This window comes from Acidimicrobiales bacterium (genome assembly GCA_041394185.1).
Lineage (GTDB): Bacteria > Actinomycetota > Acidimicrobiia > Acidimicrobiales > Poriferisodalaceae > JAAETH01.
In genome coordinates this window covers 749731-806014 of sequence record JAWKIQ010000003.1, presented here as the reverse complement: position 1 = coordinate 806014, position 56284 = coordinate 749731, and the positions used below count along the sequence as shown (strand labels likewise).

Here is a 56284-nt window from a genome sequence, read left to right as displayed (position 1 = left end):
CGGCCACGACCTGTACGACCGCACCGTCGCCGGTGTGACCGGCACCCTCCACGACGGGCCGAACCAGCTCGACACCGTGCACGATATCGAGCCCTTCGAGTTCGTCGATCAGGCCCTGCAGGGTCATGGTCATCTCTGCCACCGGTGGGCCGCCCGTGCCACGCCCGATCTGGTCGGGCGTATAGGCCTCGAGCACCAGCGTGCCGCCAGGGCGCAAGGCATGGGTGACGCGCCTGTGTACGTCGCGTCGGATAGTTGGCGGGGTGTGGGCGAAGATCGACACGACGAGGTCCCAGCGGGCTTCACCGAGGTCGAAGGCCGCCAGATCGGCTACGTGGGTGCTCAAGGTGACGCCGCGTTGATCGGCCAGTGCTGTGGCCTTCGCCATCGCGACCGTGCTGAGGTCGACCGAGGTCACCGCGTGGCCCAGTTCGGCCAGATACACGCCATTGCGTCCCTCGCCGTCGGCCAGGCACAGCGCCGAGCCCGGCCTCAACGAATCCGCCTGCTGGCGCAGGAAGTCGTTGGGTGCGGTCCCGTAGACGTACTCGTCGACCGAATAGCGCTGGTCCCACATCGTCGTCAACCGCCGACCAGTTGTTGGCCCGCGCCGGCCCAGGAAACGATTCCGCCGTCGACATCGGCAACGTCTTCGAAGCCGAGTTCGGACATGATCGATCTGGTCTGGCCGCTGCGATTACCCGATCGGCAATAGATGAGGTACGGGGTGTCGCGATCGAGTTCGCCCAGCCGGTCGACGAAGTCAGAAGCGTAGAAGTCCAACTGGACAGCGCCCTCAACGTGGCCCTCGGCGAACTCCTCGGCCGTGCGGACGTCCAGAATCACCAGCCCTTCGGGTGGCGACGAGACGATGCCCGATGCTTCGTCCGGGCTCACGACACGTATCGAGGCCTGCGTCGTCGCCGAGCCGTCCTGGCCGATCTGGGCCGCTGTTGCGTCGCCGTCGCCCGCATCGGACGAACAGGCCGCGAGGATCAGCAAGGGCGCCACGGCGATGGCTGCGATTCGGCCTCGCCCAAGCGGTTGGCGGGTTCTTGTGGAGTTGTTGCGAGACGTCTTGCTCATGGTGGGGCAGTGTACAGCTATTGTCCTTCAGTACGAATGTACGTATATTTGCTCTTATGAATCGATTGAGCCGCATCGTTCCGGCCGCAGGATGGTTGTCCTCGTATCAGCGCGCCGACCTGCGTTCGGACCTGTCGGCGGGTGTGACCGTTGGTGCGATGCTGGTTCCCCAGGCCATGGCCTATGCGCTGTTGGCGGGCCTGCCGCCCGAGGTCGGGCTGTACGCGGCGACCATTCCGGTGATCGTCTATGCGCTGTTCGGCACCTCTCGGCAGCTTGCCGTGGGCCCCGTCGCAATCGTGTCGTTGTTGACCGCGTCGGCGTTGGCGCCCTTGGTCGAGGAGGGCACCTCGGGCTACGTGGCTGCGGCCTCGCTCCTGGCCCTGATGGTGGGGCTGATTCACATCGTGTTGGGTGTGGGGCGTCTGGGCTATGTGGTCAACTTCTTGTCGCACTCGGTCTTGGTCGGCTTCACTGCGGCGGCGGCCATCATCATCGGGTTCTCGCAGGCCAAACACATCCTTGGTATCTCGATCGACCGCACCGATCACTTCCACGAGACGGTTGGCGAGGTGGTGTCCAACGCTGGCAACACCAACAGCACCACGCTGGCCCTGGGCCTGGGTTCGATCCTGGTGTTGTGGGGAATCAAGCGTTACGCGAAGCGGATTCCGGGCGCCCTGGTGGTGGTCGTTGCATCGACTCTGGCGGTGCAAGTGTTCGACCTCCAGTCCAGAGGGGTGAAGGTCGTCGGCGACATTCCCGGCGGGCTTCCGGCCTTTGCGCTTCCCGAGTTCGAGGGATCGCTGATCGCCAACCTGTTTGTCACCGCGCTGGTCATAACCATGGTCGGGTTCATGGAGTCGATTGCCGTGGCGAAGGTCTACGCCAAGCGCAACCGCTATGAGGTCGAGCCCAACAGTGAACTGGTGGGGTTGGGTGCTGCGAACGTCGCGTCAGGGCTGTTCGGCGGCTACCCGGTCACCGGCGGCTTCTCGCGCACTGCTGTCAATGCCACAGCAGGAGCACGCACCCCGCTGGCGTCGCTGATCACTGCGGCGATTGTGCTGGCCACCATCGCCTTCTTCACGCCCCTTCTCGAATCTCTGCCGCAGGCCGCATTGGGTGCGATCATCGTGATGGCAGTGCTCGGCCTCATCGACGTCGGCGAGATGCGCCACATCGCGAAGGTGAAGCGCTCTGACCTCATCGGCCTGGGCGTGGCTTTTGTTGCCACGCTGGTGGTGGGCATCGAAATCGGAATCGGCGTGGCGGTGGTCGCCTCGATGCTCGTCGTATTCGCCCGCATGTCCATGCCTCACACCGCCGTGGTGGGGCATGTGGACGGCACCACCAGCTACCGGAACGTCGCCCGTTTTCCCGAGGCCAAGACCATCGACGGCATCGACATCGTGCGCGTCGACGCGGCGTTGTCGTTTGTGAACGCAACCCAGGTCAAGAAGCTTTTGTTGGGGCGTGCGGCTCAACTCGAGATCGCACCGCGGGCCTTGGTGCTGGATGCTTCGGGCGTCAACGACATCGACGCGACCGGTGTCGAGATGTTGTCCGAGGTGCTCCAAGAGGTCCAGGCGATGGGCGTCGACATGCACCTGACCGATGTCAAGGGCCCGGTGCGCGATGTTCTTCATCGGGCCGGCGTGTGGTCGCGGCTCGGGGATCGTGTTCATACGTCGACGCACGACGCTGTTGCCGCTATCACCGTCGGTTCGGCGATGGGTGCCGACCAGAGGGTGCGGGGCATCGATGAGAGGGCGGCCCCGTGTGCCAATGCCCCCGAGGGGTCCGGCGATGATCGAACGCCACACGAATTGCAGGTCTGACGATGTCACGGGTCGGTGCGTCTCGTCGGCGGCCATCTAGCATCGGCGCCATGGTCAAAGTCAACAGCGCTGACGGTGTCTCGATCTTCTACGAAGAGTTCGGCGGAGGTGAGGGCCCCGCAGCAGTGCTGGTCCACGGCATCACCGAGAGCTCGGCCACCTGGGGGCCGATCACAGGCCTTCTTGCAGAGTCGCGCCGGGTGGTCACCCTCGACCTCAGAGGACATGGACAATCGGGCATGGCAGACCGGTACGACCTCGAGGCCATGGCGGGCGATGTCGCCGCCGTGTGTGCAGACGCTGGGCTGGAGGCTCCCCACCTGGTCGGCCACTCGCTCGGCGGGGCGGTCGTCAGCGCGGTTGCCTCGGTGATGCCGGTCTCGTCGGTCGTGAACGTCGACCAGATGTTGAGCCTTGGATCGTTCAAAGACCAGCTGATGCCGGTCGAGCCCATGCTGCGCGACCCCGCAACCTTCCCGGCAGTCATCGAGGCCCTGTTCGCCCAGTTGGCCGGCGACGCCATCGACCCCGACGTGATGGCCGCAGTCAACTCAGCCCGGCGTCCGGTGCAAGAAGTGGTGCTGGGCGTCTGGGAGCTCATCTTCACCATGTCGGCCTCCGAGATCGACGCCGTCGTTGAGGGTGCTCTGGCCGGATTCGCCGGCCGCGATGTGCCCTACCTTTCCCTGTTCGGCGCAGACCCCGGCCCCGACTACGAGGGCTGGCTGAGGCGCTACATCGACGGTGCTGTCGTCGAGGTATGGCCCGACCTCGGCCACTACCCCCACCTCGTGTACCCCCACCGCTTTGTAGAACGCGTCGAGAGTTTCTGGTCCTGACAAGCGGCCTACCAAGTTCACATCCACCCGAATCACGAAGCAGGAGCAAAGGAAATGACCCAAACAACCGAGATCAACATCGGAATCGAGCAAGACGACCGGCTCGAAATCGTCGAGGGGCTGTCACGCCTGCTGGCCGACACCTACACGCTGTACCTGAAGACCCACAACTATCACTGGAACGTCGTGGGCCCCATGTTCAACACCCTGCACCTGATGTTCGAACAGCAGTACAACGAGCTGGCGCTGGCGGTCGATCTGATCGCCGAACGTATTCGTGCGCTGGGCGCCCCGGCTCCCGGAACCTACGCGCAGTACGCCCGACTGTCGTCGATAGCCGAAGACGATGGGGTGCCGGCGGCCACCGACATGATCGCCAATCTGGTAGCAGGCCAAGAGGCCGTGGTGCGCACCGCACGCTCGGTCTTCCCGGTTGTCGAATCGGCCGGCGACGAGGTGACCGCTGATCTGTTGACGCAACGTATGCAGATCCACGAGAAGACCGCCTGGATGTTGCGAAGCATGCTGGCGTGACCCTCGCCCTGGGCGTCGACGGCTTCGGGGCGAGATGGGTCGTCGCGGCCGTCGACGGTGACCAGCTGGCCGATGTCTGGGTCGTCGAGCGGCTCGACGAGCTTCCCACTGCACAGATAGTCGGGGTCGACATGTTCGTGGCCCTCGGCCGATCTGGTCCCCGCCAGGTCGACCGGTGGTGCCGGCGCGAGGTCGGCAAGCTGTCGTCGTCTGTGTTCAATGCGCCGCCCCGCCGGATCGTCACCGATAGCTCACTGCACACCTACGACGAGGTCCGCGGCACTCGACCCGTCATGGCCAGGTATCTCGCGCCAGACATGGGGACTCATTCCCAAGATTCGTGAGGTCAGGGCACTGGCCTTGGCGCGGCCTGGGCGTGTGTTCGAATGTCATCCCGAGGTCTGCTTCGCCCGTTTGTCGGGCAGCGCGCTGTCGCATCGCAAGCGCACTTGGGCAGGGCAGCGCCGCCGTTTCGAGATCCTTGACGCTGCCGGAATCGACTTGAGCGCGGCCGAGTTGCCCGAGGTCGCCGACTGCCCTGTCGATGACGTACTCGACGCAATCGTGGTGGCCCATGTCGCTGCCGGTTACTTGTCGGGCAGGTCGGCCCTCTTGCCACGAGGTGCAGGTGCTCGGGTGCTGGCGCCTGCCTAGGTGCCCGTGGCCGCCGGGGCGAACTCGGCGCGTATCTCCTCGGAGTGCTGTCCGACAGCGGGCACTTGGGGGGCCGAGCCGTGAGTCATGCCCACAAATCGCACGGGATGCGCGGGCAACGCGGCCGCGATTCCTGAGCTGCTGATTACTTCGCGTCTGCGCAGGGCTGCGTGCGACGAGAGGTCGTCGAGGTCGCTGACCGTGCCGAAGGCGATGGACGCAGACTGCAAGCGCCTCTGAAACTCGTCGCGTGACAGGGAAGAGATGATCTCGCCCAGACGAGATTCCAGCTCGGCCCGGTTCTGGACGCGAACCAGATTCGAGTCAAAGCGGGGGTCGACCGCCATGTCGGGCGCCTCCAAGACCTCGTTACAGAGCCGAACCCACTCGCGCTCGTTCTGGATGGAGATCAAGGTCAGCGTGCCCTCGCTCGTGGCGAATGCGCCGTAGGGCGCAATTGAGGGGTGCTTCAGGCCAACGCGCCGAGGTGGCGCGCCCGCTTCGTGCAATGCCAACGGCACGGTCATCCACTCGGCCATCACATCGAACAACGAGATTGCGATGCCGGTGCCGAGCCCGGTGATCGAGCGCGCCACCAGCGCCTCCAGAACGGCGGCGTGAGCGGTGACCCCGGTGCCGATGTCGCACAACGAGATACCGATCCTGCCCAGCTCGCCAGGTGGGCCCGATACCGAGATCACACCGCTCTCGGCCTGGACCAACAGGTCGTAGGCTCGCTTGGAGTCAAGGGGCGGTTCCTCGCCATAGCCGGAGATGTCGACCGTGATCAGCCGGGGATGTCGCTCGCGGAGCTGGGCCGACCCCAGTCCCCTTCGGGCCAGGGCTCCTGGGGCGAGGTTCTGCACGAACACATCGGCCGCTTCGAGCATCGACTCGACCACGGCCATGTCGTCGTCGCTGTCGAAGTCGAGCACCACCGACTCCTTGCCGTGGTTGGCCCACGCGAAGTACGTGCTGTCGCCCCCGACGGCCGCGTCGTAGCCGCGGGCGAAGTCACCGCCTGGGCGCTCGATCTTTATGACCCTGGCACCGGCATCTGCCAGTCGGGCCGTGCAAAGGGGTGCCGCTACGGCCTGTTCGACCGACACGACCAACAGGCCGCTCAGGGGATGGGTTTGCATCGCCTCGATGATATTGACAGCGCCGCGCTTGACCAGCCAGTACGAATGACCGTACATTTGCACAATCAGTTTGTCGCCCAGCCACAGACACGAGTGCTGGAGCGGCCCGAAACAGGGGTATGGGGGAATGACCAGCTCAACCAATCACAGGGTCGTCATCGTCGGCGGAGGTGCAGCCGGAATATCCGTGGCTGCGCGCCTGGCGCGAAAGACCGACGACATCGCCATCATCGATCCGGCCGACAAGCACTGGTATCAGGCCTATTTCACCCTTGTCGGCGGTGGGGCGGCGCCTCTCGAGAAGGCCGAACGCTCGCAGGCATCGGTCATGCCCAAGAAGGCGACATGGATCAAAGAAACCGTCGTTTCGTTCGATCCCGACAACAACCAGTTGACCACCGACCAGGGGCGCACGGTTGGTTATGAGGTTCTGGTCGTGTGCCCTGGTATTCAGCTCGACTGGGGCAAGATCCCCGGCGTCGAAGACACGTTGGGTTCCGATGGGGTCAGCTCGAACTATCTGCCCCACCTGGCACCCAAGACGTGGGAGTTCATCCAGAACACCAAGTCGGGAACCGCTGTGTTCACCATGCCGAGCGGGCCCATCAAGTGTGCGGGTGCTCCGCAGAAGATCGCCTACCTGGCAGCCGACCACTGGCGCAAGGAAGGTGTTCTCGACAACATCGATGTGCACCTGGTCCTGCCAACGCCGGGCATGTTCGGGGTGCCGGTGTTCTCCAAGGAGCTGGCCAAGGTTGCCGAGGGTTACGGCATCCAGGTTCACTTCGAGGCCGAACTGGCATCTGTGGACCCGTCCAGTCGCAAAGCCGAGTTCAAGTCGATGAAGGAGGGGGAGGCCGGCTTCTCGCTTCCGTACGACATGATGCACGTCGTGCCGCACCAGTCGGCTCCCGACTGGATCAAGGCCAGCCCGCTGTCGAACGACACACCCGCGGGCTATGTCGACATCGACCAGTACTCGATGCAGCACGTGAAGTACCCCAACGTCTTTGCCTTGGGCGATGCAGGCTCGTCGCCGAACTCCAAGACCGGAGCCGCGGCCCGAAAGCAGGCTCCGGTAGTGGCCAAGAACGTGCTGGCGAAACTCGACGGCAAGCAGCTCGACGCTCAGTACAAGGGTTATGCATCGTGCCCGCTGACCACCGCCTACGGCAAGATGCTGCTGGCCGAGTTCGACTACACCCTCGAGCACACGCCGTCGTTCCCGATCATCGACCTGACCAAGCCGCGCTCTGACATGTGGCTGCTGAAGAAGTACGGCCTGCCCTTCCTCTACTGGAACTTCATGATGAGGGGCATGCTGTAGGCGTCGGGGCAGCGCCTATTGGGCGGCGGGCTCGAGCACGCTGAAGATGCCACCGTGCGGGTCAGCCAGCACGGCGCAGGTGCCAACGCCAGGGATGGGGAACGGCGGCACGGCTGCGTGTCCGCCGAGTTCGCCGACCATGGCGGCCACGGCGGCGGCGTCTTGCACGGTGAAGTACACCGACCAGTTGTCGGGAACCTCGACCGGCATGTCTGGCATGCGCGACATGATGCCGCCCAGACCACCGTTGTCGCCCCCGGCGATCACGGTGTAGGTGCCTGCGTCGCCCATGTCCTGGTCTTCATAGGTCCAGCCGAACACGGCGCTGTAGAAGGCCTTGGCCGCTTCGACATCGCTGCTCATCAGCTCATTCCAGGACCAGGTGTTGGGGTCGTTGGCGACCTCGGAGCCGAAGTGATCGCCCGCTTGCCATACCGAGAAGGCGGCTCCGGTGGTGTCGGCGAAAACCGCCATGTGGCCGGCCTGCATGACCTGCATTGGCGCCATGAACACCGAACCGCCGGCTGCGGCGACCCGCTCGGCAGCCGCCGAACAGTCGTCGACCGCGATGTAGGTGTTCCAGATCGCTGGCACGCCCTCCATGCCCGGCGGTTGACCGCCCAAACCGGCGACGATCTTGCCGCCCAGCCGGAACTGGGCGTAGATCTTGTTGCCCTGGTCGTCGAACAATGCCTCGACGTCCCAGCCGAAGAGCTTGCTGTAGAACGCGCCAGATGCGTCGGTGTCTGGGCTCATGAGGTCGACCCAGCAGGGTGTGCCCGGTTGGTATGAGGTGAACTGTGGCATTGGATCCTCGCTTCTTGGCCTTTGTTGGCGTCCAGGCGAACGTTACTGGTGGGGTGGGACACCTGTCATTGGCACCACTTTGCCTGGGTTCATCAGGTCGTTGGGGTCGAGGGCCCGTTTGATGGCGCGCATCAGCTCCCATTCGATTTCGGGCTTCTGGGGGCCGATTCGGTCTATCAACTCGATGCCGATGCCGTGTTCGGCGCTGAGGCTGCCACGCAGTGACCATGTTGCTTCGTCTATTCGTCGTCGCAGTAGAGACCGGTTGGCGACGAAGTGGTCGACGGCGCTGTCGGCCACCGGCAGCACCCGCATGTGGATGTTGCCGTCGCCGACGTGGCCGAAGCCGTAGCAGACCGCACCTGGGGTCAGCTCGTCGGTGACCTCTTGAACCAGTTGGATGAACTCGCCGATCTTGTCCACCGGAACCACCGTGTCGAGCTTGATCGCGTGCTTCTGGTGGGCGTCGTAGCGCTCGGGCGGCAGTTCGTCGCGGATGAACCAGAGGGCGTCGTTGTGGGCGGCCGACTCGGCCACCACGGCGTCGAGGATCAGCCCCTGTGTAGCCGCCTGGTCCAACACGGTGAGGAGATCTTCTTGCACCGGCCTGGTGGAGGCCAGCTTCAGCAGCACGTAGTACTCGGCGCGGATGGCGATGGGTCTCGCGACCGAATAGTGCCTGCACACGAGTTCGACGCCGATGTCGGGAACCAGTTCGTATGCGGTCAGTTCGCTGCCGGTCAGGCGCCTGACCAGTTGGGTCAGGTCGCGCAAGCGGCCCAGCCCGTCGATTGCGGCGAAGGCCGATTGTGTGTGCGGGGTGGCGGGCACCAGGGACAGGACTGCTCGCGTGACCACGCCGAGAGTGCCCTCGGCTCCGATGAACAGCTGTTTGAGGTCGTACCCCGAGACGTCTTTGCGCAGCGATCTCAGGCCGTCCCAGACGGTTCCGTCGGCCAGCACCACTTCGAGTCCCAGGACGTGGCTGCGCATCGGGCCGTAGCGCAACACGTTGTTGCCGCCGGCGTTGGTCGAGATGCCGCCACCGATGGTGGCCGTGCCGCGCGCCCCCCAGTCGGGGGCGAACTGAAGGCCGTGCTCGGCCGCAGCAGTTTGGATCGCCTCGATAGTGACACCCGCCTGCACTGTCATGGTGGCTCCGTCGGGGTCGATCGATTCGATCCGATCGAGCCTGGCGGTCGAAAGCACGATCGACTCGTGATCTGGGCCCACCACCGTGCCGCCCGACAGGCCCGTATTGCCTCCCTGGGGCACCACCTTCACCCCATGTCGAGCACACGTGTCGACCACGGCTGCCACCTGGGCGACCGTGGTGGGTCGTACCACCGCAGCATCGGCCCACACGTAAGCGTGGCGAGGGTCTTCCAGGTACGACGCCGCGTCTTGGCCGTCGAGGTATCCGGCAGGATCGAGCAGTGACCGGAGCTCGGCGACGAAAGAACGATTCATCCGGCCGAGGCTAATGGCGGGGGGCTGTGGGGTCGCTCACCAGATCGACAAGCCCAAGGCCACAAAGACCAGTACGGCGCCGCTGGCGCGACCCATTCGAATGTGGGCCTGCGGCGACAGGCGTCGACCCAGGCGGCCGGCCAGCGCACCGAGCGAAGCGTGCCACGCCAGGCTCACCAACACGACGCCGCAGGCCAACGCGAGGCGGTCGGTCAGGGCCGAATCGGGTGACACCGGCGCGGCCACGATCAGGGCAATCCACGACACAAGGGTCGCGGGGTTGAACGAGGTGAGGGCGAACATCGCACGAGCTGGCCGCTTCAGCTCGCCGGCCAATCGGCCCAGCTCGGCGGGGCGCAACACCAGAGCCGCTCCCATACACGCCAGAACCGCCGCAGCCAATCGATCGAGTACCTCGAAGGTCGAGGCGCCGATCGCGGCTCCGGTTGTAACCAGCGCGATCGCGGCCAGGCCGGTCAATACGTCAGCGCCGACGACCCCCATTCCGGCCTTCACGCCGGCGGTGGGTCCGCCCTTGGTGCCGACTTGAACGATGGCGACCGATATCGGGCCTGGCGCGGCCACGGTCACCAGTCCCAGGAGCAGTCCGAGCGTCAACAAAGTCATGCGGAGATGATGAACGGTCCAACACCAAAGATGCGCTCGTGTCGGCGGCTCGAACGCTATGCACGCCGTATGATTTATGGCTATGGACGCTATAGACCGCAAGATCATCGGTGAGCTGATATCGGATGCAAGGATCTCCGTCACCGATCTGGCGGCACGCGTGCACCTGAGCGTCTCGGCTACCTCGGACAGATTGCGCCGCCTGACGGGCTCGGGGCTGGTGCGCAGGTTCACCATCGACATCGAGCCCTCTGCCGCCGGCCGGCCGATCGAAGCCGTCATCGACCTACGCCTGCCTCCGGATGTGGACCTAGCTCACCTGGAGGAGCGCTTGGCCGATCTCGAATCGATAGTCAACGCAGCCCACATGACCGGCTCGTTCGACATGCAGCTGAGGGTGGCGACGGCCGACATCGCCGAACTAGACGAACTCTTGACGACGCTGAAGGACGAACTGGGGGCCGTCGAAACGAACACCAGGCTGGTGTTGCGCACGGTCAACGGCTTTCCCAGGCCGGCTGCACTCAGGTGACCACCGACCGCTCTTCGGGATACTGCTGCCACACCCCGGACTCGACGATGCGCCTGATCCTGGCCACGGCCTCGTAGACGTCGACGTGGCCGATATAGAGCGGTGCGAGCCCCAGCCTCAGGTTGTCGGGGGCTCTGAAGTCGAGCAGTACCTTGCCCCGGTCTATGAGTGCCTGGCTCAGCTGCCACGCATTTGGGTGGGCGAGCGCAACGTGTGATCCCCTGACCGCTGGGTCCCGTGGCGTTTTCCACTGGAAACCCAGTGGGGCCAGGTCGCGGTCGTAGAGCCGCTCGGCCAGCGCCATCAACGAGACCGACACCTGCCTGATGCTGGCCATGCCAACTTCGGCGACCATCTCGATTCCTGGCTCGGCCGCTGCCAGCGACAGGATCGGCATGGTGCCCGCGTGGAAGCTTCGGATGCTTTCGGTCGGTCGGTAGGCCGTCTCGAAGTCGAAGGGTGCTGCGTGGCCCCACCAGCCACGAACCGGGTTGCTCAGGACCTTCTGCAGGCTCCGGTTGACGTAGATGAACGCGGGAGCACCCGGCCCGCCGTTCAGATACTTGTATGTGCACCCGACGGCCAGGTCGACACCGGCCGTCTCGACGCTGAAGTCGACCGAACCAACCGAGTGGCTCAGGTCCCACAAGACGATGGCGCCGGCCCGATGCGCGGCCGAGGTGATGGTCTCGAGGTCATATGTGAAGCCCGACTTGAAGGTCGTGTGCGACAAGCTGACCAATGCTGTGTTGTCGTCGAAAGCGGCGCAGAGAGCCTCGACGGGCCCGTGGATGCCATCGGACGCGATGATCTCGACGTCACAGCCACACGGTTCTGCCACCGAGTCGAGTACGTAATAGTCGGTGCCGAAGTTGAGGTCGTCGGTGACGATCTTGGTGCGACCGGGTCTGGCCCTCACCGCGGCCAAGGCCAGCTTGTGGAGGTTCACGGAGGTGCTGTCCGAGACGATCACTTCGCCCGACTCGGCGCCGATTATCTGGGCGATGGTTTCGCCCACCCGAAGCTGTAGGTCCCACCAGCCCTCGTTCCAGGAGCGGATCAGCCTGTTCGCCCATTGGTTGTGAACGGCGTGGTCGATGCGGGTGGCGGCGTCTACCGGAAGCCGACCCAGCGAGTTGCCCAGCAGGTAGATCTCGTCGGGGTCGTGATGAACGAAGCGCCCACGCCAGTCGGCCAGATCCGAGTTGCGGTCGGCGGTGGTGGCCTCGACCAATAATGGGTCGCGAGGTTTGTCGTCGTGGTTGGTAGATGATGAGGTCACCCGACGAGTTCTAGCGCAGCCAGGACCCACTCGGTCAGATCGCCGGTGATCTCGGATGGGTCCGGGAACTCGATCTCGATCAGGTCGGGGCTGAAGTCGAACAGTTCTATCCGTGTGTACATGGTGAACTCGAGATCTTCTGGCACCGTTTCGCCCGACTCCTCGGCGATGTTGCGCAGCATCGCGGTCATGTCGAACAGCATCGACTCGGAGCGCAGAAGGCCCTCGTCGTCGACGTCGAAGCCCAGCATGATCTCCAAGTCGAGCATCTCTTCCATCACCGATGCCATCATCGGGTCGTCTTCGAGTCCGGCGATGGCTGTGAACGATTCGAGTCCCTCGGCCGCCAGCAGGTTCCGCAGCGTCACCGTGCCCTCGTAGTGCGTCGTCGGAACTCCGCGAACCTCAGACGGCGTCGCGGTGCCTTCGATGAGGTCGGCCATCAGGGCCAGATCGAACCATTGGTCCACCGACGTCATTTGCTGACCCGAGATCTGGCTCATCACGTCTTCGGGCAACAGGTCGCCCGCCATCTCGACAACCTCTTCGGTCCTGATCTCGAGCCACCCATCGCCGAGCTGCGGCAGGCTCGGATTGGCCAGACCCGCCGCCACATCGGGGTGGGCGAACAGGGGAGACCGCAGGTATGCCACCGTGGCGTCGCCCTTCATCTCCATCACCAGGTCAGACGGATCGATTTCGCCGAGCTCGGCGAGCATGCTGTCGTCGAGCATCGCGCCCATGTCCATGCGCAAGTCGAACGCATCGCCGCTCTGAACGCCCTCCATCAGAGGTCGTTGGCCGCCCATGTAGAACGACTCGCCGTCGGCGGTCATGGCCATCTCCATGAACATGGCCATGCGCAGGGTCTGGACATCGCTGCGTTCGACGGCGGCCAGCAGCAGTGGTTCGGCGGCCGTTGCAGCCGGCCCGCCGCCGTTGCGGGCCGCGCTCCCTGCCTGCGTCGTCGTAGTTGTCGACGGCGCGGCGATCGTCGGCGGTGGGGCCGCTTGGGTGGTCGAGGTCACCTCGATGGTGGTCGTCGTGGTCGTGGGCGCGGGTACGGAAGTCGCAACAGGGCCAGAACCTGGGGTCGTGCCGTGCGCCGCCCCATTTGATCCACCAGAGCCACATCCGCCGGCGGCCAACGACAAGACAACCGCCACTGTCAGCGGTTTGATCAGGCGTCGCATTTCCCACTCTCCCATCGATCGGTCCAATTTCCTTCGGGAGGTTTGCGGCCAACCCTTAGGGAGTTGCACGATGATCGGCCGACTAGTCTCGCCGTGTGGCCGATAGCGACGACCCGGTGGAACAAGACATTGGCGCGTCGCCATTGCTGGCCGCGGAGAGGCTGGTTCTCAGCCGCCTGCAGGCAGGCCAGTTCGACCTCGACGCACTGCACGCGATCTCCAACATCTATCGGGCTGCCGCCGGGGTGCGTCGCCGTGCCGAGCGCGAGGTGCTGGCTGATCACCAGCTCTCGTGGGGCGGATTCACGATCTTGTGGGTCTTGTGGGTTTGGGGCGAAAAGGAGACCGCCGACCTGGCAGCCGAGTGCGACCTGGCCAAGGGAACCCTGACGGGCATGCTCAACACCCTCGAGCGCCAGGGTTTCGTGCAGCGCTCGCGTCTCGACACCGACCGTCGTCGGGTGTCTGTGGTGCTGACCGACGCCGGTCGAGCCACCATCGAGCAGACCTATCCGGCGTTCAACGACTTCGAGGCCAAGATGCTGGTGGGGCTCGACGCCGACGATCAGAGAGAGCTGGCCCGCCTGTTGCGCGTGGTCACAAACAACGCCAACTCCGACTGAACTCTGGCAATGTGCCAGCCGCTCAGCAGTGCTCGGCGTAGCGGGCGCGGTCCCAGTCGTTGACGTCGTCCTCGTCGGGCGAGTTGTCGGCGGCCAGGGCGATCTCGTGTTCGGCGATGCACGCGTAGACGGTCGAGAACTCCTCGCCCAACCGCCCCGCCAGCTGGCTGCCGACGAAGGCGTCAACACAAGAGCGCAGGTCGGCGGGAAGCGCAACGCAGTCGCCGGGGTTGGTGTACATGTCGCCCTCGCTCATGGCCGGTGGCTGCAGCGAGCGCTCGACGCCGTCGGTGCCGGCCGCGATGATTCCGGCGATAACCACGTATGGGTTGGCGTCGGCGCCGGCCGAGCGGAACTCGACCCTATTGGCCCGCGAGCCCGCTTCGCAGATGCTTCGGCACATGACCGTTCGATTGTCGAGGCCCCAGTTGATGTGCGTAGGAGCAAATGTGTAGGGCCGGATGCGCTTGGGGCCGTTGGCCGTGGGTGCGCCGAGCAGGGTCATCGCCTCGGCGTGTTCGATGAGCCCGGCGATCCAGTTGGACATCAGCTGGTTGGGGGTGCCGTCAGAGTCGGCGAACGCGTTGGCGCCTGCAGACAGGAGGCTGGTGTGGACGTGCATGCCAGAGCCCGACTGGTCGGCCCAGGGCTTTGGCATGAACGTGGCACGCAACCCGTTCTGGACGGCCACCTGCTTGACGATGCTCTTGAACAGCACGGTGTTGTCGGCGCAGGTCATTGCGTTGGCATGGCCGATGTTGATCTCGAACTGCCCGGGGCCGTACTCGGCATTGGATGACTCGACCTCGAGACCGGCTCCGGCCAAGGCCCGCCGCATGGCCTCCAGCACTTCCTCGACCTCCAGCGCATCGGTGAGCGACGAATACTGGATGTGGCTCTGGATCGGGGTCCAGTCGGGATGGCAGAGGTAGAACTCGAGTTCGGTGGCGACGACCGGGTCGAGGCCCGCTTCGCGGCACCGTTCGATCTGGTTCGCCAGCACGTTGCGTGGAGCCAGGGGGTGGCGGTGGCCGTGCATGTCGTAGGTATCGGCGAACACGATCGCGTACCCGGGGCGGTGGGTCAGCAGCCGGCCGGTCGTCATGTCTGGCTTCAGGTTGCAGTCGAGGAAACCCGAGTCCATGTTCACGTAGGGGTTGTCGGGCAGGTCGTTCTGCATGTCGAATACGAACATCGCGTCGGCGATGTTGACGCCGTTCTCGACCGTGTGGGCGAAGAACCGATCAACCGGCACACGCTTGCCACGCAGGTGGCCTTGCGTGTCGGGCGCGGCCACCTCAACCGTGTGCACGCCGGCTTCGCGGCAGCGGGCGTGAAACGACTCGGCGCTCATGGTCTCGTTCATGTGCAGCTTCCCCCTGGGATGTCTGTCAACTCTGGTTGGTGGCCGACGAGCCCAGGTAGGCAGCCTGAACCGCCGGGTGGGCCTGTATCTCGGCCGGTGTTCCGACAGCGATCACCGACCCCTGATCGAGACAGTAGATGCGGTCGCAAATGCCGGTGATGAAGTTGAGGTCGTGGTCGATGACGATCACACCTGCGCCTACCAGGGCCGCCATGTTGCGGACCTGATCGATCATCGACACCGATTCGGCGTCGCTCATTCCCGATGTCGGCTCGTCGAGCAACAGGAAGGTCGGGGCCATGCCGGCGGCTCGGGCCAGCTCGAGGCGCCGAGAGTTGCCATAGTCGAGTTCGCTGGCCCTGCGATTGCGGTGCTCGGAGATGCCGGCCGCCTCGATCAGTTGATCCACCGACGGAATCTCGTGCCCAGAGCGATGACGCTTGGCAACCAGCGTGCTGATCTCGACGTTCTCTTCGACGGTCAACGACGAGAACAGCCTGAGGTTCTGGAACGTGCGCACGAGGCCTTTTCGCGAGATCTCGTACGACGGCGCGTGGGTGAGGTCTTCTGCACCCAACGCAACGCGTCCCGAGGTGGGCTCGACCAGACCTGTGATGACGTTCACCAGGGTGGTCTTGCCGGCGCCGTTGGGCCCGATTATCCCAACGATCTCGTTGTTGGCGGCAGCCAGGTCGGCGCCGTCGAGTGCCCGGAAGCCGCCGAATGCAACCGCCACCGAGGTGGCGGTGAGGGTCTGCGGCTCGATCGCCTGCGGTGCCGCCGGAGCCGAAGACTCGGCTTGGGCGTCGGCGGGTTTGCGCCTGGTGAAACGCGAATGAAGCCAGCGGTCGAGTTCCCAGTCTCCCAGCAAGCCCGCCGGGCGCCAGATCATGAAGCCCAGCATCGACAGGCCTAGGAACACCGTCTGCAGGTTCTCGCGGAACACCCAATCGAGCGGTGCACCGTCGAGGCCGATGCCGAACACCTCGAAGCCGTCTTGGCCCAGCCGCCGTGCGAGTTCGCGACCCGCCGTCATCACCGCCACACCAACCACTGCGCCCGTGACGCCGTTGCGGCCGCCGACGATCAACATCACGAGTGTCAGCAGTGTGTAGCTGAAGAAGAAGCGGTCGGGCAGGATCGAGCCGGTCTCGTACACGGCCAGGCTTGCGCCCACGCTGACCACAGCCACCGATAAGAGCAGGCCGATCATCTGCTGTATCAGCGGGTTGACGCCCATGGCCCGGGCTGCCAGGTCGTCTTCGCGGGCAGCTTGAGCCAGGCGGCCTGCGCGGCTCTGGGCGAACAGCCTTGCCGCTATCAGGCTGACCAACAAGGCCAGATAGATGGGTATGCGGCTGTCGAGATCGCCGCCGATCTTGAACGACAGGCCAGCGCGATCGCCCCCGGTGAGTTCGGGCCAGTTGCGGGCGACGTTGTGTGTGACGAACAGCAGCGCCAGGGTGATGACGGTTGCCGAAACTGCACCCGACTCGGCGCCAGAACGCGCCAGGCCTATGCCGACGATGAAGGCCACGAGCACAGCCACGACGATCGCCAAGGCCATGGCCGCCCACGGGCTCATGCTCACATCGGCCAGGCCGAAGGGTGCGTCGGGAATGCGCTTGGCCTTCTCCTCGGGGCTGATGGCAAAGACCGCAAACGCATAGCCGGCGATGGCGCCGAAGCCGATGTGGCCGAACGACATGATGCCGGTGTTGCCGATGTAGATCTGTATGCCGACGACGACGATGGCGTCGATGAGCATGGTCGTCATCAGCCGCTCGGCCGAGCCGCTCATGAACGACTGATAAGTCAGCGCACCCAGCACCAGGAAGGCGAACAGGATCACCGCACCCATTACTGGGAAAGCGACGTCTCGTTTCAGGTCGGGAAACATCAGACCCTCGCGGCGTGCGACACCGAGATGATGCCTTGGGGTCGGAATATGAACAGCAGAGCTATGAGGAGGAACACGAAGCCCTCGGTCAGGCTGGCGATGCCGTCGGGCAAACGCGACCGCAACAGAACCTCGGCCAGCCCCAGTGCCAGCCCACCTATCACCGCGCCCCTGAGACTGCCGAGCCCGCCGATGAGCGCGGCCAGCACACCCTTCAGCATCGGGTCGATACCGGCGGTGGGTGTGGTGCTGCCGGCCCTCATGAGCCAGAAGACGCCGGCGATTCCGGCGAGCAGGCCAGACAGAGCAAATGCACCCCGGATGACCGAGTTCGACTTCACACCCATCAGCCGGGCCGTGTCGAAGTCGGCGGCCGCGGCGCGCAGGGCCAGGCCGAACATCGTGCGTTGCAGCAACAGCGTGGTTCCGACCAGGGTCAAGATGGTCACCACGATCACGACCGTGTCGAACACCTCGATGTTGAGCGAACCGACCGAGTAGGTGTTGGTCACCCAACCGGGGCGTTCGAAGGTCTTCACCGAGGCCGACACGTACATCAAGAAGATGGCCGACACCACGAAGTGCACGCCAAACGATGTCAACAGCAAGGTGAAATCGGACCCGCCTCGCACCCGGCTGAAGGCAACCCATTCGATGGCGAGGGCGGTGAGGATCGACACGACGATGATCAGCGGCACCGCCAGGTACCACGACCAACCCTGTTGAAACACGGCATAGCTGGCGTATCCGGCGACGGTTATGAGCTCTCCGTGTGCGAAGTTGAGCAGGTGCATGACGCCGAAGATCACGGCTACACCGAGGGCCAAGAGGGCGTAGATGCTTCCCCTGCCTAGGCCGTCGATCAGGTTCTGGGTGAGCTCTACCATTTGGGGATTCAGGCCTGTCTGGCTTTGAGTTTCTGGCTAGGACCCGACGAAGGTGTCGAACAGGTCTTCTCGTTCACGCAGCTCGGCACCGGTGCCCTCGGCGGCCACCTCGCCGCTGCGCAGAACGTATGCACGGTCGGCCACCTGAAGCATGCGGGTGGCATTCTGCTCTACCACCAGCAGGGTGCGGCCCTGTGCCCGCAGCGATTCGATCAGCTCGAAGACCACATCGACCAGCACCGGTGCCAACCCCAGGGATGGTTCGTCCATCATCAACAGCCTGGGTTTGGACATCAAGGCTCTGGCGATGGCCAGTTGCTGGGCTTCGCCACCAGACAGGTACCCGGCCGAGGTGGTCCACTTGGCTCTCAGCACAGGGAACTGTTCGGCCATCTCGTCGAGCAGGGCCGAACGCTCTTTGGCGTTGACGGTTGCCCCGCCGATCTTCAGGTTCTCCTCGACCGTGAGGTCGACGAAGATTCGTCGGTGCTCGGGTACCAGTGCCAGTCCCGAGCGCAGCAGTGATTCGGGTGCCGCGCCTGTGATGTCGGCGCCGTCGAGCCTGACCGAGCCCGCGCTGGGCGAAAGTAGGCCGGCGACGGTGTTCAGCAGGGTGGTCTTGCCGGCGCCGTTGGGTCCGATGAGGCCGACGACCTCACCGGACCCAACGCGCAGGCTTACTTCGCGCAGTGCCGAGATGGCTCCGTATTTGGTTGTGAGCCCCGACACTTCGAGCATTTGTCAGCCGATCGTGGCGACGAGGGTGTCGACACCGTCGACGATGCGGTTGATCGGCACGGCCTTGGGCGGGATGCCGTTGGTGCCTGCGTAGGTGATCTCGCCGGACAGACCCTGGAAGCCCGAGATCTGCTTGACGGCCTCACCGATGCCAACCGGGTCGTCGCAGCCACAGTCGAGCATGCCCTGGATGCCCAGGAACAACGAGTCGACGTACAGAGCCATGAACCCACGGCTCTCGAGCGCTTCGCCGTTGGCCGCCTCGTAGTCGGCCAGCAGGGTGTCGATGCGATCGCCTGGGGTGATCGAGGTGTGCGGGGTGTGGGCGATGCCCTCGTTGTTGGCCTCGAACTGGATGCCGGTGGCGTCCATGGCGTCGGTGCCGATGTAGGTGAGGCCGTCGAGGCCCTGGCCCTCGAGCTGGCCACGAAGTGCCGTCACCTGGAATGCGAGGGCGGCCGAGTAGACGACCTCATTGTTCTCGGAGATGCCAGCGATCTCGTTCACCTGGCTGGAGAAGTCGGTGTCGGCGCCCCAGATGTAGGTCTGGGTGCTGACGACCTCGCCGCCGAGTTCGGTGAACTTGGCTGCGAATGCGTCTGGGTTGACACCGGTGTAGGGGATGCCTGCGCCTTCGGTGAACAGGATCGCCCTGGTGATGCCCTGGTCGTAGGCCCACTGGGCGGCAGCTTCGGCCTGGCCGTAGTCGTCGAAGGTGACCAGGTACGAGTTGATGCTGGCATCGGCCAGGGTCGGCTCGGTCGATGCGGCCACGAACAGCGGAACCTCGCCGCCGGTGGTCTGCAGGATCGGCAGGGCGAAGTCGGCGAACGGCGGGCCGATCAGGAACTGGGCGCCCCAGTCGAGCAGCTCTTGGGTCGCAAGGGCGGCGTCGTCACCGACCTCGCGCACCTCGACCTCGACCGGACGGCCGTCGATGCCACCTGCGCAGTTGATCTTCTCGGCTACGAAGGGGACCAGCTTCGAGCCCGGGATGTCGACGAAGCCGACGACGTCGGAGAAGTCCATGGCCATGCCGGCCTTGATCGGCTCACCGGTGGGAGCCTCGGCGCAGTTGTCGAGGTCGGCCGCCAGGATGGCGTCGATGTCGAGGCCTGCCATCGACTCGCCACCCGAGCCGCCCGAGGCCTCGGTGGTGTCAGAAGATGCTTCGGTGGTGTCGGACGAATCGGTGTCGCTGTCGCCGCAAGCGGCGGCGAAAATCGCCAGTACCGCCAACAGCGCAAACAAGAGCTTGCGGTTCATGGTGAGGGTCCCTCCTTGATGTACCTGCGCAGACTAGAGAAGAGGTCGTTTGCTGGCAAACGATCTGATGTCGTATGGCCGACATCTGTCGCCGGCCCTCCGTCGCCGATGGGGTCTCGACACCTGACGCGTTGTGTTGCGGACCGTCTAGGGTCTGGCGAATGTCGTCTAACCCCAGGGCGCTGGTGTTCGCCCACGAACCAGATGGGCCCGCGTCGCAGGTCGAGGTGCGTCTCCGCCAGCGTGGCTACGAAGTCGACACCCACTTTGTGACCCTCGACTATGACCAGCCCGACGCAGCAGAGCCGTTCCCCGACATAGCGGGCTACGACATGCTGGTGGTGATGGGTTCGGTTCGGTCGCTCACCCGCAAAGACGAGATCGGCTCATGGATCCATCGCGAGCTCGAGCTGGTGAGGCAAAGCCACGACAGCGGCACGCCGGTGCTGGGTGTTTGCTTCGGGGGCCAGATCATCGCCGATGCCTTCGGTGGAAGGGTCGAGGAGATGCCTAGCGCCGCCATCGGCTGGTTCGAGATCGAGGCGGTCGAAGGCTCGAACCCGATCGGGCCCGGCCCCTGGTTCGAGTGGCATCACGATCGGTTCATTCCACCTGCCGGCGTCGAAGTGCTCGCCCAGAACGCGAACTCGGTTCAGCTCATCAGGTTGGGCCGGACCCTCGGCACCCAGTTCCACCCCGAGGTCGACCACGACCACATGACCGGGTTCCTGGCGATGGCCAGCGACGAGTACATGGCCGAGAACGGGCTCGACCACGATGCGATGATCGCCGACATGCTGCAGCACGAGCAGCGCAACATCGAACAATGTCATGCGCTGGTCGACTGGTTCGTCGACGAGGTTGCCTCCAGCGATTTCGTTCCCCGCCCCAACGCCACCTGAGGCTCGAAAGAGCAGGTCAGTGGAACATCAGGTACTGGTCGAGTTCCCAGGACGTGACGTTCTCGCCCAGTTCGTCGGTGCCGACCACCTCGATGTAGCGCTCCCACTCGTGGCGCTTGTTGGCCACATAGTTTGCGCAGACGTCGGCGCCAACGGCTTCGACGAATGTCGGGTCGGCCTCGAGGTCGTCGAGCGCGGCGTTGAGGCTGGATGCCACGCACACGTCGGTGTTGACCTCTTCGAACCCGTCGGTGGTGAGGGGTTCGGGGCATTCGAGCTCGTTGACCACGCCCAGCCGGGCCGCCTGCAGCACCGCTGCGATTCCGAGATGCACGTTCACCGCACCGTCGGCGATTCGGTTCTCGATACGCGTCGATGATCCGCGACCGTCTGGGATGCGGTTGGCCGCACAGCGGTGTTCGTAGCCCCAGTTGGCCCAGTATCCGTTGAGGGCGCCGGGTTGCAGCCTGCGATAGGCGTTGACGGTCGGCGCGCACAGCGCACCGAGGGCGCGGTGGTGGCGGACCAGCCCGGCGATGCACTGTTTGGCCAGCGACGACAGGCCATCGGCCGTGTCGGCGTCGTAGAACGCGTTGTTCTCGTGGGTGTCCTGGAGCGAGAAATTGACGTGTACGCCGCTGCCGGCGAGCCCCACGAACGGCTTGCCCAGGAACGTCAGGTCGAGGCCGTGGTCCAGCGCGACCTCGCGGGCCAGCACCCTGAACAAGAACGCGTCGTCTGCGGCCTTGAGAGCGTCGTCGTACTCGAGGGTCAGCTCGAACTGCGACTCGTCGAACTCGGCGTTGATCGACTCGAGTTTGAACCCGCTGGCCCAAGCGGTGCGCATGATGTCGTCTATCAGGCCGTCGGGGTCTGCGGCCTTTCCGGTTCCGTAGACCATCGAGCGCGGGGTCTGCCAGCGTTCCCAGCCGCCCTCGCCGTCGGGTTGGAGAACGTAGGCCTCAAGCTCGATACCGACCTTGGGGCGGTATCCCAGGTCTTCCCAGGCGCTGATGGCCTGCTGCAGCGCGTAACGCGCTGAGTAGGTGTAGGGCTCGCCCTCGAAGGTCAGGTGGCCGACCGCCACCCCTGTCCGGTCGTCTTCCCACCCAGGGCGCACGGCCAACGGGTCGAAGGTCGACAGCACATCTCGCAGCCCCTCCAGCAGGTAAGACCCCGGGGCGGGGATCATGCTGCGGTCGTAGCCGAGGGCGAAGGTGGTCACGCAGTGAGCGGTGCCCCGGTCGGCCAGCCGGGCCGGAAGATATTTGCCGCGGGGCAGGCCGAGGTGGTCGGGCCACATGACCCTGATTCGGTCGTATCCGGTCATCTTGCTCCTCGTGGTCGTGAGGCGGATGCGTCGGGCTGGGCCCTCAGCCGAGAACAGTAGTCGTGGCCATGAACCGACGGATCAGGGCGTTCAGTATCTCGGGGGCTTCCGACGGCACCAGGTGGCCGGCTCCGGCGATTTCGAACAACTCGGACTCGCCGATCAGGTCGGCGATCAGACGGCTGTATGCGGCGGGGGTCTCGAAGTCGAGTTCGCCGAACACCACCAGCGCGGGAACCTCGATGTGTCTGAGACGGTCGCGCACGTCGTGGGTGACCAGACAGTCGCACGCGGCCCTGAAACCGGCCGGGTCGATGCTGGCGAAGGCGGCGACGGCCCTGTCGTACTCGGGCCCCGAGAACCCGGGCGCGGCTATCGAAGAGATCACGTCAGCAGCGATTTGGGCCGGGGTGAGCCCGGCGTCGATTGCGTCCAGGCGCGACGCCCGCCATTCGTCCGGGTCGGTGCCGTCGAGGCCAAACGCCGGGCTGGTGTCGACCAGGATCAGACCGTTGACCCTGTCCGGGTGGCGCAACGCCACATGCTGGGCATGCTGCCCGCCGAACGACAGGCCGCACAGATGGGCCTTGTCGATCTCGACCAGGTCGAGGAGGCGTGCCACCGCATCGGCTATGGCCTCGAACGTCAACGGCACCACCGGCCTCGAGCCTCCGTAACCGGGCATGTCCCAGGCCAGGCATCGGTAGTGGTCGCCCAGGTCGGTCAGTTGGGCCTCCCACGCCATACGCGTGCCGCCGAGCCCGTGCAGGAAAACGATCGGGTCGCCGTTGCCCGCCTCGCGCCAGGCAATCTCGTGGTCGACGTGGTCCGAAGGTATGGCCATTCGGGCAAACAGTAGTCGTGCCTCAATCGCTAGCCTCGCTGGAGTGCATCCGGTCGCGGCGGCCGGACAAGACAGGAAGGTCGACTGTTGGGGTCTCCGCTCATCGGGCTACCAGGCAGAAGGAAATACGGCCGCCAGGTCCAGGGGTTCGAGGGGCCCCTCGAGGGGCTTTCGCTCGACCTCTATGTCACCGACTACGCCCGCGGGGTCATCGAGGCCGGCGGGCTTCCTGTCCACCTGCCCGTCGACGTCGATGCCGACGCCATCGTCGACCGCCTCGACGGTCTGTTGTTGACGGGTGGTGCAGACATCGCCCCCGACCGCTACGGCGCCGAGCGTCACCCCGAGGTCAGCGTGGTCGAGGGCGAACGCGATTCGCTCGAGTTGGCCCTGTACGAGGCCGCCGTTCGGCGGGGTATCCCGGTTCTGGGTATATGTCGTGGCCTCCAGCTGATCAACGTGGCCCACGGCGGCACGTTGGAACAGCACGTGCCGCAACACAGCCGCTACGAGCAGCTTCCCGAGGTACCGGTGCACCGCGTCGAACTGGTCGAAGGCACCAGGGGCTTCGACCTGTACGGCCAGGGCATCGAGGTGAACAGCCTTCACCACCAAACGGTTGGCGACGTCGGCAACGGGCTGGTGGTGTCTGGCCGCAGCGACGACGGCGTGGTCGAGGTCGTCGAGAGCGGCGATTCGGTCTTTGCCGTCCAGTGGCACCCCGAGATGATGAACACCCGACCCAACGACCCGTGTTTCACCTGGCTGGTCCAGCGGGCCATGGTCGACGCATGAGTACGCCCATCGCATCCTGGGGCGACGACGAGTTGAAGCTGACCGACCGGGTCAGCGTGCTGGTCGGAGCCGAGAATGGGAAATACCCCAGCGGCAACTCGATAGTGGTCCGCGGTCGGGCCGAGACCATGCTGATCGATCCATCGGTGTGTGTTGTGGATCGAGGGGGTGCTCCGGTCAGCGTCGATGTCGTGGTCAACTCCCACGCCCACGAAGACCACGTGGCCGGAAACGGGACCTTCGCCAGCGCCAGGGTGATGGCCCATCACGACGACCTCGTCGGTGTGCAGAGCCTCGACGGGCTGCTCGATGTCTTCGGTTACGAGGAAGACGAGCTGCGTCAGGAGAACGCCATCAAGTTCGTCGAGGAGTATCACTACGCACCCCGACCCGACGCAACCGGGTTCGGTGACGGGCACAGGTTCGACCTGGGCGAGATCGCCGTCGAGGCGATGCATCTGCCCGGCCACACCCGCGGTCACAGCGGTTTCTACATCGATGGCGGCGTTTTCTTCCTGAGCGACATCGACCTGACCGGGTTCGGGCCCTATTACGGCGATGCCTGGTCCAGCCTCGAACAGTTCGACGACAGCCTCCAGAAGGCCCGCGAGGTCGAGGCTGACTGGTACGTCACCTTTCACCACAAGGGTGTCATCGAGGGACGCGCCGCCTACATCGAGATGATCGACGGCTTCCACGCAGTGATCGACAAACGGCACTCCGAGATGCTCGAGTTCCTCGCCGAGCCTCGCACGCTGGCCGAGATGGCTCGGCGCCGGTTCGTTTACAGGCCCACCGTCGAATTGTCGTTCGCCACCAAGGTCGAGCTTCGAACAGCCGAGTTGCATGTGGCGCGGATGCTCGAGAGAGGCGAGGCGACCGAGGTCGAGCCCGGCCTGTACAAGGCGGTCTAGGCCGGTTTGCTAGTCGCCGGTCTCCAGCCTCTGGGCCAGCGGCGAATGCGCAACGGGCGCGGTCCACGGGGGCGACAGGTAGATGTTGACACGCCACACGTGAGCGGCCACCCGGACCAGCCAGCGCATGGCGTCCAGGCGTTCGTCCACCTGCTCGGCCGACGTCTGGTTGGTTATGGCCTCAGATATCTGGCGGTTGCGATAGAGCCGTCGGTGTGCATCCAACCCTCTGGCAACCACCTCCACGTCATCTGGGGCCAGTTCGGCACCGCCGCCGAGCCATGTGGCGAACCTGCCCACCTGTCCGCGCACAACCCGTGTGGCGTCGGTGAGGGTTTCGTCGGTGGCTACCACGGCGATCATGTTGGCCCTGTCGAGGCGGTCGATCAGCCGCTCGATGTGGTCGGCCGCGTGCATCAGCGCGGTGTGGTGGGCGATGGCGTTGTCGCCCTGTGATCTCGAGTCGACCCTGGCGAGGTAGGTGCGCGTAGATGCCAGGGCATCGAGGAGAGCGCTGTATTCACCGGAGTGGCTTTGTCTGGGATGGTCGACCTGATCGAGGAACAGGGCTGCACCCGCAGCAGCGATCTCCTTCAAGGTCTGTTCGGCCACCGACAGCGCTAGCTCTGGATCGTTCAACAGGCGCGGTTCCAACCTGTGGGCGAGGTCGTCGTCTGGTACCGGAACAATCCGCTCGACCAGTGCGGCGAATTGGCGGGCAAAGGGCAGCACGGCCAATACGCCCAGCCCGTTGAAGAGGGTGTGGAACCCCACCAGCAAGAGCTCGGGGTCGTCTGTGGTGTCACTTCCCAGCCGTTCGACCATCCCCACATAGGGGATCAGAAGGAAGTATGCGAACACCGCTGTCAGCAGGTTGTAGATCACGTGTGCCAGGCCGGTGCGCCTGACCTGGGTAGAGCCGCCGATGGTGGCGAACGCGGCGGTGGATGTCGTGCCTACATCCATTCCGATGACCACTGCTGCGGCCTGGGGGAAGCTGATGGTGCCCGCGTTCACTGCCGTGATGGCCATCGCCACGCCCGCGCTGGACGACTGAGTCACCAGGGTGACGACGATGCCGATGCCGACCAGCTGGACCCGCCCCCACATCGTGTTGGCCGGAAACGAGTCGGGCGAGATCGTGTCTTGCAGGCTTCCCAGGCCCGCCTGCAGGAAATCGATGCCTATGAACACCAATGCGAAACCGGCGATGGCGGTCCCGGCCCCTGCCAGCCATCCACGGGTGAACGTCGTGATCATCGCACCGGCGAAGGCCAATGCGAGGGCGACGGTGCCGAGCGGAACTTTGAACCCGAACAGGGCGACCAGCCAGCCGGTGATGGTCGTGCCGATGTTGGCACCGAAGATGATGCCCAGTGCCTCGGCGAAGGTGATCAGCCCCGCTCCGACGAAGCCGATGGCGGTGACGGTGGTGGCGCTCGACGATTGGATCACCGCGGTCGAAACCGCCCCGACGGCGGCGCCGCTTGTCGGGCTGCGGGTCCAGCGGCGCAGTGCGGCCTTCAGCGAGCCGCCTGCCAACTGCTTGAGGCCGTCGGTCATCACGTGCATGCCGAGCAGGAACAGGCCGATCCCGCCCAGTGCCTGCAGCGCACCGTGGCCCATGGCCCAACCATATGGGCGACGGGCAATGCCATGCCCGGGGCGAACTGCTCTACGTGAGTTTCGGCGATGACTTCACTGGGACGGCTAGACCGCCCCGCTCGTCTGCGCCTTCTTGACGGAGGCCTTGACCACCGGGATCTCGTCGTCGGCCAGGGGCTTCATCCACTGCTTGCGAGCCAGCGCGGCCTCGACGTAGGGAGCCAGTTCGGCGTCCTTTGCCGCCTGGCGCGCCGGCTCTGCGGCTTTGAACTCGGGCAATATCTGGCTGCCGAACAGTTCGAGCGACTCGCAGATGTTCGAGTGTGGATTGCGGCCGACCTGCTGCAGGAAGATGATCTGGTCGACGCCGACATCCTGCATGTCCAGCAAATAGCGCCGGGCGTCGGCGGGTGTGCCGATGCAGCTGGCGTATGAGTCGCCGGCCGCTTCGGCGGCAGCGATGCGCTCGTTGGTGCGATCTTCGCCGCGGATGGCCTGGAACTCACCCCACAGGTCGGTGCGGCCCGGAACCTGGTCGTGGGCAACGAGCGCGTTCAGTGCGTACCCGAAGAACTCGAACGCCTCCTGACCGCGGCGAATGGCCTCGACGCGATCTTCATGCAGCGAAAAGCCGGCGACCATGGCGATGTTGGGGTTGACGGTGTGCCCCAGGGGTACGCACTCGTCGCTCTTGATGATGTCGTAGTAGATCTCGACCCACGTGCGGGCCTCGTCGGGGTCGACGAAGCTGAAAGCCAGAGCACCCAGCCCGTTGCGGGCCGCGACCTTGATGGTGTCGCGGTTCGTGCAGGCAATCCACATGGGCGGATGAGGCTTTTGCCTGGGCTTGGGCAACACGTTGCGACACGGCATCGAGAAGTACTGCGATTCGAATCCTGGATAGGGGTCCAGGACCATCATGTTGGCGATCTGCTCGGCTGCCTCGAGAGACATGGCCCGCTTCTCGCGCGCTGGAATGTTGAAGCCGTGAAGCTCGAGGCGCGTGGCGCCTTCGCCGATACCAAAGTCGACACGACCGTTGGAGATCAGGTCGAGCGTTGCCAGGCCCTCGGCGGTGCGTGCCGGATGGTTGTAGTTGGGGATCACCTGGCGAATTCCGTGACCGAGCCTGATGTTGTTCGTGCGCGCTGCGGCAGCGGCCAGGAACACCTCTGGCGCAGACGAGTGCGAGTACTCGTCGAGGAAGTGGTGCTCGACCTCCCAGGCGTAGTCGAAACCCAGCCGGTCGGCCAGCACCACCTGCTCGAGTGCTTCCTGCAGCAGGTTGAACTCGTCGTCCTCGGACCAGGGTTTGGGCAGCTGGTGCTCGTAGAAGATCCCGAACTTCATGCACCGAAGCTAAGTCGCTGCCCGCCCCCGGTACCAATCGAAGCCATGTGCGGCTCCTTTGATGTGTTCAGCGCTTGTCTGCCATGTATGTCTGAAGCCGCTGCATTACGGCCTCGCCCGCCTTGTCGACCGAGCCGGCATCGAAGGGCGGCTGGGGGTCGTACTCGATCATCAGCTGCATGGCCTTGGCAGCCAGGTCGTCGACCAGCAGTTCGCTGAGCCGCAGCGCCATGTCGATGCCAGACGAAACACCGGCGGCGGTGATGATTCGCTGGTCAAGGTGTTCGACCACGCGTTGGCCGGTGGGGTGGGCGCCCAGCGATTCGAGCAATCCGTACGCACCCCAGTGAGTCGTGGCGGTCAGCCCGCTCAGCAAGCCCGCCTGAGCCAGCACCAGCGAACCGGTGCACACCGACGTGGTGAAGGTGGTGCCGGGGTGGACACGCTTGAGCCACTGGACCACCCCCGCGTCGTCGCTCAGCAGGTCACGCGTCCCGACCCCTCCTGGCACCAGCACCACATCGGGTGAGCTGACGTCGTCATAGGCGGCGTCGACATTGAGACCGAGGAACCCGTTGTCGGTGCGCAGCATGCCCGGCTGGTCTCCGACGAACACAACGCTGGCTCCGGGTAGGCGCTGAAGCACCTCGTATGGCCCGATGGCGTCGAGAGCTGTCACCCGGTCGAACAAAGCGATGGCGATTTGCATGGTGGTCTCCTTGATGGTGGCTAGATGATTTGGATGAGGGTGTGTGATCTGTCCGAAGTGGGTCAGCGCCCGCCGACCTGTCGTCGGTAGGCGTCTGGCGACGTGCCCAGCCGGCGATGGAACGCCCGACGCATCGTTTCGACGGTGCCGAACCCGCACCGCGCAGCGATCGACTCGAGGCCGGCATCGCCTTGTTCCAACAGGTGGCGAGCGGCCTCGACCCGTACACGCTCGATGTATCGCGCCGGGGGCTCTCCCACCTCGGCGCGGAACCTCCTGGCGAAGTTGCGCGGCGACATGGCGCAAGCGGAGGCCAGCCGGTTTACCGACAGGTCGGTGCCGGGATCGCTGTGGATCAGGTCGCGCGCGGTCTCGATGGGTGGGCTGGTTGGTTGATCAGACCACACGGGCGCGCCGAACTGGGTTTGGCCTCCGGGGCGTCGCAGGTACACCACGAGGTGACGGGCGATCGTCTGGGCGACGTCGGTGCCGAGGTCGCTTTGAACAAGTGCCAGGGCCAGGTCGATTCCGGCGGTCACCCCGGCCGAAGACCACAAGAACTCGTCGACCACGTAGATCGAGTCGGGAGCAACCTCGATGCTCGGGTAGGTGCCGGCGAGTTGCCCTGCATAGGCCCAGTGGGTGGTGACTCTTCGGCCGTCGCAGATGCCTGCGGCTGCCGCGACGAATGCCCCTGTGCACACCGTTGCGACGCGATGAGCGTTCGGCGCAGCGGCTTCCAGCCACGAGGTCAGGCGCCCCATCTCGGCAGAGGTGGTGGCGCGTGACCCAGACCCGCCGGGCACCACGATGGTGTCGAAGGGTCCGGCCGGGGCGGGCAGCGCCTGATCTGCCATCAGCCTGGATCCGCTCTCGGTGCATATCGGCCCGTCGCCGCCGACCGAGGCCGAAATGAGTTCGTACCGGGGTTCGGTCGAGTCTGTTGAGTCCAGCAGACGATTGGCGCCGAAGAACACCTCGTGCGGGCCAACTAGGTCGAGGGCCTGGATTCCGTTGTAGAGCACGAATACGACCCTGCGAACCACACCACGATCGTGCCCCAGCCGGGCGTTGGCCGCAATGACACAGATCCCACTGTTTCTGCCATCAGTTGTGCGGCACGGCGCCCCTAGGAGGCTTTGGGCCCGTCTGTGGGAGGCCCGGCGAACGCCTGAGCCCGCTCGAGCCACTCGCGGGCCACAGGCGTTGCTTCCAGCCCGGTGTCGTCGACGTGCCGGCGCTGGGTGACCACCAGGCAAAAGTCGACGGCGTCGCCGGTGACGGTCTCGGTTGCCTCCGGTGGGCCGAACGTCCAGACTTCGCCCGTCGGCGAGGTCAACTCGACGCGCACGGGCGCCTCGGGTGCGGTCTCGCCACGGTTGGCATAGGACCACCCGCGGGTGATGAAGCCGATCTGAGCGACGTGGCGGAGCCGGTCGGAACCGGGCCGGTCGACCCCGACGGTGTCGACGACATCTTGGCCGTGGGCCCAGCACTCCATGAGCCGAGCGGTGAGAAACGACTTGGATCCCATCGAAGGGCCGTACCAGGGAACGCGATCGTCGTTGGAGAGGGTCGCTGCCGCTTCGGCCAGCAGTCGGCGATTGGTGCGCCAAGCATCGAGGCGATCGGCCGCCGACATTCGCCGATAGGCACCGAGGGTGACCTCGTCGACGTCGAGGCCTTGGCCGAACAGGCGGGCGACGCCTTCCTTGAATCCGTCGGGATCGGTGATGGCCTGGGCCGCAGTGGCGTCGAAGTAGGTCAGATGGCCTATCTGATCTCCGACCGTCCAGCCTGGGCTGGGGGTCGGTAGTTCCCAATCGGCGTCGTCGAGCGCAGCGATGATCTCGTCGAGAGCGTTCTGTTCGTCGAGGAGGTCCTGCAGCACTGTCGAGATGTCCATGGCGTGCTCCTGATCGTCGGCGTGCCGATCGTAGGCCGAAACCGTGTGGGGCTTTGGTGTCGGACCCTCGATGTTGAGAAGCTGGGCCGATGACAGACCAAGCCGCGCCAGCGTCGACCTCGCCCATTCGCATCGGCAACTGCTCTGGGTTCTTCGGAGACCGACCCAGCGCGGCGCGCGAGATGGTCGAGGGCGGCCCCCTCGACGTCTTGACCGGCGACTGGTTGGCCGAGCTGACGATGCTGATCCTCAGCCGCATCAGGGCCAAGCGCCCCGGAGCCGGTTACGCACGAACCTTCGTCACCCAGATGGAAGAGGTGATGGGAACGTGCCTCGACAAGGGAATCAAGGTCGTCTCCAACGCCGGGGGGCTCGACCCCGACGGGTGTGCCGAGGCCGTAGCCGAGGTGGCCCAGAAGCTGGGCCTGTCACCAACCATCGCCTATGTCGACGGTGACAACCTGTTGTCGGGCGCCGTCGAGCTGGCGCAGTCGGGAGCGCTGCAACCCTTCGCCGACTCGACTCTGGGCGACCCGACCAAATACCTCAGCGCCAACGCTTACCTGGGTTGTTGGGGAATAGTCGACGCGCTGACCCGCGGCGCAGACATCGTGATCACCGGGCGCGTCACCGACGCGGCCGTCGTATGCGGTCCCGCCGCCTGGCATCACGGATGGGCTCGCGACGACTTCGACGAACTGGCGGGTGCCGTTGTGGCGGGTCACGTCATCGAGTGTTCGGCCCAGGCAACCGGCGGCAACTATTCGTTCTTCCAGGAGATTCCGGGCCTGGACCAGCCCGGCGGCGCACGGTTCGGGTTCCCGTGGGCCGAGGTCGCCTCCGACGGCTCCAGCATCATCGGTAAACACGACGCAACCGGCGGGATGGTCTCGGTGGGCACCGTGACCTCACAGCTGTTGTACGAAATCGGCGGCCCCGAGTATCTCGGGCCGGACGTCACCACACGCTTCGACACCATCGAACTCGAGCAGGTCGGACGAGACCGAGTGCGCATCTCGGGGGTCAAGGGTCAGGCGCCACCATCGACCCTCAAGGTCGCCATGAACGAGCTGGGCGGCTATCGCAACTCGTTCACGCTGGCCCTCACCGGCCTCGACGTCGATGCCAAGGCCCAGTTCGCGCAGGCGGCTTTCTGGGATGCGTGCCCGTTCGGACCAGAAGACTTCGAATCGATCTCGAGCCGCGTGGTTCACACCGGCAAGCCCGATCCGGCGACCCAGGAGGAAGCCACCGCCATCTGGCGGGTGACCGTGAAAGACCCAGACGAGCGCAAGGTCGGCCGCGCCTTCAACGACGCCCTGATCCACTGTGCCCTTGCCTCGATCCCCGGCTTCCACGGCATCGGCGGCGGGCCCACCGCAGGTACCCCGTTCGGGGTCTACCGACCGGCCCTCGTGGCCTCAGATCTGGTGCCCCAGTACTCGCACATACTGGGCGGCGAGACCAGGATGATCGACTCGGTCGCACCCACCGGCGAGGCCATTCAGGTCGAGGTCGCCACCCCAGTCCCCAGCCCATCCGGCCCGACCACCGACGCCCCGATCGGCACGGTTGTCGGCACACGATCGGGCGACAAGGGAGGAGACGCAAACCTGGGAGTATTCACCCGCTCTGACGATGCGTGGGCCTGGCTGGACGACTTCCTCACCGTCGAGCGGCTGAAGCAGTTGCTGCCCGAGGCCGCCGCCCTCGACATCGAGAGGCACCGATTCCCGAAACTGCGCTCGCTCAACTTCGTCCTGCACGGCTTGCTGGAGGAAGGCGTCGCGGCGTCGACGCGCCAGGATGGCCAGGCAAAGGCCCTGGGCGAGTGGCTGAGATCTCGGGTGGTTCCGATTCCAGATTCCATACTCGGAGACGGCAACTAGCCCCCGATGAACCGCCGCCTTGCGTTCTACCTCGGTGGCTTCCTGGGGCCGTTCGGGACGCTGCTGACAATCCCCATGCTTCCAGAGCTGCGAGACGAGTTCTCGGTCAGCACCGAAGCGGCCGGCCTGAACCTCACCGCTTATGTCATGCCGATGGCCGTGCTGTTGGTGTTCTCTGGCACCTACGGCGAGCGGTGGGGCCGCATCCGGACGGTGCGAATCACATGCGCTGTGTACGCGGTCGCGTCGATGCTGTGCGCGCTGGCGCCCAGCTTCGCGATCTTTCTGGCCGGTCGAGGGCTCCAGGGCATGGCCAACGCGTTCTTCACCCCGCTACTGGTCGCGTCGTTGGCCGAGGCAACGCCACCCGAGCTGTTGGGGCGCGCCGTCGGGATGTACTCGAGCTTCCAGGCCATTGGCACCGCCGCCGCGCCGCTGGTCGGAGGGTTCGCTGCCGATACGCAGTGGCGGGCAGCGTTCGTGGTCGCCGCCGTGGTGGCTGTCGCAATAGCGTCGTTCGCCCCTCCCGAGCAGGCCACTAGCAGTGCCGAACCGCCATCGCTTCGCCCCCTGTTCACCAAGCCCATCAATCTTCTGGGCCTGGGGTTCATGGCGGGCTCCATCGGCCCCCTGGGCGCCGGGGTGCTGGTGGGGTTGGCAGCACGTGACGAACTGGGCCTCGACGGTGGCACCACCGGGTTCATTCTGTTGAGCGCGGGGGTTGCCGCCGCAGTGACTGGTCCGTTCATGGGCCGAGGTATGGACCGCGTCGGTGGGCGCCGCGGCTTGGCGGTGGGTCTGGCCGGTGCGACCATCGGATGTCTTGTACTGGCGATGGTGTTCGACACGAACGGCCTGGTGCTGGCCGTTGCCTGGCTGACCACGTGGATCGTCGCCAACCTGGCCGTGCTGTCGTTCCATGCGATAGGCGCCGGAGCCATCGCCGGAAATCGAGGCGGTGGGCTGTCGATGATGTTGGCCTATCGGTTTGCCGGCATAGGTGTCAGCCAGCTGATCTGGCTGCCCGTGTTCACCCGCAACCCGGCCATGGCCTTCGCCGGCTCTGGGCTGGTTGGTCTGGTGGCCATCACCGCGGCCCTGGGAGCACGGCTGGACACACGCTGAACTGATCCCGAACCTCGCCGACAAGACGCGTCAGGAGGTTCTGCGATGGTTCGAGTGATTGCGGCGGTTTTGTTGGTGGCGCTTTCTGCAACGTCTTGCGGCAGCTCGACCGCCGGCGCCGACGTGCCCGACACCGCAGTTGGCGAGGTCGCCGTCGAGGTGCCTGCGGGCGACTTCGTATCCAGCTATCCGTGCAGTGCGTCGAGCTACCCAAACGATCCCGAGTTCCGGAACCTGGTTTGTGAAGTGCAGGGAATGTTGGGCTCGATATTCAGGGTCGGTGTCGACGTCGACCCTGACTGGACCTGGCGCCAAGCCGAGGCGACTCTGCTGTATGCCGAAGATCGCGGAGCCGCTTTGCAGCAACTCCGCGATCTGATCGGCGAAATGCGTTCGGCCGGTCTCGGCTGACGAGCCGAAACTGCCAGTGACCGGCAGCCGGTCAGGGTTTCGTCAGGAAAGCGAACCCAGCGCGGCGTCGTAGTCGGGCTCCTGGGCGATCTCGGGAACCAGCTGGCTGTGGACCACATTGCCGTCGCCGTCCACGACCACGACCGCACGGGCGCAAAGGCCCGCAAGCTTGCCGTCGACCATGTTCACGCCGTACGCGGCCATGAACTCGGGGTTCTTGAACGTCGAGGCGTTCTTCACGTTCTCGATGCCCTCTGCACCGCAGAAGCGGCCCTGAGCGAAGGGCAGGTCGGCCGACACGTTCAGCACGACAGTGTTGTCGATGCCGGCGGCGCGCTCGTTGAAGGTGCGAACGCTGGTGGCACAAGTGGGGGTGTCGATGCTGGGGAAGATGTTCAGAACCAGGTTCTGGCCCGCGAAATCGCCCTTGGTGACCGGGGCCAAGTCGCCGCCGGTGAGCGTGAAATCGGGCGCCGCCGAGCCGACTGCGGGAACGTCGCCGCCGGTGTTGATCGGGTTTCCGCCGAGGGTGATCTGTGCCATGTGGGTGCTCCTGAGTATGCGCCGGTGCCGGCTTGTTCCATTGGGCGGGCTCATTATGGTGGCCAGTTCGGGGAATCCGACGGGCGGTCGGCCGGTTGTAGACAACCATGAAGCACGGAGCCCAGATCGACCGGACAGCCGAGTGGGAAGAGCTGCGACGCAAGCACCTGTTGCCCGCAGACCAGCGCCCCGAATCGTCGGCCAGGGGAGCGCACCACATCGCCCTGCTGTCGAGCGACGTCGAAGCGACCATCGAGTTCTACCAAGGCGTGCTCGAGTTCCCGCTGATAGAGCTGTTCGAGAACCGCGACTACCAGGGCTCGACACACTTCTTCTTCGACATCGGAAACGGCAACTGCCTCGCCTTCTTCGACTTTCCGGGCCTCGAGTTGGGTGAATACAGCGAGGTCCTGGGCGGCCATCACCACCTCGCCATCTCCGTGACCCGCGAACGCTGGGAGCACCTGCGCGGCAAGCTCGAAGCGGCCGGCGTCGAGACCGTTGAGATGAGCGGCGCCTCCTTGTACTTCAACGGCCCCGACGGCGAACGTATGGAACTGCTGGCCGACCCCCTCGGTGAGATGTACGGCGAGATCCTCGGCTGACCGACACCCCCGACGTCTAGTCGGGCAGCTGTCACATACGCCCGACGTCTAGTCGGGCAGCTGCCACATACGCCCGACGTCTAGTCGGGCAGCATTGGCATGGTCAGGCCGGTGTTGACGCCGAGGTGGGCGGCGCGTTTCAGAGCATCGGTACCAAACCGCTCGCTGATCCGGTCGAGGGTCTGATCGATCGATGGCCTGGCCCTGGGTCCCAGCGGCAGGGCCAACTGCACGGCCGAGGCGTTGCTGAGATGGGCGACCGACAGCCCGATGAGCGTGGTGCCCCGCTGCTCGATCATCGGCCAAGAGCGGTCGAGCAGCATCTTTGCCGCGGCCAGGATCGGCCCGGTGTCGTTGGTCGCCTCGGCCAGCGTGTGGCTGCGGGTCGAGCGCGAAAAGTCGTCGTGTCTCAGCCGCAGCACGACGGTGCGACCCACCCGCTCGGCCCTCCTCATTCGTCGGCAGATTCGATCGACCAGCGCTATGAGCATGACGCGCGCCTCGTCGTGCGAAGGGTTCATGCGGCCCAGCGCCCGTTGCGAGCCGATTGAGCCGCGACGATGCCCCACCCTGATGGGGCGCGGGTCGAGGTTGTGTGAGAGGGCATGGATGTGACGTCCCTGGCCCTTGCCGAGCAACCCCACCAGAACCTCGACATCGAGAGACGCGACCTGGGCCACCGTTGTGATGCCCTTTGCGTTCAGCTTGCGGGTGGTGACGGGCCCAACACCCCACAGACGCTCGACCGCCAGCGGATGCAAGAACTCGAGCTCGCGGCCCGGCTCTACCGCCAAGAGGCCATCGGGCTTGCCGACGCCGCTTGCAACCTTGGCCAGGAACTTGGTGTTGGCGACGCCAACCGTGATTGCCAACCCCACTTCGTCGCGCACCCGCTGCCGAAGCCCTCGAGCGACCTCGACAGGTGAGCCCGCGATTCGCCACAACCCGGACACATCGAGAAACGCCTCGTCGATGGAGATGCCCTCGACCCACGGCGAGGTCTGGTCGAAGATCGAGAAGACCGCCCGCGACGCCTCCGTATAGGCCTCCATGCGTGGCTGAACGACGATGGCGTCTGGGCACACGGCGCGGGCGGCCCGGCCGTTCATCGCCGTCTTGACCCCGCGGCGCTTGGCCTCGTAGCTGGCCGCCAGCACGACGCCGCCGCCCACGATGACCGGCTTGCCGCGCAGGCGCGGATTGTCACGCTGCTCGACCGAGGCGTAGAAGGCATCGAGGTCCGCGTGCAGGTACATCGAACACATGTTCGCACCGAGGTGGGACACTCTGCAATGGAGGCCGGTGCGGTCAATTACGATGCCCAGAGCCAGCCATCGCAACCTGATCGGCCGGCGTGACCAAGAGGAGACACCACATGGCCACCCCCCTGCGGCCCCGCGAAGAGTCGCCCAAAGACTTCCTGGCCACCGACGGCCTTCTCGACGACGACGAGATCATGCTTCGCGACACCGTCCGCAAGTACGTCGCGGACAACATCCTCGACAATGTCGGCGAATGGTTCGACGCTGGCACCTTCCCGGTCAGGGAGGTTGCGCCAGCGGTAGGCAAGCTGGGTCTGCTGGGGATGCACCTCGAGGGCTACGGCTGCAGCGGAAGCTCGGCGATGATGTACGGCCTCGCCTGCATGGAACTCGAAGCAGGCGACTCGGGCCTGCGTAGCTTCGTCAGCGTTCAGGGCTCGCTGGCGATGTTCCCGATCTGGGCCTACGGCTCGGAAGAACAAAAGGAAGAGTGGTTGCCGCGAATGGCAGCCGGAGAGGCCGTCGGTTGTTTCGGCCTCACCGAACCCGACTCTGGCTCTGACCCCTCGTCGATGCGCACCTTCGCCAAGCAGGATCCGGGCGGTGACTGGATTCTCAACGGCGCAAAGATGTGGATCACCAACGGTTCGATCGCAGACGTTGCCGTGGTGTGGGCCCGTACCGACGAAGGTGTTCGTGGGTTCGTGGTGCCGACCGACACGCCCGGGTTCTCGGCTCCCGAGATTCACCGCAAGGTCTCGCTTCGTGCGTCGGTGACCTCCGAGCTGGTGATGGACGACGTGCGGCTTCCGGCAGGCGCGGTGTTGCCTGGGGTGGCGTCGCTGCGGGGCCCCCTGTCGTGTCTGAACGAAGCCCGCTTCGGCATCTTGTTCGGAGCCGTCGGCGCGGCGCGGGCCTGTTATGAGGCCGCGTTGGACTATGCCACCAGCCGCGTTCAGTTCGGCGGCCCGATCGCTCGGTTCCAGCTGACCCAAAAGAAGCTGGTCGACTTCATGGTTGCGGTCCAGCAAGGCACATTGACCGCCTACCACCTCGGTCGCCTCAAGGACCAGGGTGTGTTGTCGCCGGCTCAGGTCAGCTTCGGCAAGAAGGCCAACGTCCAGATGGCCATCGATGTTGCCCGCGAGGCCCGCAGCGTGCTCGGTGCCAACGGTATCACCACCGAGTACCCCGTGATCCGTCACATGAACAACCTCGAGTCGGTCTACACCTACGAAGGCACCAACGAGATCCACACCCTGGTGATGGGCCAAGCGATCACCGGGCACAGCGCGTTCAGTTGAGCGATCGGGCGGCGCGAGCTGTCGACTGGCTCGAGCGCGCACTTCCGATCGTCAAGGCGGCCCGGTTTGCCATGTTCGTCGGTGCGCTGTTGTCGGTGGCCGGGGCCTTGCTGGCGTTCGGTGGGTTCTTGACCCTCGGGGCCTCGGGGTTCTGGCTTGTCGTGGCCCTGGCGGTATCGCTGGTTCTGGCGGTGCCTGCCTGGCTGCTGTGGCTGAACCGTGCCGCCATGCGTCGCGTGCTCGAGCTGCCCGATGCACTTCGGCGAATCGGCGAACTCGACGACGAACTGATGGTGCGCGTCGAAGCCGTCAAAGACTCTGTGACCGCCAAGGCAGGGCTGGTTCGCGCAGTGAGAGCAGCTGCGAGCATCGTCGATGAGGCCCGTGGGTCGCTCGACCAAGAGCTGGCCCCGTTCGCCGCCGCCGTCGGAACCCTCGCTCCGACTCGACTTGCGGCGTCGGCATTTGCGATGCTTCTCGCCGGCGGTTCTCTGGCAGTTGGGGTTGTCGTGGCTCTGCTGGCGATGATCCTGTGACCCGCCGGTGTTACCGCGCGGCGCAAGCGACTTAGGGGGATTCCGTTGAGGGGATGGCAACTGGCAACCAACGGCGATCCCGCTGATGTGCTGGTTCTGGACGACCTGGTCGATCCGGCGCCGAACGAACACGAGGTGCTGATCTCGGTCGAAGCGACAAACGTCAACTTCGCCGACATCCTGCAGTGCCAGGGCAAATACCAGGAGAAGCCCGAGCTGCCCTTCACGCCCGGTGTCGAGACCTGCGGAATCGTCGTCGATGCAGGGTCATCGGGGGTGTGCCGTGTGGGCGACCGGGTGGTGGGCATGACGTCGTCGGGTGCCGGTGGCTACGCCGAGCTGGCTTTGCTGGCGTCGCGCTCGGTGCTGGTGATCCCGCCAGAGGTGTCGGCCGACGTCGCCACGGTTCTGTTCACGACGTATCAGACATCGCACGTTGCGCTGCATCACAGAGCGGCACTGCAGGCCGGCGAAACCCTGCTGGTTCACGGCGCGTCGGGCGGAGTCGGTTCGTCGGCGGTGCAGCTCGGTGCGGCCGCCGGAGCCATCGTCATCGCCACAGCGGGGGGCGCCGACAAGTGTGCCTACGTCGCCTCGTTGGGCGCCCATCACGTCATCGACACCCATTCCGAAGATGTCTACGAAACGGTCATGGAACTGACGGGCGGGAGCGGCGTCGACGTTGCCTACGATGCCGTCGGTGGCGAGCTTGGCGACCTCACCCGCCGACTGATGGCTTGGGAGGGGCGGTTGCTGATCATCGGATTTGCCGCCGGCGGCGTGCCGCAGTATCCCGCCAACCACGCCCTGGTGAAGAACTACTCGATCATTGGGCTGTACTGGGGTTCGTATCTGACGCCCGAGCGTCGCCACGTAGTCGATGAGGCTCACGCCGACATCCTCGCCGCCTACAAGGCGGGCAAGATCGACCCACCCAAGGTCGAGGCGGTTGCACTCGACGACCTGCTCGATGCGCTTGGCCGGATTCAGCGTCGCGAGGTCAGCGGTCGGCTGGTGATAACGCCATGACCACAACCATCGGGCCTTACACATTCAGCGACACAGACGTTTTGCAGACGCTGCTGCACACGTTTGATTTGTTGGACGGCTATCCCCACGATGTTCGACCGTTTCAGACGGCCAGACGCGAGCGAATCAACACCGCCATCGGCGGTCGGAACCCTTCGTCGATGAGCCCCGACGAGCGGGCGGTCCTGCTTGGTCGGGTATGGCCCGAGTTGTTCGATGCCCGCGCCGATCTGGTGGCGGGCGACCTGCTGCCGGCCACTACACATGGAACGGTTGCACATCTGGCAGTGTCTCGCGGAGGGTTGCCCAAGCTTGGGGTAGACCGGTTCGAGGTGGATCACGGCGGCGCCGCGGGCGACCGGCAGGCCACCCGCAGGCACCACGGCCGTCCGTGGCAGGCGCTGTGCCTTTGGAGTTCGGAGGTAATAGCGGATCTGGTCGGGCAGGGTCATCCTGTCGGTCCCGGGTCGGCCGGCGAGAACATCACCATCGCCGGGATCGACTGGGGGCTGGTTCATCCAGGTGTGCGGTTGCGTATGGGCGACGTGCTGTGCCAGATCTCGGCCTACGCCGTGCCCTGCTTCCAGACCGCGGAGTGCTTCAGTGACCGCGAGTTCAATCGCATCCACCACTCACAAGGTCAGCTCAGCAGGATCTACGCGACGGTGCTCGAGCCTGGCACGGTGGGTGTCGGCGACACCGTGGTGCTGGAGCCCTAGGTGGACGGCCATTCGGGCACGGCTCGACGCCCTATCGACGTCGACTCGGGCCGAGCCTGGTGGGTCGCCGCCGCGTGCGCCGCAGCAAACGGAACCGCCTTCGGCATCGCCTACACGTTCGGCAACTTCTTCGACGCAATGTCCGAAGAGTTCAACGCCGCCCGAGGACCCACGGCGATCATCTTTGCCCTGACGTTGCTGTTCTTCTTTGGTGGGGGAGCGATAGCCGGCCCGCTCGGCGACCGCTTTGGTGCCCAGACGATGTTCGCGGTCGGAGCCACCATCTTCGTCACAGGGCTGGCGGTGACATCGCGCGTCGAGAACCTGTACCTGGGTTACCTCACCTACGGCATCGGGGTAGGTGTGGGCGCCGGAACCTTCATCGCACCGCTGAGCGCCCAGGTGGGCAGGCTGTTCGAACGCAGTCGCGCCGTTGCGCTGGCGACGTTGGCCGCAGGCAACGGCGTCGGAACGCTGGTGATGTCACCGTTGTCGGCAGCCTTGATAGAAAGCCGTGGCTGGCGTTCGGCCTATCTGTGGCTGGCGATCATCGCCGGGCTGGTGTTCGCTGCTTCGCTGCCGCTGATCGGCTCGCGCTCACGCGTTCCGGCTCCGATTGCCCAGGACTCTTCGGTGAGGCTCTTCGACAGCCTCGAGTATCGGTCGTTGTTCTTGTCGTCGCTGCTGATGTCGGTGGGGTTGTATGTGGCGTTCGCCTTCATCGTCCCCTTCGCCAAGGACGCGGGTGTCACCGCCCAGGCAGCTGCCAGGCTCATCGCCATCGTCGGCGTCACCAGCATCGTCGGACGCTTGGGGCTGTCGACCTTGACGGCACGTTTGGGTCCGGGTCGGGTCTTCCTGGCTTCTGTGGCGCTGCAACCCGTCGGCTACGTCGTGTGGTTGTTCGCCGATGGCACGTACTGGATGTTGGTGGTGTTCTGCGCTGTTCTCGGCGTGGCCTACGGCGGCTTCGTGGCCGTCGGTCCCGAGCTGATGATCGTCACCCACGGCACCGCCGGTCTGGGCAGACGTATGGGGGTGCTGTACGCCGCATTTGGCATCGGTGGCCTCATCGGCCCACCGCTGGCCGGGTGGTTGCCAGGCCGCGTGTCGGCCATTTCGGTCGTCATCGCCATCGTTTGTGCTGCGGTCGTGGTCGCTATACCGGCGGCCCGGGCCGCGTGACCGCGGCCTTCGTGCCGCCGTACGGCGACGTGCTACAACGACCCGATGGCATCACTGAGCGAAGTACCTACTCCGAGTGCACGGTTGGATGGCAAGGTCGCGATTGTCACCGGAGCCTCCAGCGGATTCGGCGACCGATTCGTTCGGGTTCTGGCTGGAGCAGGCGCCACGGTTGTCGCTGCGGCCAGGCGTCTGGATCGCCTCGAGGCCCTGGCCGGCGAGGTCGGCAACGTCGTGGCGGTCCAATGCGACGTCAGCTCCGACGACCAGCTTCGCGAGCTGGTGTCGGTGGCGGCATCGCTCGACGGCGACCTGTCGGTGCTGGTGAACAACGCCGGGTTGTCCGACGCCGTCACCAAGGCCGAAGAGGAAGACCCGGCGCTGTTCCGCCAGGTCGTCGACGTCAACCTCAACGCCTGCTTCGTGCTGGCCGGTCTGGCCGCGCAGAAGATGATCGAGTCGGGCAGGGGCGGCAGCATCATCAACATCGGCTCGGTTCACAGCTTCGTCTCGGCGGCACCAAACCATCAGGCCGCCTACGTCGCGTCCAAGGGTGCAATCTTGACCCTCACAAAGGAGCTCGCAGCTCAGTGGGCCAGGCACTCGATTCGGGTGAACGCCATTGCCCCGGGCTATTTCGAGACCGAACTGACCGCCGCCATGTTCCACGGCGACGCGGCCGAAGGTGGTCAGCGCTATATCGAGCGCGGAACCTACCTGCGCCGCGCCGGGGTCGAGGGCGAACTCGATGGGCCGCTGCTGTTGTTGGCGACCGAACTGGGCAGCTACATCACCGGTCAGACCATCGTCGTAGACGGTGGCTGGACCAGCCGCTGAGCTCAGCCCTGGGCCGGACCCCACATCTGTTCGAGCGTCTTTTCGACACCGCCACAGCCGGCAGGAGAATCTGCCGTGTAGCGGCTGAGCCACGTGAGAGATACCTCGCCCTTCATTACCGCACCGCTGTCGGTCTCGACCGGTAAGTCGATGGGGTCGCCCCAGTTCATGACCACCCGGTAGGCGTGATCGTGTCCGGCCTTGGGTTCGAGCGTTGCCTTCGACAGGGTTCTCGGAGGCATGGTGGCCACCTCAGTCATCCGCCACTTGCCGAGTTCGTCGATTTCGCAGTTGGGCACGTTGACGTTCAGCACCGACGGCTCGTCGGTGGGCGACTCGACGAATGCCCCGATGACGACGTCTGCGACGTGGGCCGCTGTCTCCCACTTCTGGGCCTCGAGCACGTCGTCCCAACCTTGACCCTCGACACCCCACATCTCGACGGCCTGGCTGAAGGCGATTCCGCTGATGCCACCGATTCGACCGGTCACCGCGGCGCCGACAGTGCCCGAGTGATACACCGATCGGCCCACGTTGCTGCCCGGATTGATGCCCGACACCACGAGGTCGAATGGCTCGCCGAACACACCCAGCCGGGCGAACATCACACACAACGCCGGGGCCCCGGTTACCGACCAGGCCTCGTCGATGCCATCGATGTGCACCTTGTGGATCTCGGGCCTGGCCAAGTGCAGGGCACCGATGGCGGCCGAGGCACCCGAGTACTCGCTGTCTGGGGCGGCCACAACGACCTCGCCGTGCCGTGCCGCCGCTCGCGCCAGGTGGTGGAGCCCGATCGAGTCGATGCCGTCGTCGTTGGTGACCAAGATCCGCACGCGGTTTACCTCTCCAGATGTCGTGAGCCGGCTCGAAGCTACAGGCCTCAGGTGAACGACGAGGAAACGCGTGGCGAAACCAATAGGACGCCATCCTCGGTCGCCAGGTGGGTCATGGCTATGTCGTGGGGCTCGACCGGCAACTCGCCGACGACGGTCGAGCGTCGTGTCACGCCGACCACCAGCGCCTGAGGGATCTTTGCCAGGAAACGGTCGTAGTAGCCGGCCCCGCGGCCCAGCCGGGTTCCGTGTCGGTCGAACAGCAGAGCGGGCACCAGAACCATCGCCACGGACGACGGTTCGACTTGGGGGGCGTGGGCGACGGGTTGCCAGAAGCCGAATCGGTGCCGCTCCAGCGGTGCGCCCGCGGGATGCAGTGACAACGCCATACCAGGGTTGGACCTGGTCAGAACGAAACGTTCTTTGTCGGCCCGGTTCAGCAGGTGGTCGACGGCGATCTCGCCGGGCAGGTGCGAGTACAGCACGATCTGGCCCTCGATCGAGTCGACGAAGTCCGCGATGTGACCGGCTACCCGCTGTGAGATGTGGGCGGCCGGGGGCTTGACGATTAGCTTCGCCCAACTGCGCCAGGCGCGTTTGTGGCCGGCGGCCTGCGGGTTGGCGAGCGTCACGAGATGTCGTCCTGCTCGAGGGTCCAGGGAGTCCACTCGATCTCGTCGGAATCGAACCGGTCGAGCAGGTCGGATATCGACACAGGCTCGTTGCGCTCGCACAGGCCCAACGAGTGGCCGATCCAGGCCAACACCGTGCTGGGGTCGCGGCCCAAAGCGGCGAGATCGCCCAGGGTCACGGCCCCGTCGCGCTTGGCCAACCGATCGCCAGATGGCCCGAGCACCAGCGGCACATGGGCATGCGTTGGCTCGGGCAGGCCGAGCGAGTCGCACAATGCCAGCTGAGCTGGCGTAGCGGCCAACAGATCGTCGCCTCTCGTCACCTCCTCGACGCCCTGCTGGGCATCGTCGACGACCACGGCGATGTTGTAGGCCGGCGTGCCATCGTTGCGGCGAAGGACCAGATCGTCGACGACACCCTCGAACGGACCTGCGATGCGATCTACGAACGAACGGGTCTCTCCGCTGCTGTTGAAGCGCAGCGCAGCCGGACGACCCGACGCCAACTTGGCCGAACGTTGGTGTCGTGTCAGGTTCTTGCAGGTTCCGGGGTAGCCGGGTGTGCGCCCGGCATCGTGGGCTGCCCGGGTGGCCTCGCGTATCTCGCTGCGGGTGCAGAAGCACTCGAACGTCAGACCGTTGTCGACCAGGCGATCGAGCGCTTGGTGGTACAGGTCCATACGCTGCGACTGGAAAACCAGCTCGCCGTCCCAGTCGAGGCCCAGCGCCCGCAGGTCGGCGAGTTGGCCGTCGATGAAGCGGCCCGACCTGCTTGCCGGATCGAGATCTTCGATGCGCATCAAGAAATCAGAGCCCGCCTCGCGGGCCAATAGCCACGCCACGACAGCGGTTCTGAGGTTGCCGAGGTGAAGTTCGCCGGTAGGGCTCGGTGCGTAGCGACCTATGGCCACTGCGGCCCCCGCATCTGATTGGCCAGCCTCAGTCGGCAGACCATTTGAGATCTAGGGCGCCGACGAGGCGCCCGACGGTGTCGGGGATGGTGTCTTCGACCATGCGCCAGATATTGGGAGTCAGCATCCAGGTGGTTATGGGAGGCGACGTCTGGCCTACCTGGTAGCGGTCGCCAAGGGTTCCGTCGAGGCCCGCGTAGAGACGGCCGTCGACACACAGCACCAGCTGGGCCACCGATGTGCGCACACCGTCCTCGAACTGGATCGGCACACTCAGTGCGCCCACCTGCCACCCTCGCGGTCGCCTTCCCAACCGGATGCGGCGCTGCTTGAAACGCTTCAGGCGGGCAAAACCCGTCGTCCCGACATCGCCCGCGTCGTCTGCCGCACTTCGGAAGCCATCGAGGATCTTCGCGAGGTCGCATCGCCGGTCGGTCTCGACCCGGTCGGCTTCGATGCGCGCGGCGCGCTCGGCCTGCGCCGCCTGGGAGGCTCTCTGACGCTCGGCGCGCGCTGCGGCACGCGGCGACAACGCTGCGCCGCGCTCGTCGGTGGCGGCAGCTACTCGCTGCACTCTCTTGCTCAGTTCGCCCACCGCGCAACTCCCGTACTCACAGGCAACTGACCTTACTCGCAGACAACCCGAGGTCGAGGGCGGTCGCCCGCCGGTGCAGCCCGCACGGTCAGGGGATTGTGAACTCGATGTCTGAGTCGCTCAACGAGGTCCGAACGTCGGTGTCTGCCAGCGGTGTTACGTCAGGGCACCACTTGGACATGGCGTCCTCGAGGCACGACTTGACCGCTACAGCGACTTCTTTGGCGATCGATCTGGGACACTCGACCACGACGCTGTCGTGGACTGTCTGAACACCGCGGGTGTCGGGGAACTCGGCCAGCCGGTGGTGGAGATATCCGTAGGCCTCGAGCATCACGTCCGCAACGCCACCCTGGATAGGCGCGTTTCGGTAGGCATTGGCCATGCGGGCCACGCGTCCTTGAAGGCTGTTGCTCATCAAACGATCCAGCGCCTCTGGGCCCATGATGTCGGCTACCGCGTCTATGACGGCACGGCGGAGCGCACGTTCTTCGAGCACCTTGTCGATCTCGGCGTCGGTCAGATCGGGTGGGTCGATGCCGAACGGAACCTTGAAGCGGCGCGCAACCCTCTGTCGCACCAGACCAGGACCGTGTTTGACCGAGCCGACGACGGTAGCGGCGGCCCGGGCGAGTAGGCCCTCGGTGTGAATGGTGAACCTCTGCCTGCGGCCGGCGACGGTGAGGCTGTCGAAGCAGAACGGATCGCCGGCGTGGGTCAACACCACCGGGGCGTGAAACGACAGCACCCAAGCCACCTCGTCCAGGTCGAGGCCGGTGCGCTCGTGCACCTCCTCGACGCTTGGCCAGCGTCGCAGGGCCTCTCGCAGGTCGCGACGGATCTCGCGAATGGCCGGGAACAGTTCGTGTAGCCGCAGTGTGGCCTGCCAGTCCATCTGGCCGGGGGAGGTGCTGAGTCTGTCGATGAAATCGTCGCGCTCGTCGCACCACGAAGACACCCCCGGGTAGGCCGCGAGATACGCGTCGAGCAGCTCGCGACCCTCGTCCGATGTGGTCTGCACACCCGACTGCGACAGGCTTCGGGCCAGGCCCCCGCCACGCTGTCCATAGACGATTCCGAAGTTGATGCGCTTGGCCTTGGCGCGCAGCTCGGCGTGACGAACCGGATCGGTCGACTTGAGCAGTGTCATGTCGACTCTGAACATCCGCTCGGCGGTGGCCTCGTGGACGTCGACGCCGTCGGCGAACGCCTTGCGCAAGCTGGTGTCGCCCGACACCTGGGCCACGAACCGAAGCTCGGCCTGGCTCAGATCCGCGTGTACGAAGACACGATCGTCGTCTGGGCGAAAGTGGGGCTTCATCCGCGGTGACAGGTTCTGTGCGTTCGGATTGCGCGACGCCAGCCGGCCGGTGTTGGTGCCGACAACCTGCAGGTACTCGGGGTGGATGCGCCCGTCGTCCCCGATGTGTTCGTGGATGCTGTCGCCGTAGGTGGTGAGGATCTTGGTGTGTTCGCGGTATGCGAGGAGAAGCTCGCACAAGGTGCCGCCGATCTCGGCCAGCGTGTCGGCGCGAAGCGGATCGGTCGGCTTCAGCAGCCGGGCCTCGCCGGTGTGGATCTCGGCCCAACGGCGAACCTCGGCTGCCGAGTAACGATTGAGTGCCTCTTTGGTCTGAGACTCACTGCCGGGGTTCCAGGACGGTTCGAGAGTGTCGGAGAACAGTGACGCCTGGCCTCCGCCCGTGACCTCGGCGATGCGGCTCAAAACCGATTGAAGCTGTTGCTCGACGTGTTCGAGGTGACCGTTCCAGCCCTGCCAGTCGAAGGGCAGTCCGGCGCGCTCCATCGAGTCCAGAAACGGCCTCGCCGCCTGCTCGAGGCGACACACCTCACCCAGCCCTGCTGCGTCGATCTTCGACGCGATGACCTCGGCGACCCACAGGGTCTCGACAGCGTCGGCAGCGGCATAGCGGATCTGTTCGGGGGTCAGATCGCCGTCTGCTCGATAGGACAGCTGAGTCGTTCCTTTGCCCTGAACGGTCAGTCCGAGATACCACTCGGCGGCCCAAGCCAGGCCGTGGTAGAACCCGAAGCCCGTGACCCTTGATGCAACAGTGCGTCGGCCAACTGGGCGTCCCACCATTCGACCGGTCGCACGTCGGCGCCGCGCAGCTGAGCGGGCTCGATCAGGTCGCGCTCGATGACCGCGCGTCGAAGTCGGCGTTCCAGGCCGCCGCGTTGACACCCGACAGGGCCTGGGCCAGCGCCACGTGGTCGACCAGGTTGGCGTCTACGACCCACGCGTGCTCGGCTCCCGATGCGTCGCGCGTCGCGGCCGAAACCACCCGAAGAGGCCCGGGGCCAGGTTCAATGAACACGGTCTCGGTGTCGATCGCACACGCAACGGCCGACCTGAGGGCGGTTGCGAACCGGTCGACCAGGTCGTCGGTCACGAACGTGACGGCAACATCCTCGGGCTGACGCTCGGCGCGTGGGCGGGGGTCGCGGGGGCGAAACATCGGGACGTCACTCTATTGCCCTGGTGGGACGCCCGCCGGGCCGAGGTGGCAGTCAGCCCCCCGAGTTGTGCTCGCCGGCCTCGGCGGGAAGAGGCGTCTCGTCGTCGATGTCGTCGAGCCAACCATCGGGTAGGACGACCCGTTTGGGGCCTCCGGTATGACTCCGCTTGACCCGCAGTGCCTCTGCGGGGAACTCGGCGGCAGGAAAGTCAGCGACGATCGACTCGAGTTCGGCGATCGAATCGATCTGGGCCAGCCGGGCCCGGCGTGCGCCACCGACCGGGAAGCCCGTCACGTACCAGATCGCGTGTTTCCTGAACTGTCGTACCTGAGCCGAGTCGCCGTACCAATCGACCAGCTTGCTGGCGTGCTCGATCATGATGCGACCCACATCCGGCAGGCTCGGAGGCATAGGGGGTTCCTCGCCCCTGAACACTGCGGCGAGGTCTCGGAACAACCAAGGCCTACCCAGGCAGCCGCGACCTATGACGACACCATCGCAGCCGGTGTGGCGCATCATCCGAAGCGCATCCCAGGGTTCCCAGATGTCGCCGTTGCCGAACACCGGGATTTCGGTCACATGGGACTTCAGCTCGCCTATCGCGTCCCAGTCGGCATGACCGCTGTAGAGATCTCGTGCGGTTCGTCCGTGCAGTGCAATGGCCGCGCAGCCCAACTCGGCGGCCATGGCTCCGGTGTCGAGGAAGGTCAGGTGATCGTCGTCGATGCCCTTGCGGAACTTGATGGTCACCGGCACGTCACCCGCAGCTTTGACCGCAGCTTCGATCATCTTGCGCAGCAGGCGGCGTTTGACCGGCAGCGCGGAGCCGCCGCCAAGGCGGGTGACCTTCGGGGCGGGGCAGCCGAAGTTCATGTCGATGTGGTCGACACGTCCCTCGGCGACCAGCCTGGTCACGGCCTCGCCGATGCTGCGCTCCTCGGTGCCGTACAACTGGATGCTGCGCGGGCTCTCGTCTGGGCCGAACTCGGCCAGCTTCCAAGTCGTCTCGTTGCCCTCTATCAGAGCTCTGGCCGTGATCATCTGGTTCACGTAGATACCTGCGCCGAACGAACGGCACAGCTCGCGGAACGGGACATCGGTGACCCCGGCCATCGGGGCCAGGATCACCGGGGTCTCCAAGCGAAAGGGGCCTATGGAGGGTGTTGCGAACTCGCCGGGCCGCGCGGGCTCGACGTCGGCGTTGATGTCGCTTCTCGGCGCGGCGGTGCCCACGTCGGTGAGGGTCATGGGCCCGATCGTAGCGACGTGACGTCGATTCCGAGCCCGACGATGAGATCGATCAGCTGGGTCAAGGGCAACCCGATGACGTTGGTGACCGAGCCCTCGATGGTCTCGACAAAGCATGCCGCGCCCCCCTGTATGGCATACGAACCGGCCTTGTCCATGGGCTCGCCGGTCGACACGTACCAGTCGATCTGTTCGCGGGTCACGTCTGTCATGCGCACGACCGTTCGCTCGACGTGCGCTGTGACGACATCGTCGAGAACCAGGGCCATGCCGGTCAGGACCTCGTGGCTGCGGCCCGACAGCAGCTCGAGCATCGCGGCGGCGTCACCTGCGTCGGACGGCTTGCCCAGAATCTTGGCGTCGATGACGACCGACGTGTCGGCCCCGACCACCAGCTCGCCAGGTCGCGCCACGGCCAACGCCTTTGTGGTGGCCAGCCTCTTGACATAGTCGACGGGCGCTTCGCCTTCGATGGGGGTCTCGTCTATGTCGGCGGGTCTCTGCTGGTACTGCAGGCCTGCCGAGGCCAGCAATTCTGCCCGGCGGGCTGAACCCGAGGCCAACACGAGAGGCACGTTCGTCGACATCGCCATAGTGTGGCTCCTTGCGGGAGTGTCATCGTCCAGCCAAGGGCGCAGGCGTTCGCATTTTGGAGGTTCCATGCGAGTCGAACTCGAGCCCGACCCGGTACCCCTGGCGCGTATCACGGCGTCGCTGGTGCGCCGATCGCTGGCCGCATGGTCAGGGGGCGGACCGCTGGCGCGTGCTCGCGGCGTCATCGTGCTGGCCTCGGCTACCGATCCCCAGGCCGTGACCCTGCGCATCGGAGCCGATTGCATCTCGATCCGGCGTGGCGCCGACGCCGACGCCGATGTGTCGATCACCATGGACCTCGCCGATGCCGATGCCAAACCAAAGGTGGAGGGTGCGGCAAAGCATCCGGTCCTGGCTCTTGCCGCCGCCAAGCTGCTCGAACCGCCGGTCGGCGATTGGCAAGCCGAGGCCGACCGGTTCTTCGAACGCGCGATGGCGCACGCCGACTGCCCCAGACCGGTCAGGCTGGTCGCCACCGATGTCGATGGGCATGGCCGGCAGCAACAGTGGGGCGGAGCGGGCGACCCGGCCATCGAGATCCACGGTCAGGCAGCGCGTCTGGCTGCGGCGATGTCTGGGTCGGCGGTGGTGGCCGAAGAAGTCCTGAATGGCCGATTGTTCGTCGTGGCCGATCTGAGGGATCTGTCGTTGTTGACCAAGTACGCCATAGACCACCTCTTCGGGGAGCTCGTGTGATGGACAAGCTCGACGTAGAACGGTTCTTGGAGCAGCACTCGATACAGCGCGTGCGGGTCGAAGGTGTGCAGTTGGACGGCTTGGCGATCTGCAAGATGCTGCACCCGACGAAGTTCCTGTCGTCGCTCGAGTCGGGTATCGGATTCGCCGATTACACCTTCGGCACCGATCGGGCCGGTGACCCGGCGTTCGGGTTCACTGCACCATGGCGCTCGACCGTGGTCGGAGACGTTCACCTGGTGCCAGACCTCGACACGTTGCGCATGCTGCCCGGCTCTGCGGGTACAGCCACGTGTTTCGCAAACGCAGTCGACCACGGCGGAAACCCGATCTCGGCGTGCGGTCGATCGACCTTGCGTCGAATGATCGGTGAGCTCGAGGGCCGGGGCTATCAGTCGTTGTTCGCATTCGAGATCGAAGGCCAGTTCTTCACCAGGACCCCTTCGGAGAACCGGGCCCGAGGCTGGCGCGATCTTCAGCCCATCGGGGTTGGCAGCCACCTCGCGTACTTGTCTCAGGACGCTCACATCCTCGAACCGTTGCTGTCCGAGGTCTGCAGGCGCCTGGATGGCCTCGGTGTGCCATGGGAGGCGTGGAACGCCGAGGCCGCATCGGGTCAGTTCGAACTCAATATCGCTCCTACCGACCCTCTGACGGCCGCCGATCACGTCATCAGGGTCAGGCAGGTGTGCAAGGAAGTAGCCCACGAGCAGGGCGTCTCAGTGACCTTCATGGCCCGCGTGACCAGCGATTTCAACAACGGTTTGCACGTTCACCACTCGCTGCTGGCCGACGATCGGCCCGTCCTACACGACCCACACGCCCAGCACGGCCTGTCGACGGTGGCCAGAAACTGGTTGGGCGGTCTTATGCAGTGCCTGCCCGCTACGGCGGCATTCATGGCCCTCAACCCCAATAGCTTCAGGCGGGTCGAGCCGTTCAAGGCGGTGCCCACGCACGTGACCTGGGACGTCGACAACAAGTCGACTGCGTTGCGGGTGCTGAGCGGGTCGGCAAGCTCTGCCCGCATCGAACACCGAATGGGAGCCGGCGACCTTCATCCACACATGGCCGCGGCCGCGATTCTCGCCGGCGGGATGGCAGGGCTCGACGAACAGCTCGAGCCGCCACCCCCGTTCGAGCGCATGGCTTGGGGCCTTCCAGACGATGAAGCGATGCCAGATCGGTTGCCGGTTTCGGTCACGGCGGCCTGCGATGCGCTCGGTTCGGACCAACGCCTGCGGGCGATGCTGGGAGACGAACTCGTCGACTACTGGATAGGGGTTCGACGTTTCGAATGGTTGGCTTTCAACACCTCCGGCGGCGATATCACCTCCGACGGGCCAACCCCGTGGGAACTCGACCGGTACTTCGAAACCCTCTGAGGATCAACAACGATGGCAGCACCACTGATCGGCGTTTCGGCCGAATTTACCGACGTCGACATCCATGACGCCAAGATGCCCTCGAACCTGGTGACCAACACCTATCTGAAGGCGGTGGTCAAGGCCGGCGGGGTCCCGGTGATACTGCCGATAACCACCGACCCCGAGGCGGCGACGCTTCTGGCCGATCGGGTGGACGGTGTAGTCGTGACCGGAGGCGTAGACATCGACCCGGCCGCCTACGGCGCGGAACGCGACCCCATGACGGGCGAGACCCAGCCCGACCGCGACACCTTCGAGCGTGCCCTCATCACCAGGCTGATCGAGCGCAACAAACCAACGCTGGCCATCTGCCGCGGTGCCCAGTCTTTGAACGTCGCCATGGGCGGAACGCTGGTGCAGCACGTCGACGGACACATGTGTTCGGATCGACACAACCAGTTGGTACACGAAGTCGAGATAGCCCCAGGGTCGCGGCTCGCAGCGCTGGTGGGCCCGGGATCCTTCGGTGTCAACTCGCTTCATCACCAAGCCATCGGGCGGCTGGGCGAGGGCTGCCGAGCGGTGGCGATCAACGGCGACGGCCATGTCGAGGGCATCGAGGTCGACGGGGCCGATCGAGTCATTGCGGTGCAATGGCACCCCGAACTCCTGCGACACCTGCCCCAACACCTGGCGTTGTTCCAGCGATTGGTCGAAGACGCCGGCGCATCCTGATCGATCTGAGCGGCGCCTGGGGCTACCTTTGTCGAGGTAGCCGTCAGTCAGATTCGCCCGGGAGCAACAATGCAGCGCAGCCACGAGATCGATTACACAATCACCGGCGACGACCTTCAGTTCGTAGAGGTCGAACTCGACCCGGGCGAGACGGTCATAGGCGAGGCCGGCACGATGATGTACATCGAGGACGGCATCACCTTCGAGACCAAGATGGGTGACGGCGCCGAACCCGATCAGGGCATGTGGGGCAAGCTCAAGTCGGCAGGCAAGCGTGCGATAACCGGCGAGTCGATCTTCATCACCCATTTCACCAACACGGGCGCCGATGGCAAGGCCAAGGCCGCCTTCGCAGCGCCATACCCAGGCAAGATCGTTCCGGTCGATCTGGGGCAGTCGGGCGGCGAGATCATCGCCCAAAAGGAAGCGTTCCTGTGTGCCGCAATGGGCACCAAGATCGACATCGCGTTTCAAAAGAAGATCGGCACCGGGCTGTTCGGCGGCGAGGGCTTCATACTCCAGAAGCTGCAGGGCGACGGCAATGTGTTCCTGCACGCAGGCGGAACGGTCACCGGGAAGCTGCTGCAGGGCGGCACCCTTCGAGTCGACACCGGGTGCATCGTCGCTTTCGACCCCACGATCGAGTACACGATCGAACGAGCCGGCAACCTCAAGTCGATGGTGTTTGGCGGTGAGGGTCTCTTTCTCGCGACCCTCAGCGGTCATGGCCGGGTGTGGCTTCAGAGCCTGCCCTTCAGCCGGCTGGCCGATCGGATTCTCGCCAACCAGGTGGGCACGCGTTCCGACGACAGCGGCTCGGTAATCGGCGGCCTCAGCAACGTGTTCGAGAGCAGGGGCTAGCGCCTGTCGAAGTGCTGGTAGTCCTTGCCGGACGCCCAGTAGCCGCCCCAGCCCCACCCCACGGACGCAAAGGCCTCTACCACAGGGCCATCGCCGTGAATCATTCCCGCGACCTGCAGGCCGCGGTCGGCGTACTGAGCGCCTTCGGGCGGCAGCAGGCGTGTGGCCGAGACGTAGGGGTTGAGCAATGGGTTGATGTCGATGGCAAGGCCATAGGCGTGAAGTGACCACACCCCAGGCCGCCAGGCCACCTCGCGACAGTTGAAGGCCGATGTGTTGTTGGCCGCCATCGACAGATCGTCGTCGCCGTCGTAGTTCTGCACCAGCTCCATGCGCTCGATGGTGAACCCGACGTCGAACAGCCTGCGGAACACCTGCACCAGGTCGGCCGATGCCGACTCGTGAGCGACGAGCTGGCCGGTCACCGGTTGGCCCGAGTTGTTCCAGTGGGTTACTTCGATCAGCCGTAGGTCCTCGGGGTCGACGGGGCATCCCGGCCGCCACGACGAACCGAGGTCGTCTGCGTCTACCGAGCTGACGGTTGCGGTGAAGCTGGGCGGTGGCTCGGATGGAGGCGCTTTAGCCTCGGTGGTCGTCGAGACCTGGGCCGTGGACGTCGGCGCGAGGCTGCTGGTGGTTTGGGCTTCGGCAACGCTGACGACGGTGGTGGTCGCGGTTGTGCGTGGGACGGAAGCTTCGGCCTCGACGTCCCGGGTTGTCGCCGTGGCTGTGCACGATGCAACAACGAACAAGGCCGCCAACAGCGGTATGCGGGCGACCGTTGTGTTCAACTGCGACGATGTGAACTCAAGCGGCGAGGCACTCGTCGTCGGTGAGGTCCATCGAACCCTTGTGGCTTATCTGGACCGGTTCGATATCGGGACGGCGGGTTCGCCGGGCCGGAGGTATCCAGAGAACTCCAGGGGCGAGACCCATCACAAGCATCGTGATGAGCAGTGCAACTACGACTGTCATGCTGAGCATCGCAACCTCCTCACCTGATGCTCGTACCCAGGGGCCACGCCCGAGAAACCCTGTTGTGACCATTCATAACGTTGAAACGTGGTATCGGTTCCACAGAAAGTGAACTTGACATCGGTTTGACACGATCTGTTCACAGATTCGACGGCTTGCGAGCTGTGCAAGCGCTGTCAGTCGGCATGGGACGTGACGATCGACAGGAGGTCTTCGCCATAGCGACTGACCTTCGCGGGGCCGAAACCGTGAACGCGTCTGAGGGCCTTGGCATCGGCTGGGCGGATCTGAACCAGCTCGTCGAGGGTGCGGTCGTTGAACACGACGAAGGCCGGTACGCCATCGGAAGAAGCGCGGGTGCGGCGCCACTCGCGGAGTTCGTCGCGGAGGCTTTCGTCGCCGGGCGCGGGCGTGGGAACAACGGATGCCGGCACGCTCGACACGGGCCTGGCCTTGGCTGGGGAGCCAGCCGCCTCCATCTCGGCGAGGAAACGGCTGGGCGCTGCTCGGTCGGCGACCACATCGCAGGTCAGCGATGCGCGGGTGATTGCGACGTGGAAGACCCGGCGTTCTTCCTCGATGTCGGTGCACAATCGGTGCGGGAAGCGTCCCTCTTCGGCCGCCGCGACGATGACGTGGGGCCATTCACGGCCCTTGACCCTGTGCACGGTTGAGAGCCGAACGCCGTCGGGATCCCCCGGTGCCTCCAGCTCGGCTCTGAGCCAGGTTTCGAAGGTCGCAGGCTGTGGGTGGAAGTCGGCCAGGCTCGACAGCGCCGACAAGTCGTCGCCGTGCGTCGAGCGGTCGACGCTGCGCCTACTGCCGTCGAGTTGGTCGAGCGATCCGCCCAGCCCGACCTCGTCACGCAACAGATCCAGAAGGGTGCGCGTGTCGTCGCCGCGTTGGGCCGCGATGCGCACGAGTTCGACGTCGTCGACGAACTCGAGGACCTTTTCCGCGTCTCGATCACGCACCCGGTCGGCAAGGCGCCGAAGGTCTTGTGTGCCGCGATGCTCGCACATCCACTCGATGACCCGGGCGCTGAGCCCCCTGCCAGGTCTGCGGGCGGCCTCGGCGATGTCTGTGGGTTCGAGCCGATCCGAGGTGGCCAGGCGCAGCCATGCGAGTGCGGCCCTGACCCCAGTGCGTTCGGCAAATCTGAGGTCTACGGCCTTGGTGACGGGCACTCCTGCGGCTCGCAGCGCTATCTGAACCGGGGCGAGAGACGCGTTGACCCGAGTCAAGACGATGACGTCGTGGGGGGCCGTCGCTGCGAGGTCTGCCGCCAGTTCGGCCGTTAGTTGCACCGGCGATTCGGCGATGTGCACGGACAAGGCTTGGTCTGGCCCACCGTGTTGCTGGGCCGGGCGAATTTGCTTGTCGACCCGAGAGGCGTTGTAAGACAGCAGGTTCGAGGCCGCCTGGACCACGGGCGCCGGGCACCGGTAGTTGACCTCGAGCGGGTGGGTCGTGGCACCGGGAAACCAGCGGCCATAGTCGACCAGCCAGTCTGGGGAAGCGCCGGTGAACCCGTAAATGGTCTGGTCGTCATCGCCAACGCCGAACACGTTCGAGGCGGGGCCCGCCAGGAGTCGGATCAGCAGCATGTGGGCTGGCGTGAGGTCCTGGAACTCGTCTACCAGGAGGGTTCGGCAGGCGCGGCGGGCGGTCTTGCGGACAGCGGGCTCGGCCAATAGCAGTTCGATAGCGGCAACTATCTGTTCGTCGAAATCGACGAGACCGTGTTCGAACAGGGTGGCGCGATAGCGCTCGACCAGCACCGGCAAACCGTCGACGTCGCCGCCGAAGCTGCGCTCGACCTCGACGGGGTCTCTGAGGCCCAGTCGCACGGCGGTGAGGGCCTCGATCCAGACCGCCAGAGGATCGGAGTTGGCGCGGCGCCGCAGGTCGAGGAGGTCGTCGAGAATTCGCCTGACCGCGCGTTCGTCGACGACATCTGTGCCCCGGCGCGTACTGGGCGCTGCGAACGACCCGCTGCCGCGAATGATCGCCAGGCCCAGGGCGTTGAGGGTGCTGACCTTCAGGTCTGGCAGATCGGAAGTGCGTTCCTTCATCTCGAGTTGGGCGCGCTTGTTGAAAGCGACCAGCAGCAACGACGACGAGGGCACGTTTCGCTCGCGGAGAAGGTGGCGAGCGCGTTCTGTGAGGACCCGGGTCTTGCCCGACCCGGCGGGAGCGACGATGCGTGCCGCCGCGCCCGTGTGGCTGACGGCCTCGAGTTGGTCTGGGGCCAGCATCGCCGTCGGTTCGACGATGACGTGTGGTTTCAGCGAACCGTGCTCGATGTGGGTGGTTGGCAAAACAGCAAAGCCACCGGCCATCGCCAGGTCGGGGGGTCCGCCATCGATCCAGGCGGGCGACCCGTCGGGCAGCAAGATGTCGGCTCGCTCGCAGGGCTGCGCCCCCAACTCGAAGGCC

58 protein-coding genes (2 of these 58 running past the window's edge) are annotated in these 56284 nt (G+C 65.3%); 25 read left to right on the top strand and 33 right to left on the bottom strand.

Going from position 1 to position 56284, the window contains the following annotated elements:
• Both R2770_17290 and R2770_17285 read right to left on the bottom strand, forming a co-directional pair.
• Window positions 1-577 carry the 5' portion of a class I SAM-dependent methyltransferase gene (locus R2770_17290; protein ID MEZ5282218.1) on the bottom strand. It extends 14 nt beyond the left edge of the window, so the window shows 577 of its 591 coding nt (coding positions 1-577); its start codon is at window positions 575-577; its stop codon lies off the left edge, out of view.
• Window positions 578-582: 5 nt separating this feature from the next.
• Window positions 583-1086 (bottom strand): rhodanese-like domain-containing protein, encoded by a 504-nt coding sequence (locus R2770_17285; GenBank protein ID MEZ5282217.1) that lies wholly within the window; start codon window positions 1084-1086, stop codon window positions 583-585.
• A 56-nt stretch (window positions 1087-1142) separates the two neighbouring features.
• On the opposite strand from R2770_17285, the gene R2770_17280 reads away from it, so the two are divergent.
• The 5 genes from R2770_17280 to R2770_17260 are packed head-to-tail and all read left to right on the top strand — an operon-like array spanning window position 1143 to window position 4954.
• Window positions 1143-2927 (top strand): solute carrier family 26 protein, encoded by a 1785-nt coding sequence (locus R2770_17280; GenBank protein MEZ5282216.1) that lies wholly within the window; start codon window positions 1143-1145, stop codon window positions 2925-2927.
• Window positions 2928-2977: 50 nt separating this feature from the next.
• Window positions 2978-3766 (top strand): alpha/beta hydrolase, encoded by a 789-nt coding sequence (locus R2770_17275; GenBank protein MEZ5282215.1) that lies wholly within the window; start codon window positions 2978-2980, stop codon window positions 3764-3766.
• 54 nt (window positions 3767-3820) lie between these two features.
• Window positions 3821-4300, top strand: coding sequence for a Dps family protein (locus tag R2770_17270; GenBank protein ID MEZ5282214.1), 480 nt, complete (start codon window positions 3821-3823; stop codon window positions 4298-4300).
• Entirely contained in the window at window positions 4297-4644 is a 348-nt protein-coding gene (locus R2770_17265; GenBank protein ID MEZ5282213.1) for a DUF429 domain-containing protein, read from the top strand. The genes R2770_17270 and R2770_17265 overlap by 4 nt, the downstream gene beginning before the upstream one ends.
• Window positions 4547-4954: a DUF429 domain-containing protein gene (locus R2770_17260; GenBank protein ID MEZ5282212.1), complete on the top strand. Its 408-nt coding sequence runs from the start codon at window positions 4547-4549 to the stop codon at window positions 4952-4954. Before R2770_17265 ends, R2770_17260 begins: the two co-directional genes overlap by 98 nt.
• Here the strand turns inward: R2770_17260 and R2770_17255 are convergent.
• On the bottom strand, window positions 4951-6096 hold the full coding sequence (locus R2770_17255; protein MEZ5282211.1) for a CaiB/BaiF CoA-transferase family protein: 1146 nt from the start codon (window positions 6094-6096) through the stop codon (window positions 4951-4953). The genes R2770_17260 and R2770_17255 overlap by 4 nt on opposite strands.
• A 127-nt stretch (window positions 6097-6223) precedes the next feature.
• On the opposite strand from R2770_17255, the gene R2770_17250 reads away from it, so the two are divergent.
• Window positions 6224-7423 carry an FAD/NAD(P)-binding oxidoreductase gene (locus R2770_17250; GenBank protein ID MEZ5282210.1) on the top strand — a complete coding sequence of 400 codons (1200 nt, stop codon included), beginning with the start codon at window positions 6224-6226 and terminating at the stop codon, window positions 7421-7423.
• Between the two features lie 15 nt (window positions 7424-7438).
• Here the strand turns inward: R2770_17250 and R2770_17245 are convergent, their stop codons facing one another.
• From R2770_17245 to R2770_17235, 3 genes are all read right to left on the bottom strand, one after another.
• The gene (locus tag R2770_17245; GenBank protein ID MEZ5282209.1) at window positions 7439-8179 is read right to left on the bottom strand and encodes a VOC family protein; all 741 of its coding nucleotides are present in this window, start codon (window positions 8177-8179) and stop codon (window positions 7439-7441) included.
• A 93-nt stretch (window positions 8180-8272) separates the two neighbouring features.
• Window positions 8273-9700, bottom strand: coding sequence for an FAD-binding oxidoreductase (locus tag R2770_17240; protein ID MEZ5282208.1), 1428 nt, complete (start codon window positions 9698-9700; stop codon window positions 8273-8275).
• A 36-nt stretch (window positions 9701-9736) separates the two neighbouring features.
• Window positions 9737-10327, bottom strand: a complete 591-nt coding sequence (locus R2770_17235; protein ID MEZ5282207.1) for a LysE family transporter — start codon at window positions 10325-10327, stop codon at window positions 9737-9739.
• A gap of 82 nt (window positions 10328-10409) precedes the next feature.
• On the opposite strand from R2770_17235, the gene R2770_17230 reads away from it, so the two are divergent.
• Complete coding sequence (locus R2770_17230; protein ID MEZ5282206.1) at window positions 10410-10859, top strand: Lrp/AsnC family transcriptional regulator; 450 nt, start codon at window positions 10410-10412, stop codon at window positions 10857-10859.
• Here the strand turns inward: R2770_17230 and R2770_17225 are convergent.
• Entirely contained in the window at window positions 10852-12141 is a 1290-nt protein-coding gene (locus R2770_17225) for an aminotransferase class V-fold PLP-dependent enzyme (protein MEZ5282205.1), read from the bottom strand. The genes R2770_17230 and R2770_17225 overlap by 8 nt on opposite strands.
• Window positions 12138-13349: a hypothetical protein gene (locus R2770_17220; GenBank protein ID MEZ5282204.1), complete on the bottom strand. Its 1212-nt coding sequence runs from the start codon at window positions 13347-13349 to the stop codon at window positions 12138-12140. The genes R2770_17225 and R2770_17220 overlap by 4 nt, the downstream gene beginning before the upstream one ends.
• Window positions 13350-13429: 80 nt before the next feature.
• Between R2770_17220 and R2770_17215 the strand changes: the two genes are divergently transcribed.
• Entirely contained in the window at window positions 13430-13957 is a 528-nt protein-coding gene (locus R2770_17215) for a MarR family transcriptional regulator (protein MEZ5282203.1), read from the top strand.
• Window positions 13958-13979: 22 nt separating this feature from the next.
• On the opposite strand, the gene R2770_17210 is transcribed toward R2770_17215, so the two are convergent.
• From R2770_17210 to R2770_17190, 5 genes are read right to left on the bottom strand one after another with little or no spacing between them, the layout of a single operon-like run.
• Window positions 13980-15323 carry a glutamine synthetase family protein gene (locus tag R2770_17210; GenBank protein MEZ5282202.1) on the bottom strand — a complete coding sequence of 448 codons (1344 nt, stop codon included), beginning with the start codon at window positions 15321-15323 and terminating at the stop codon, window positions 13980-13982.
• Window positions 15324-15348: 25 nt separating this feature from the next.
• Window positions 15349-17223 (bottom strand): ATP-binding cassette domain-containing protein, encoded by a 1875-nt coding sequence (locus R2770_17205; GenBank protein MEZ5282201.1) that lies wholly within the window; start codon window positions 17221-17223, stop codon window positions 15349-15351.
• A complete protein-coding gene (locus R2770_17200; GenBank protein ID MEZ5282200.1) occupies window positions 17223-18110 on the bottom strand; it encodes a branched-chain amino acid ABC transporter permease in 888 nt (295 codons plus the stop codon). Before R2770_17200 ends, R2770_17205 begins: the two co-directional genes overlap by 1 nt.
• Before the next feature lie 36 nt (window positions 18111-18146).
• Window positions 18147-18848 (bottom strand): ABC transporter ATP-binding protein, encoded by a 702-nt coding sequence (locus R2770_17195; protein ID MEZ5282199.1) that lies wholly within the window; start codon window positions 18846-18848, stop codon window positions 18147-18149.
• A 3-nt stretch (window positions 18849-18851) separates the two neighbouring features.
• Window positions 18852-20114, bottom strand: coding sequence for an ABC transporter substrate-binding protein (locus tag R2770_17190; GenBank protein ID MEZ5282198.1), 1263 nt, complete (start codon window positions 20112-20114; stop codon window positions 18852-18854).
• A gap of 161 nt (window positions 20115-20275) precedes the next feature.
• On the opposite strand from R2770_17190, the gene R2770_17185 reads away from it, so the two are divergent.
• Complete coding sequence (locus tag R2770_17185) at window positions 20276-21016, top strand: type 1 glutamine amidotransferase (GenBank protein ID MEZ5282197.1); 741 nt, start codon at window positions 20276-20278, stop codon at window positions 21014-21016.
• Between the two features lie 16 nt (window positions 21017-21032).
• Here R2770_17185 and R2770_17180 read toward each other — a convergent pair whose 3' ends face one another.
• Both R2770_17180 and R2770_17175 read right to left on the bottom strand, forming a co-directional pair.
• Entirely contained in the window at window positions 21033-22346 is a 1314-nt protein-coding gene (locus R2770_17180) for a glutamine synthetase family protein (GenBank protein ID MEZ5282196.1), read from the bottom strand.
• 43 nt (window positions 22347-22389) lie between these two features.
• Entirely contained in the window at window positions 22390-23190 is an 801-nt protein-coding gene (locus tag R2770_17175; protein MEZ5282195.1) for an alpha/beta hydrolase, read from the bottom strand.
• Between the two features lie 87 nt (window positions 23191-23277).
• Here R2770_17175 and R2770_17170 point away from each other — a divergent pair, with 87 nt between their 5' ends.
• Window positions 23278-23985, top strand: a complete 708-nt coding sequence (locus R2770_17170) for a gamma-glutamyl-gamma-aminobutyrate hydrolase family protein (GenBank protein MEZ5282194.1) — start codon at window positions 23278-23280, stop codon at window positions 23983-23985.
• Entirely contained in the window at window positions 23982-24899 is a 918-nt protein-coding gene (locus R2770_17165; protein ID MEZ5282193.1) for an MBL fold metallo-hydrolase, read from the top strand. The genes R2770_17170 and R2770_17165 overlap by 4 nt, the downstream gene beginning before the upstream one ends.
• 9 nt (window positions 24900-24908) lie before the next feature.
• Here the strand turns inward: R2770_17165 and R2770_17160 are convergent, their stop codons facing one another.
• From R2770_17160 to R2770_17140, 5 genes are all read right to left on the bottom strand, one after another.
• Window positions 24909-26525: a Na/Pi symporter gene (locus tag R2770_17160; GenBank protein ID MEZ5282192.1), complete on the bottom strand. Its 1617-nt coding sequence runs from the start codon at window positions 26523-26525 to the stop codon at window positions 24909-24911.
• An 84-nt stretch (window positions 26526-26609) separates the two neighbouring features.
• Window positions 26610-27854 (bottom strand): LLM class flavin-dependent oxidoreductase, encoded by a 1245-nt coding sequence (locus tag R2770_17155; GenBank protein ID MEZ5282191.1) that lies wholly within the window; start codon window positions 27852-27854, stop codon window positions 26610-26612.
• Between the two features lie 67 nt (window positions 27855-27921).
• Complete coding sequence (locus tag R2770_17150) at window positions 27922-28563, bottom strand: DJ-1/PfpI family protein (GenBank protein MEZ5282190.1); 642 nt, start codon at window positions 28561-28563, stop codon at window positions 27922-27924.
• A gap of 62 nt (window positions 28564-28625) precedes the next feature.
• On the bottom strand, window positions 28626-29609 hold the full coding sequence (locus R2770_17145) for a DJ-1/PfpI family protein (protein ID MEZ5282189.1): 984 nt from the start codon (window positions 29607-29609) through the stop codon (window positions 28626-28628).
• An 83-nt stretch (window positions 29610-29692) separates the two neighbouring features.
• Complete coding sequence (locus R2770_17140) at window positions 29693-30469, bottom strand: TIGR03084 family metal-binding protein (GenBank protein ID MEZ5282188.1); 777 nt, start codon at window positions 30467-30469, stop codon at window positions 29693-29695.
• 89 nt (window positions 30470-30558) lie between these two features.
• Here R2770_17140 and R2770_17135 point away from each other — a divergent pair, with 89 nt between their 5' ends.
• The 3 genes from R2770_17135 to R2770_17125 are packed head-to-tail and all read left to right on the top strand — an operon-like array spanning window position 30559 to window position 33894.
• Window positions 30559-32358: an acyclic terpene utilization AtuA family protein gene (locus R2770_17135; GenBank protein ID MEZ5282187.1), complete on the top strand. Its 1800-nt coding sequence runs from the start codon at window positions 30559-30561 to the stop codon at window positions 32356-32358.
• Between the two features lie 6 nt (window positions 32359-32364).
• Window positions 32365-33483, top strand: coding sequence for an MFS transporter (locus R2770_17130; GenBank protein ID MEZ5282186.1), 1119 nt, complete (start codon window positions 32365-32367; stop codon window positions 33481-33483).
• A gap of 45 nt (window positions 33484-33528) precedes the next feature.
• Window positions 33529-33894, top strand: a complete 366-nt coding sequence (locus R2770_17125) for a hypothetical protein (GenBank protein MEZ5282185.1) — start codon at window positions 33529-33531, stop codon at window positions 33892-33894.
• 42 nt (window positions 33895-33936) lie between these two features.
• On the opposite strand, the gene tpx is transcribed toward R2770_17125, so the two are convergent.
• Window positions 33937-34437 (bottom strand): thiol peroxidase, encoded by a 501-nt coding sequence (tpx, locus tag R2770_17120; GenBank protein ID MEZ5282184.1) that lies wholly within the window; start codon window positions 34435-34437, stop codon window positions 33937-33939.
• A gap of 107 nt (window positions 34438-34544) precedes the next feature.
• On the opposite strand from tpx, the gene R2770_17115 reads away from it, so the two are divergent.
• Window positions 34545-35042, top strand: a complete 498-nt coding sequence (locus R2770_17115) for a VOC family protein (protein MEZ5282183.1) — start codon at window positions 34545-34547, stop codon at window positions 35040-35042.
• 80 nt (window positions 35043-35122) lie between these two features.
• Here R2770_17115 and dinB read toward each other — a convergent pair whose 3' ends face one another.
• Window positions 35123-36298: a DNA polymerase IV gene (gene dinB / locus R2770_17110; protein ID MEZ5282182.1), complete on the bottom strand. Its 1176-nt coding sequence runs from the start codon at window positions 36296-36298 to the stop codon at window positions 35123-35125.
• Window positions 36299-36417: 119 nt separating this feature from the next.
• On the opposite strand from dinB, the gene R2770_17105 reads away from it, so the two are divergent.
• From R2770_17105 to R2770_17080, 6 genes are read left to right on the top strand one after another with little or no spacing between them, the layout of a single operon-like run.
• Window positions 36418-37608, top strand: coding sequence for an acyl-CoA dehydrogenase family protein (locus tag R2770_17105; protein ID MEZ5282181.1), 1191 nt, complete (start codon window positions 36418-36420; stop codon window positions 37606-37608).
• Window positions 37605-38144, top strand: coding sequence for a hypothetical protein (locus tag R2770_17100; GenBank protein ID MEZ5282180.1), 540 nt, complete (start codon window positions 37605-37607; stop codon window positions 38142-38144). Before R2770_17105 ends, R2770_17100 begins: the two co-directional genes overlap by 4 nt.
• Window positions 38145-38189: 45 nt before the next feature.
• A complete protein-coding gene (locus R2770_17095; GenBank protein ID MEZ5282179.1) occupies window positions 38190-39173 on the top strand; it encodes an NADPH:quinone oxidoreductase family protein in 984 nt (327 codons plus the stop codon).
• Window positions 39170-39892, top strand: coding sequence for an MOSC domain-containing protein (locus R2770_17090; GenBank protein ID MEZ5282178.1), 723 nt, complete (start codon window positions 39170-39172; stop codon window positions 39890-39892). The genes R2770_17095 and R2770_17090 overlap by 4 nt, the downstream gene beginning before the upstream one ends.
• A complete protein-coding gene (locus R2770_17085) occupies window positions 39893-41077 on the top strand; it encodes an MFS transporter (GenBank protein MEZ5282177.1) in 1185 nt (394 codons plus the stop codon).
• Window positions 41078-41122: 45 nt separating this feature from the next.
• Window positions 41123-41914: an SDR family oxidoreductase gene (locus tag R2770_17080; GenBank protein MEZ5282176.1), complete on the top strand. Its 792-nt coding sequence runs from the start codon at window positions 41123-41125 to the stop codon at window positions 41912-41914.
• 2 nt (window positions 41915-41916) lie between these two features.
• Here the strand turns inward: R2770_17080 and surE are convergent, their stop codons facing one another.
• From surE to R2770_17040, 8 genes are all read right to left on the bottom strand, one after another.
• The gene (gene surE / locus R2770_17075) at window positions 41917-42750 is read right to left on the bottom strand and encodes a 5'/3'-nucleotidase SurE (GenBank protein MEZ5282175.1); all 834 of its coding nucleotides are present in this window, start codon (window positions 42748-42750) and stop codon (window positions 41917-41919) included.
• Between the two features lie 47 nt (window positions 42751-42797).
• The gene (locus R2770_17070) at window positions 42798-43382 is read right to left on the bottom strand and encodes a 5-formyltetrahydrofolate cyclo-ligase (GenBank protein ID MEZ5282174.1); all 585 of its coding nucleotides are present in this window, start codon (window positions 43380-43382) and stop codon (window positions 42798-42800) included.
• Entirely contained in the window at window positions 43379-44293 is a 915-nt protein-coding gene (gene gluQRS, locus R2770_17065; GenBank protein ID MEZ5282173.1) for a tRNA glutamyl-Q(34) synthetase GluQRS, read from the bottom strand. The genes R2770_17070 and gluQRS overlap by 4 nt, the downstream gene beginning before the upstream one ends.
• A gap of 28 nt (window positions 44294-44321) precedes the next feature.
• A complete protein-coding gene (locus R2770_17060) occupies window positions 44322-44888 on the bottom strand; it encodes a hypothetical protein (protein ID MEZ5282172.1) in 567 nt (188 codons plus the stop codon).
• Window positions 44889-44976: 88 nt separating this feature from the next.
• A complete protein-coding gene (locus R2770_17055) occupies window positions 44977-46992 on the bottom strand; it encodes a DNA polymerase (protein MEZ5282171.1) in 2016 nt (671 codons plus the stop codon).
• Between the two features lie 43 nt (window positions 46993-47035).
• Complete coding sequence (locus R2770_17050) at window positions 47036-47368, bottom strand: hypothetical protein (protein ID MEZ5282170.1); 333 nt, start codon at window positions 47366-47368, stop codon at window positions 47036-47038.
• Between the two features lie 52 nt (window positions 47369-47420).
• On the bottom strand, window positions 47421-48617 hold the full coding sequence (gene dusB, locus R2770_17045) for a tRNA dihydrouridine synthase DusB (protein MEZ5282169.1): 1197 nt from the start codon (window positions 48615-48617) through the stop codon (window positions 47421-47423).
• The gene (locus R2770_17040) at window positions 48614-49210 is read right to left on the bottom strand and encodes a Maf family protein (GenBank protein ID MEZ5282168.1); all 597 of its coding nucleotides are present in this window, start codon (window positions 49208-49210) and stop codon (window positions 48614-48616) included. Before R2770_17040 ends, dusB begins: the two co-directional genes overlap by 4 nt.
• Before the next feature lie 67 nt (window positions 49211-49277).
• Here R2770_17040 and R2770_17035 point away from each other — a divergent pair, with 67 nt between their 5' ends.
• The 4 genes from R2770_17035 to R2770_17020 all read left to right on the top strand — a co-directional run bounded on the left by R2770_17035 (window position 49278) and on the right by R2770_17020 (window position 52870).
• Complete coding sequence (locus R2770_17035) at window positions 49278-49907, top strand: hypothetical protein (GenBank protein ID MEZ5282167.1); 630 nt, start codon at window positions 49278-49280, stop codon at window positions 49905-49907.
• Window positions 49907-51292: a glutamine synthetase family protein gene (locus tag R2770_17030; protein MEZ5282166.1), complete on the top strand. Its 1386-nt coding sequence runs from the start codon at window positions 49907-49909 to the stop codon at window positions 51290-51292. Before R2770_17035 ends, R2770_17030 begins: the two co-directional genes overlap by 1 nt.
• Before the next feature lie 12 nt (window positions 51293-51304).
• Complete coding sequence (locus tag R2770_17025) at window positions 51305-52009, top strand: gamma-glutamyl-gamma-aminobutyrate hydrolase family protein (GenBank protein ID MEZ5282165.1); 705 nt, start codon at window positions 51305-51307, stop codon at window positions 52007-52009.
• A gap of 69 nt (window positions 52010-52078) precedes the next feature.
• Complete coding sequence (locus R2770_17020; GenBank protein MEZ5282164.1) at window positions 52079-52870, top strand: TIGR00266 family protein; 792 nt, start codon at window positions 52079-52081, stop codon at window positions 52868-52870.
• Here R2770_17020 and R2770_17015 read toward each other — a convergent pair.
• From R2770_17015 to R2770_17005, 3 genes are all read right to left on the bottom strand, one after another.
• Window positions 52867-53661, bottom strand: coding sequence for a M15 family metallopeptidase (locus R2770_17015; GenBank protein MEZ5282163.1), 795 nt, complete (start codon window positions 53659-53661; stop codon window positions 52867-52869). The genes R2770_17020 and R2770_17015 overlap by 4 nt on opposite strands.
• Window positions 53662-53677: 16 nt before the next feature.
• Window positions 53678-53854: a hypothetical protein gene (locus R2770_17010; GenBank protein ID MEZ5282162.1), complete on the bottom strand. Its 177-nt coding sequence runs from the start codon at window positions 53852-53854 to the stop codon at window positions 53678-53680.
• 167 nt (window positions 53855-54021) lie between these two features.
• Window positions 54022-56284 carry the 3' portion of an ATP-dependent DNA helicase UvrD2 gene (locus R2770_17005; GenBank protein ID MEZ5282161.1) on the bottom strand. 455 nt of this gene lie beyond the right edge of the window, so only the last 2263 of its 2718 coding nucleotides appear in the window; its start codon lies off the right edge, out of view; it ends in the stop codon at window positions 54022-54024.

Coding starts and splice junctions, on each gene's coding strand:
- R2770_17285 (MEZ5282217.1), bottom strand. CDS start 1,086: ATGAGCAAGACGTCTCGCAACAACTCCACAAGAACCCGCCAACCGCTT.
- R2770_17280 (MEZ5282216.1), top strand. CDS start 1,143: ATGAATCGATTGAGCCGCATCGTTCCGGCCGCAGGATGGTTGTCCTCG.
- R2770_17275 (MEZ5282215.1), top strand. CDS start 2,978: ATGGTCAAAGTCAACAGCGCTGACGGTGTCTCGATCTTCTACGAAGAG.
- R2770_17270 (MEZ5282214.1), top strand. CDS start 3,821: ATGACCCAAACAACCGAGATCAACATCGGAATCGAGCAAGACGACCGG.
- R2770_17255 (MEZ5282211.1), bottom strand. CDS start 6,096: ATGCAAACCCATCCCCTGAGCGGCCTGTTGGTCGTGTCGGTCGAACAG.
- R2770_17250 (MEZ5282210.1), top strand. CDS start 6,224: ATGACCAGCTCAACCAATCACAGGGTCGTCATCGTCGGCGGAGGTGCA.
- R2770_17245 (MEZ5282209.1), bottom strand. CDS start 8,179: ATGAGCCCAGACACCGACGCATCTGGCGCGTTCTACAGCAAGCTCTTC.
- R2770_17240 (MEZ5282208.1), bottom strand. CDS start 9,700: ATGAATCGTTCTTTCGTCGCCGAGCTCCGGTCACTGCTCGATCCTGCC.
- R2770_17235 (MEZ5282207.1), bottom strand. CDS start 10,327: ATGACTTTGTTGACGCTCGGACTGCTCCTGGGACTGGTGACCGTGGCC.
- R2770_17230 (MEZ5282206.1), top strand. CDS start 10,410: ATGGACGCTATAGACCGCAAGATCATCGGTGAGCTGATATCGGATGCA.
- R2770_17220 (MEZ5282204.1), bottom strand. CDS start 13,349: ATGGGAGAGTGGGAAATGCGACGCCTGATCAAACCGCTGACAGTGGCG.
- R2770_17210 (MEZ5282202.1), bottom strand. CDS start 15,323: ATGAACGAGACCATGAGCGCCGAGTCGTTTCACGCCCGCTGCCGCGAA.
- R2770_17205 (MEZ5282201.1), bottom strand. CDS start 17,223: ATGTTTCCCGACCTGAAACGAGACGTCGCTTTCCCAGTAATGGGTGCG.
- R2770_17200 (MEZ5282200.1), bottom strand. CDS start 18,110: ATGGTAGAGCTCACCCAGAACCTGATCGACGGCCTAGGCAGGGGAAGC.
- R2770_17195 (MEZ5282199.1), bottom strand. CDS start 18,848: ATGCTCGAAGTGTCGGGGCTCACAACCAAATACGGAGCCATCTCGGCA.
- R2770_17190 (MEZ5282198.1), bottom strand. CDS start 20,114: ATGAACCGCAAGCTCTTGTTTGCGCTGTTGGCGGTACTGGCGATTTTC.
- R2770_17185 (MEZ5282197.1), top strand. CDS start 20,276: ATGTCGTCTAACCCCAGGGCGCTGGTGTTCGCCCACGAACCAGATGGG.
- R2770_17180 (MEZ5282196.1), bottom strand. CDS start 22,346: ATGACCGGATACGACCGAATCAGGGTCATGTGGCCCGACCACCTCGGC.
- R2770_17175 (MEZ5282195.1), bottom strand. CDS start 23,190: ATGGCCATACCTTCGGACCACGTCGACCACGAGATTGCCTGGCGCGAG.
- R2770_17165 (MEZ5282193.1), top strand. CDS start 23,982: ATGAGTACGCCCATCGCATCCTGGGGCGACGACGAGTTGAAGCTGACC.
- R2770_17160 (MEZ5282192.1), bottom strand. CDS start 26,525: ATGGGCCACGGTGCGCTGCAGGCACTGGGCGGGATCGGCCTGTTCCTG.
- R2770_17155 (MEZ5282191.1), bottom strand. CDS start 27,854: ATGAAGTTCGGGATCTTCTACGAGCACCAGCTGCCCAAACCCTGGTCC.
- R2770_17150 (MEZ5282190.1), bottom strand. CDS start 28,563: ATGCAAATCGCCATCGCTTTGTTCGACCGGGTGACAGCTCTCGACGCC.
- R2770_17140 (MEZ5282188.1), bottom strand. CDS start 30,469: ATGGACATCTCGACAGTGCTGCAGGACCTCCTCGACGAACAGAACGCT.
- R2770_17135 (MEZ5282187.1), top strand. CDS start 30,559: ATGACAGACCAAGCCGCGCCAGCGTCGACCTCGCCCATTCGCATCGGC.
- R2770_17130 (MEZ5282186.1), top strand. CDS start 32,365: ATGAACCGCCGCCTTGCGTTCTACCTCGGTGGCTTCCTGGGGCCGTTC.
- R2770_17125 (MEZ5282185.1), top strand. CDS start 33,529: ATGGTTCGAGTGATTGCGGCGGTTTTGTTGGTGGCGCTTTCTGCAACG.
- tpx (MEZ5282184.1), bottom strand. CDS start 34,437: ATGGCACAGATCACCCTCGGCGGAAACCCGATCAACACCGGCGGCGAC.
- R2770_17115 (MEZ5282183.1), top strand. CDS start 34,545: ATGAAGCACGGAGCCCAGATCGACCGGACAGCCGAGTGGGAAGAGCTG.
- dinB (MEZ5282182.1), bottom strand. CDS start 36,298: ATGTACCTGCACGCGGACCTCGATGCCTTCTACGCCTCGGTCGAGCAG.
- R2770_17105 (MEZ5282181.1), top strand. CDS start 36,418: ATGGCCACCCCCCTGCGGCCCCGCGAAGAGTCGCCCAAAGACTTCCTG.
- R2770_17090 (MEZ5282178.1), top strand. CDS start 39,170: ATGACCACAACCATCGGGCCTTACACATTCAGCGACACAGACGTTTTG.
- R2770_17080 (MEZ5282176.1), top strand. CDS start 41,123: ATGGCATCACTGAGCGAAGTACCTACTCCGAGTGCACGGTTGGATGGC.
- R2770_17055 (MEZ5282171.1), bottom strand. CDS start 46,992: ATGGTGGGACGCCCAGTTGGCCGACGCACTGTTGCATCAAGGGTCACG.
- R2770_17050 (MEZ5282170.1), bottom strand. CDS start 47,368: ATGTTTCGCCCCCGCGACCCCCGCCCACGCGCCGAGCGTCAGCCCGAG.
- dusB (MEZ5282169.1), bottom strand. CDS start 48,617: ATGACCCTCACCGACGTGGGCACCGCCGCGCCGAGAAGCGACATCAAC.
- R2770_17040 (MEZ5282168.1), bottom strand. CDS start 49,210: ATGGCGATGTCGACGAACGTGCCTCTCGTGTTGGCCTCGGGTTCAGCC.
- R2770_17035 (MEZ5282167.1), top strand. CDS start 49,278: ATGCGAGTCGAACTCGAGCCCGACCCGGTACCCCTGGCGCGTATCACG.
- R2770_17030 (MEZ5282166.1), top strand. CDS start 49,907: ATGGACAAGCTCGACGTAGAACGGTTCTTGGAGCAGCACTCGATACAG.
- R2770_17025 (MEZ5282165.1), top strand. CDS start 51,305: ATGGCAGCACCACTGATCGGCGTTTCGGCCGAATTTACCGACGTCGAC.
- R2770_17020 (MEZ5282164.1), top strand. CDS start 52,079: ATGCAGCGCAGCCACGAGATCGATTACACAATCACCGGCGACGACCTT.
- R2770_17010 (MEZ5282162.1), bottom strand. CDS start 53,854: ATGCTCAGCATGACAGTCGTAGTTGCACTGCTCATCACGATGCTTGTG.